At 68.5% G+C, this 52,539-nt stretch carries 48 protein-coding genes and 1 pseudogene; 24 read left to right on the top strand and 25 right to left on the bottom strand.

The genetic code is table 11. The features are described from left to right. Nucleotides 1–716, top strand: a 716-nt coding sequence (locus tag A5694_RS02245) for an HNH endonuclease signature motif containing protein (protein WP_131809478.1), incomplete at its 5' end; no start/stop codon positions are given. A gap of 6 nt (nt 717–722) precedes the next feature. Here A5694_RS02245 and A5694_RS02240 read toward each other — a convergent pair. Further along, entirely contained in the window at nt 723–1,208 is a 486-nt protein-coding gene (locus tag A5694_RS02240; protein WP_064920228.1) for a flavin reductase family protein, read from the bottom strand. 259 nt (nt 1,209–1,467) lie between these two features. On the opposite strand from A5694_RS02240, the gene A5694_RS02235 reads away from it, so the two are divergent. The 3 genes and pseudogenes from A5694_RS02235 to A5694_RS02225 all read left to right on the top strand — a co-directional run bounded on the left by A5694_RS02235 (nt 1,468) and on the right by A5694_RS02225 (nt 5,142). After that, nucleotides 1,468–3,303 (top strand): acyl-CoA dehydrogenase, encoded by a 1,836-nt coding sequence (locus A5694_RS02235; RefSeq protein WP_064920227.1) that lies wholly within the window; start codon nt 1,468–1,470, stop codon nt 3,301–3,303. 139 nt (nt 3,304–3,442) lie between these two features. Then, complete coding sequence (locus A5694_RS02230) at nt 3,443–4,411, top strand: GlxA family transcriptional regulator (protein ID WP_064920217.1); 969 nt, start codon at nt 3,443–3,445, stop codon at nt 4,409–4,411. A gap of 18 nt (nt 4,412–4,429) precedes the next feature. Further along, a pseudogene (locus A5694_RS02225) lies at nt 4,430–5,142 on the top strand (DJ-1/PfpI family protein). Nucleotides 5,143–5,315: 173 nt separating this feature from the next. Here A5694_RS02225 and A5694_RS02220 read toward each other — a convergent pair. Further along, nucleotides 5,316–6,680, bottom strand: a complete 1,365-nt coding sequence (locus A5694_RS02220; RefSeq protein ID WP_109535567.1) for an acetyl-CoA C-acetyltransferase — start codon at nt 6,678–6,680, stop codon at nt 5,316–5,318. 107 nt (nt 6,681–6,787) lie between these two features. Between A5694_RS02220 and A5694_RS02215 the strand changes: the two genes are divergently transcribed. Together A5694_RS02215 and A5694_RS02210 are read left to right on the top strand one after the other, a co-directional pair. Further along, the gene (locus A5694_RS02215; RefSeq protein WP_064920216.1) at nt 6,788–8,152 is read left to right on the top strand and encodes a 3-oxoacyl-ACP reductase; all 1,365 of its coding nucleotides are present in this window, start codon (nt 6,788–6,790) and stop codon (nt 8,150–8,152) included. A 2-nt stretch (nt 8,153–8,154) separates the two neighbouring features. Then, nucleotides 8,155–8,997, top strand: coding sequence for a MaoC/PaaZ C-terminal domain-containing protein (locus A5694_RS02210; RefSeq protein ID WP_064920225.1), 843 nt, complete (start codon nt 8,155–8,157; stop codon nt 8,995–8,997). A gap of 4 nt (nt 8,998–9,001) precedes the next feature. Here the strand turns inward: A5694_RS02210 and A5694_RS02205 are convergent, their stop codons facing one another. Further along, nucleotides 9,002–9,607 carry a TetR/AcrR family transcriptional regulator gene (locus A5694_RS02205; RefSeq protein ID WP_064920215.1) on the bottom strand — a complete coding sequence of 202 codons (606 nt, stop codon included), beginning with the start codon at nt 9,605–9,607 and terminating at the stop codon, nt 9,002–9,004. A 97-nt stretch (nt 9,608–9,704) separates the two neighbouring features. Here A5694_RS02205 and A5694_RS02200 point away from each other — a divergent pair, with 97 nt between their 5' ends. Continuing rightward, on the top strand, nt 9,705–11,171 hold the full coding sequence (locus A5694_RS02200) for a PE-PPE domain-containing protein (RefSeq protein WP_064920214.1): 1,467 nt from the start codon (nt 9,705–9,707) through the stop codon (nt 11,169–11,171). A 19-nt stretch (nt 11,172–11,190) separates the two neighbouring features. Here A5694_RS02200 and A5694_RS02195 read toward each other — a convergent pair whose 3' ends face one another. Together A5694_RS02195 and A5694_RS02190 are read right to left on the bottom strand one after the other, a co-directional pair. After that, a complete protein-coding gene (locus A5694_RS02195; protein WP_064920213.1) occupies nt 11,191–11,817 on the bottom strand; it encodes a TetR/AcrR family transcriptional regulator in 627 nt (208 codons plus the stop codon). A 76-nt stretch (nt 11,818–11,893) separates the two neighbouring features. After that, a complete protein-coding gene (locus A5694_RS02190; RefSeq protein ID WP_082952468.1) occupies nt 11,894–13,081 on the bottom strand; it encodes a glycoside hydrolase family 3 N-terminal domain-containing protein in 1,188 nt (395 codons plus the stop codon). A 134-nt stretch (nt 13,082–13,215) separates the two neighbouring features. Between A5694_RS02190 and A5694_RS02185 the strand changes: the two genes are divergently transcribed. Continuing rightward, on the top strand, nt 13,216–13,389 hold the full coding sequence (locus A5694_RS02185; protein WP_019738802.1) for a DUF2613 domain-containing protein: 174 nt from the start codon (nt 13,216–13,218) through the stop codon (nt 13,387–13,389). A 58-nt stretch (nt 13,390–13,447) separates the two neighbouring features. Then, nucleotides 13,448–17,695, top strand: a complete 4,248-nt coding sequence (locus tag A5694_RS02180) for an alpha-(1->3)-arabinofuranosyltransferase (protein ID WP_207515897.1) — start codon at nt 13,448–13,450, stop codon at nt 17,693–17,695. A gap of 74 nt (nt 17,696–17,769) precedes the next feature. Here A5694_RS02180 and A5694_RS02175 read toward each other — a convergent pair whose 3' ends face one another. Next, complete coding sequence (locus A5694_RS02175; protein WP_064920212.1) at nt 17,770–18,699, bottom strand: hypothetical protein; 930 nt, start codon at nt 18,697–18,699, stop codon at nt 17,770–17,772. Between the two features lie 110 nt (nt 18,700–18,809). Here A5694_RS02175 and A5694_RS02170 point away from each other — a divergent pair, with 110 nt between their 5' ends. Continuing rightward, complete coding sequence (locus tag A5694_RS02170; RefSeq protein ID WP_064920211.1) at nt 18,810–20,186, top strand: NADP-dependent succinic semialdehyde dehydrogenase; 1,377 nt, start codon at nt 18,810–18,812, stop codon at nt 20,184–20,186. Between the two features lie 7 nt (nt 20,187–20,193). Here the strand turns inward: A5694_RS02170 and A5694_RS02165 are convergent, their stop codons facing one another. The 6 genes from A5694_RS02165 to A5694_RS02140 all read right to left on the bottom strand — a co-directional run bounded on the left by A5694_RS02165 (nt 20,194) and on the right by A5694_RS02140 (nt 24,682). Further along, the gene (locus A5694_RS02165) at nt 20,194–21,138 is read right to left on the bottom strand and encodes a R2-like ligand-binding oxidase (protein WP_064920210.1); all 945 of its coding nucleotides are present in this window, start codon (nt 21,136–21,138) and stop codon (nt 20,194–20,196) included. Then, nucleotides 21,135–21,818 carry a TetR/AcrR family transcriptional regulator gene (locus A5694_RS02160; protein WP_064920209.1) on the bottom strand — a complete coding sequence of 228 codons (684 nt, stop codon included), beginning with the start codon at nt 21,816–21,818 and terminating at the stop codon, nt 21,135–21,137. The genes A5694_RS02165 and A5694_RS02160 overlap by 4 nt, the downstream gene beginning before the upstream one ends. Nucleotides 21,819–21,871: 53 nt before the next feature. Then, a complete protein-coding gene (locus tag A5694_RS02155; RefSeq protein WP_064920208.1) occupies nt 21,872–22,321 on the bottom strand; it encodes a hypothetical protein in 450 nt (149 codons plus the stop codon). Nucleotides 22,322–22,391: 70 nt separating this feature from the next. Then, a complete protein-coding gene (wrbA, locus tag A5694_RS02150) occupies nt 22,392–22,988 on the bottom strand; it encodes an NAD(P)H:quinone oxidoreductase (protein WP_064920222.1) in 597 nt (198 codons plus the stop codon). A gap of 12 nt (nt 22,989–23,000) precedes the next feature. Beyond that, nucleotides 23,001–23,579 carry a CE1759 family FMN reductase gene (locus A5694_RS02145; RefSeq protein ID WP_234786310.1) on the bottom strand — a complete coding sequence of 193 codons (579 nt, stop codon included), beginning with the start codon at nt 23,577–23,579 and terminating at the stop codon, nt 23,001–23,003. Nucleotides 23,580–23,584: 5 nt separating this feature from the next. Further along, the gene (locus tag A5694_RS02140) at nt 23,585–24,682 is read right to left on the bottom strand and encodes an LLM class flavin-dependent oxidoreductase (protein ID WP_064920206.1); all 1,098 of its coding nucleotides are present in this window, start codon (nt 24,680–24,682) and stop codon (nt 23,585–23,587) included. 130 nt (nt 24,683–24,812) lie between these two features. Here A5694_RS02140 and A5694_RS02135 point away from each other — a divergent pair, with 130 nt between their 5' ends. Then, the gene (locus tag A5694_RS02135) at nt 24,813–25,271 is read left to right on the top strand and encodes a MarR family winged helix-turn-helix transcriptional regulator (protein WP_064920205.1); all 459 of its coding nucleotides are present in this window, start codon (nt 24,813–24,815) and stop codon (nt 25,269–25,271) included. A 19-nt stretch (nt 25,272–25,290) separates the two neighbouring features. After that, a complete protein-coding gene (locus tag A5694_RS02130; RefSeq protein ID WP_064920204.1) occupies nt 25,291–26,268 on the top strand; it encodes a phosphotriesterase in 978 nt (325 codons plus the stop codon). Nucleotides 26,269–26,274: 6 nt separating this feature from the next. On the opposite strand, the gene A5694_RS02125 is transcribed toward A5694_RS02130, so the two are convergent. After that, entirely contained in the window at nt 26,275–26,856 is a 582-nt protein-coding gene (locus tag A5694_RS02125; protein ID WP_064920221.1) for a TetR/AcrR family transcriptional regulator, read from the bottom strand. 100 nt (nt 26,857–26,956) lie between these two features. Between A5694_RS02125 and A5694_RS02120 the strand changes: the two genes are divergently transcribed. Further along, on the top strand, nt 26,957–28,294 hold the full coding sequence (locus A5694_RS02120) for an oxygenase MpaB family protein (RefSeq protein ID WP_234786311.1): 1,338 nt from the start codon (nt 26,957–26,959) through the stop codon (nt 28,292–28,294). Here A5694_RS02120 and A5694_RS02115 read toward each other — a convergent pair. Continuing rightward, on the bottom strand, nt 28,231–29,421 hold the full coding sequence (locus A5694_RS02115) for an acyltransferase family protein (protein WP_234786309.1): 1,191 nt from the start codon (nt 29,419–29,421) through the stop codon (nt 28,231–28,233). The two genes, A5694_RS02120 and A5694_RS02115, sit on opposite strands and share 64 nt — an antisense overlap. Nucleotides 29,422–29,526: 105 nt before the next feature. Between A5694_RS02115 and A5694_RS02110 the strand changes: the two genes are divergently transcribed. After that, complete coding sequence (locus A5694_RS02110; RefSeq protein WP_165604270.1) at nt 29,527–30,792, top strand: DUF3068 domain-containing protein; 1,266 nt, start codon at nt 29,527–29,529, stop codon at nt 30,790–30,792. Nucleotides 30,793–30,799: 7 nt separating this feature from the next. After that, nucleotides 30,800–32,497, top strand: coding sequence for a hypothetical protein (locus A5694_RS02105; RefSeq protein ID WP_064920200.1), 1,698 nt, complete (start codon nt 30,800–30,802; stop codon nt 32,495–32,497). Here the strand turns inward: A5694_RS02105 and A5694_RS02100 are convergent. From A5694_RS02100 to A5694_RS02085, 4 genes are read right to left on the bottom strand one after another with little or no spacing between them, the layout of a single operon-like run. Continuing rightward, nucleotides 32,479–32,754, bottom strand: coding sequence for a cytochrome C oxidase subunit IV family protein (locus tag A5694_RS02100; RefSeq protein ID WP_064920220.1), 276 nt, complete (start codon nt 32,752–32,754; stop codon nt 32,479–32,481). The two genes, A5694_RS02105 and A5694_RS02100, sit on opposite strands and share 19 nt — an antisense overlap. A gap of 5 nt (nt 32,755–32,759) precedes the next feature. Continuing rightward, the gene (locus tag A5694_RS02095; protein ID WP_064920199.1) at nt 32,760–33,371 is read right to left on the bottom strand and encodes a cytochrome c oxidase subunit 3; all 612 of its coding nucleotides are present in this window, start codon (nt 33,369–33,371) and stop codon (nt 32,760–32,762) included. Then, nucleotides 33,368–34,102, bottom strand: coding sequence for a hypothetical protein (locus A5694_RS02090; protein ID WP_064920198.1), 735 nt, complete (start codon nt 34,100–34,102; stop codon nt 33,368–33,370). The genes A5694_RS02095 and A5694_RS02090 overlap by 4 nt, the downstream gene beginning before the upstream one ends. After that, the gene (locus tag A5694_RS02085) at nt 34,099–34,821 is read right to left on the bottom strand and encodes a hypothetical protein (RefSeq protein WP_064920219.1); all 723 of its coding nucleotides are present in this window, start codon (nt 34,819–34,821) and stop codon (nt 34,099–34,101) included. The genes A5694_RS02090 and A5694_RS02085 overlap by 4 nt, the downstream gene beginning before the upstream one ends. Nucleotides 34,822–34,979: 158 nt before the next feature. Between A5694_RS02085 and A5694_RS02080 the strand changes: the two genes are divergently transcribed. Together A5694_RS02080 and A5694_RS02075 are read left to right on the top strand one after the other, a co-directional pair. Beyond that, nucleotides 34,980–35,600, top strand: a complete 621-nt coding sequence (locus A5694_RS02080; protein WP_064920197.1) for a TetR/AcrR family transcriptional regulator — start codon at nt 34,980–34,982, stop codon at nt 35,598–35,600. Nucleotides 35,601–35,787: 187 nt separating this feature from the next. After that, nucleotides 35,788–37,299, top strand: coding sequence for an HNH endonuclease signature motif containing protein (locus A5694_RS02075; protein WP_064920196.1), 1,512 nt, complete (start codon nt 35,788–35,790; stop codon nt 37,297–37,299). Nucleotides 37,300–37,303: 4 nt separating this feature from the next. On the opposite strand, the gene A5694_RS02070 is transcribed toward A5694_RS02075, so the two are convergent. Next, on the bottom strand, nt 37,304–37,726 hold the full coding sequence (locus tag A5694_RS02070; protein ID WP_064920195.1) for a thiol-disulfide oxidoreductase DCC family protein: 423 nt from the start codon (nt 37,724–37,726) through the stop codon (nt 37,304–37,306). Between the two features lie 19 nt (nt 37,727–37,745). Continuing rightward, nucleotides 37,746–38,900 (bottom strand): glycosyltransferase family 4 protein, encoded by a 1,155-nt coding sequence (locus tag A5694_RS02065; RefSeq protein WP_064920194.1) that lies wholly within the window; start codon nt 38,898–38,900, stop codon nt 37,746–37,748. A 44-nt stretch (nt 38,901–38,944) separates the two neighbouring features. Here A5694_RS02065 and A5694_RS02060 point away from each other — a divergent pair, with 44 nt between their 5' ends. The 3 genes from A5694_RS02060 to A5694_RS02050 are packed head-to-tail and all read left to right on the top strand — an operon-like array spanning nt 38,945 to nt 42,043. Then, on the top strand, nt 38,945–39,715 hold the full coding sequence (locus A5694_RS02060; protein ID WP_064920193.1) for a class I SAM-dependent methyltransferase: 771 nt from the start codon (nt 38,945–38,947) through the stop codon (nt 39,713–39,715). A 54-nt stretch (nt 39,716–39,769) separates the two neighbouring features. Then, the gene (locus A5694_RS02055; protein WP_064920192.1) at nt 39,770–41,242 is read left to right on the top strand and encodes an aldehyde dehydrogenase; all 1,473 of its coding nucleotides are present in this window, start codon (nt 39,770–39,772) and stop codon (nt 41,240–41,242) included. Between the two features lie 45 nt (nt 41,243–41,287). Continuing rightward, the gene (locus tag A5694_RS02050; RefSeq protein ID WP_064920191.1) at nt 41,288–42,043 is read left to right on the top strand and encodes a hypothetical protein; all 756 of its coding nucleotides are present in this window, start codon (nt 41,288–41,290) and stop codon (nt 42,041–42,043) included. An 81-nt stretch (nt 42,044–42,124) separates the two neighbouring features. Here A5694_RS02050 and A5694_RS02045 read toward each other — a convergent pair whose 3' ends face one another. The 3 genes from A5694_RS02045 to A5694_RS02035 all read right to left on the bottom strand — a co-directional run bounded on the left by A5694_RS02045 (nt 42,125) and on the right by A5694_RS02035 (nt 45,347). After that, nucleotides 42,125–42,613, bottom strand: a complete 489-nt coding sequence (locus A5694_RS02045) for a hypothetical protein (protein ID WP_064920190.1) — start codon at nt 42,611–42,613, stop codon at nt 42,125–42,127. 10 nt (nt 42,614–42,623) lie between these two features. After that, nucleotides 42,624–44,459: an acyl-CoA dehydrogenase gene (locus tag A5694_RS02040; protein ID WP_064920189.1), complete on the bottom strand. Its 1,836-nt coding sequence runs from the start codon at nt 44,457–44,459 to the stop codon at nt 42,624–42,626. A 66-nt stretch (nt 44,460–44,525) separates the two neighbouring features. Continuing rightward, nucleotides 44,526–45,347 carry an arylamine N-acetyltransferase family protein gene (locus A5694_RS02035; protein WP_064920188.1) on the bottom strand — a complete coding sequence of 274 codons (822 nt, stop codon included), beginning with the start codon at nt 45,345–45,347 and terminating at the stop codon, nt 44,526–44,528. Between the two features lie 186 nt (nt 45,348–45,533). Here A5694_RS02035 and A5694_RS02030 point away from each other — a divergent pair, with 186 nt between their 5' ends. After that, nucleotides 45,534–46,274, top strand: a complete 741-nt coding sequence (locus A5694_RS02030; RefSeq protein ID WP_234786312.1) for a 1-acyl-sn-glycerol-3-phosphate acyltransferase — start codon at nt 45,534–45,536, stop codon at nt 46,272–46,274. Nucleotides 46,275–46,279: 5 nt separating this feature from the next. After that, a complete protein-coding gene (gene fadD12, locus A5694_RS02025) occupies nt 46,280–47,911 on the top strand; it encodes an acyl-CoA ligase FadD12 (RefSeq protein WP_064920187.1) in 1,632 nt (543 codons plus the stop codon). Here fadD12 and A5694_RS02020 read toward each other — a convergent pair. Further along, nucleotides 47,908–49,326, bottom strand: coding sequence for a WS/DGAT/MGAT family O-acyltransferase (locus A5694_RS02020; protein WP_064920186.1), 1,419 nt, complete (start codon nt 49,324–49,326; stop codon nt 47,908–47,910). The genes fadD12 and A5694_RS02020 overlap by 4 nt on opposite strands. A 43-nt stretch (nt 49,327–49,369) precedes the next feature. Then, nucleotides 49,370–50,602: an alpha/beta hydrolase gene (locus tag A5694_RS02015; RefSeq protein WP_064920185.1), complete on the bottom strand. Its 1,233-nt coding sequence runs from the start codon at nt 50,600–50,602 to the stop codon at nt 49,370–49,372. Between the two features lie 88 nt (nt 50,603–50,690). Here A5694_RS02015 and A5694_RS02010 point away from each other — a divergent pair, with 88 nt between their 5' ends. Next, nucleotides 50,691–51,587, top strand: a complete 897-nt coding sequence (locus A5694_RS02010) for an alpha/beta hydrolase (RefSeq protein WP_064920184.1) — start codon at nt 50,691–50,693, stop codon at nt 51,585–51,587. Nucleotides 51,588–51,593: 6 nt separating this feature from the next. Then, a partial coding sequence (locus A5694_RS02005; protein WP_109535568.1) for an acyl-CoA dehydrogenase family protein occupies nt 51,594–52,539 on the top strand: 946 nt, incomplete at its 3' end.

The raw sequence follows: 52,539 nt of genomic DNA, 5'->3' as shown, positions 1-52,539 counted from the left end.
CGGGGGCTTCGCCGGCGGTCATTCATGTGATCGCCGAGCAGGCCACGATCGAGGGCACCAGTGGCGAGCCGGGATGGCTGGTGGACGCTGACGGGCTGGTCCCGGCGGAGATGATCGCCGAACTCGCCGCCTCGGCGCGGCTGGTGGCGTTGGTCCATCCCGGTGATGCCCCACCGGAGGCGGGATATGTGCCCTCGGCGGCGTTGGCGGCCTTTGTGCGGTGTCGGGATCTGACCTGTCGCTGGCCCGGCTGTGACCGTCCCGCCCTGGACTGCGACATCGATCACACCATTCCGTATGCCGACGGCGGCCCCACCCATGCCTCGAACCTGAAGTGTTTTTGCCGCACTCATCATCTGGTGAAGACGTTCTGGGGCTGGCGCGATGTCCAGCTGCCCGATGGCACCCTGATCGTGGCTTCACCGGCGGGGCACACCTATGTCACCACCCCGGGCAGCGCCCTGCTGTTTCCCCGCTTGTGTGTGCCCACCGGTGACCTGGCGCCATCGCAGCGGCAACCGGCGGCCGGGTGCGAGCAGCGCACCGCGATGATGCCGCGGCGCCGGCGCACCCGGGCCCAGAACCGCGCCGCACGCATCAACACCGAACGCAATCAGAACCGCAACGCCGGCGAAGCCCGCCGCGCCGCCCGCGCCGCGGCCCTCTGCCCCAAAGCGACACCCGGCACCGCCGACGACGACCCGCCACCCTTCTAAGGGAAGCTAGCCCCCGAGCCGGCGAAAACCGCTGCGGTGAAACACGATCGGCGTGATCTCCGGGTCCACCGTCAACTCGCGGACCCGCAGCACCACGATGGTGTGGTCGCCGGCGGGAACCAGTTGGTCGATCACGCTGCCCAACCACACCCCGGTGCCCTTGATGAACACGGCTCCGTCACTGGTGACCGTCTCCAGTCCGGCGAACCGGTCGCCGGTCTTGGCAGCCAGGGTGCGCGCCGCCACGTCGTGGGCCTCGCCGAGCACGCTGATGCCCAAGCGGGGCGCGTCTTTGAGCTTCGGCCACGTCGTCGAGGTGTTCTGTACGCAGAACGCCACCAAGGGCGGTTCCAGCGAGACCGGCACGAAGGTACTGGCGGCCAGGCCCACCCGGACACCGTCGATTTCGGCGGCGACAGCCACCACCCCGGACGGGAAATGTCCGAAGGCCTCCCGTAGCGCTGACGGGGTCAGATTGCTTGCGGAACTCACGTGCGCATTCACCGGGGACTCGTTCGCCTTGTCGGGTCTGGTCGGTGAAGAACCCTACCCGCCGCGCCCTGGCCTCGGCTGATCGGCCGGATCCCATCGCCGACCTCGGTGAGACCAACTGGTTGGTTAGTTAGCTATGAGGATGTAGCTCACACTGGCTTGCACTGTGGCCGCCAGGGGGTATATTTCAGTGCAGTTACTGGTGGGTAACTTAAGCCTGAGTACCCAACCACAGGTGGCATTCCATGAGGAGGAAGTAGTGAGCCACTACAAGAGCAATGTCCGTGACCAGGTATTCAACCTGTTCGAGGTCTTCGGCCTGGACCAGGTCTTCGGCCAGGGCGAGTACGCCGACCTGGACCTCGACACCGCTACGGAGATGCTCGGCGAGATGGTCCGACTGGCCGAAGGCCCGATTGCTGACTCGTTCGTCGACGGCGACCGCAACCCGCCGGTGTTCGACCCCGCCACGCACACGGTGACCCTGCCGGAGTCCTTCAAGAAGTCGGTGCGCGCCACCCTGGAAGGCGGCTGGGACCGGGTCGGCATCGCCGACGAACTCGGCGGCATGGCCATGCCCAAGGCACTGATGTGGGCGCTGCACGAGCACATCCTGGGCGCCAACCCGGCGGTGTGGATGTACGCCGGCGGGGCCGGGTTCGCCAACATCTTCTACCACGTGGCCACCGAAGAGCAGAAGAAATGGGCCGTGATCGCCGCCGAGCGTGGCTGGGGCTCGACCATGGTGCTCACCGAGCCGGACGCCGGCTCGGACGTGGGCGCCGGGCGCACCAAGGCCGTCCAGCAGCCCGACGGCTCCTGGCACATCGACGGTGTTAAGCGGTTCATCACCTCCGCCGACTCCGACGACCTGTTCGAGAACATCTTCCACCTGGTGCTGGCCCGCCCCGAGGGCGCCAAGCCGGGCACCAAGGGCCTGTCGCTGTTCTTCGTGCCGAAGTTCCTGTTCGACTTCGAAACCGGGGAGCTCGGTGAGCGCAATGGCGTGTTCGTCACCAACGTCGAGCACAAGATGGGCCTGAAGGTCTCGGCCACCTGTGAGCTCACCTTCGGTCAGCACGGGGTGCCGGCCAAGGGCTGGCTGGTCGGCGAGGTGCACAACGGCATCGCCCAGATGTTCGACGTGATCGAGCAGGCCCGGATGATGGTCGGCACCAAGGCCATCGCCACGCTGTCCACCGGCTACCTCAACGCGCTGGAGTACGCCAAGGAGCGGGTGCAGGGCGCCGACCTGACCCAGATGACCGACAAGACCGCGCCGCGGGTGACCATCACTCACCACCCGGACGTCCGCCGGTCGCTGATGACCCAGAAGGCGTACGCCGAGGGGCTGCGCGCGCTGTACATCTACACCGCCACCTACCAAGACGCCGCGGTGGCCGAGGCGCTGCACGGCGTGGACGCCGAGCTCGCGGTCAAGGTCAACGACCTGATGCTGCCGATCGTCAAGGGCGTCGGCTCCGAGCAGGCCTACGCCAAGCTCACCGAGAGCCTGCAGACCCTCGGTGGCTCGGGCTTCCTGCAGGACTACCCGATCGAGCAGTACATCCGCGACGCCAAGATCGACTCGCTCTACGAGGGCACCACGGCGATTCAGGCGCAGGACTTCTTCTTCCGCAAGATCATCCGGGACAAGGGCCAGGCGCTGGCACACGTCGCGGGTCAGATCGAGGCGTTCATCGCCAACGAGTCCGGCAACGGCCGGCTGAAGGCCGAGCGGGAGCTGCTGGCCACCGCGCTGGCCGACGTGCAGGGCATGGCGGCGACCATGACCGGCTACCTGATGGCCGCGCAGGAGGACATCTCCAGCATCTACAAGGTGGGGCTGGGTTCGGTGCGCTTCCTGATGAGCGTCGGCGACCTGATCATCGGTTGGTTGCTGGCCCGCCAGGCCGCGGTGGCGGTGGAGAAGCTCGACGCCGGCGTCGAGGGCGCCGACCGGGCGTTCTACGAGGGCAAGATCGCGGTGGCGTCGTTCTTCACCAAGAACTTCCTGCCGCTGCTGACCAGCACCCGCTCGGTGATCGATGCCATCGACAACGAGATCATGGAGCTCGACGAAGCGGCGTTCTAAGCGCTGCCGACACGGACCGCGCAGGCCTCCGGGGCGATCCCCTGGAGGCCTGTTGCATTATCAAGCCGGATGAGGCGTGTCCTGATTTGTGGGATGTATGGCGTAGACGCCACGGGAGTGGGCGGCCCACACTGATGGCGTGACCCACAAAGTCGTCATACTCGGCTATCCCGGCATCCAGGCGCTGGACGTGTTCGGGCCGTCGGAGGTGTTCGCCACGGCGTCGGGGGCGCTGCTCGGTGCTGGCCGTGGCGACGACGGGTACGACGTCACGGTGGCCAGCGCCGGCGGCGCCGCGATCGCCACCAGCAGTGGGCTGGCGCTCGCCCCCACCCCGCTGCCCGACCCCACCGAGGCCCTCGACACGGTGGTGCTGCCCGGCGGCGTCGGCGTTCACCGGGCCCGGACCGACGCAGGCACCGTGGAGTGGATCCGCACTGCAGCGGCCCATGCCCGGCGGGTGGTCAGCGTGTGCACCGGCGCATTTCTGGCCGCACAAGCCGGGCTGCTCGACGGCTGCCGTGCCACCACCCACTGGGCGTCCGCCGATGCGCTGGCGCGCGAGTTCCCAGCGGTCACCGTCGACCCCGAACCCATCTTCGTGCGCAGTTCGGCGGCGGTGTGGACGGCGGCCGGCGTCACCGCCGGAATCGATCTGACCCTGGCGTTGGTCGAAGAGGATCACGGGACCGAGGTCGCGCAGACGGTAGCTCGCTGGCTGGTGTTGTATCTGCGCCGGCCCGGCGGCCAGTCCCAGTTCGCGGCTCCGGCCTGGCTGCCGAGGGCACGTCGAGCGCCGATCCGCGACGTGCAGGAACTGATCGAGTCCGAACCCGCCGGCGCCCACCGGATTTCCGATCTGGCGGCCCGTGCCGCGATGAGCCCGCGGCACTTCACCCGGGTCTTCACCGACGAGGTCGGGCTCGCGCCCGGCGCCTACGTGGAGCGGGTGCGCACCGAAGCTGCACGCCGACAGCTCGAAGAGACCGACGACACCGTCGTCGCGATCGCCGGCCGCTGCGGCTTCGGCACCGCAGAAACGCTGCGCCGCACCTTCATCCGTCGGCTCGGCATCTCCCCCGACCACTACCGCAAGACGTTCGCCTGACACCGAAGGGACAAATCCATGCAGATCGCGATCGTGCTGTATCCCGGCTTCACCGCCCTGGACTTCATCGGCCCTTATGAGGTGCTGCGCTGGCTGCCGGACACGCAGGTGCGGTTCGTCTGGCACGAGCCGGGGCCGATCACCGCCGATTCCGGTGTACTGATCGTCGGGGCCACCCACTCATTCAACGAAACACCGTCACCCGACGTCATTTTGGTGCCCGGCGGCATGACGACGACCGAGCACGCCCGCGACGAGAAGCTGCTGGACTGGGTGCGGCGCGCCCACGCGACGGCCACCTGGACGGCGTCGGTGTGCTCGGGCTCGATCGTCCTGGCCGCCGCCGGCCTGCTGGCCGGTAAGCGCGCCACCTCGCACTGGATGGCGCTTCCTGCACTCAAGGCGTTCGGGGTCACCCCGGTCAGTGACGAACGCATCGTGCACTGCGGTGACATCGTCACCTGTGCGGGGGTCTCAGCCGGTATCGATCTCGGTTGTGGCTGGCCGGGCGGATCGGCGGCGAGGCCCGCGCGAAGGCGATCCAGCTGTCGATGGAGTACGACCCGCAGCCGCCGTTCGACTCCGGTCACATGTCGAAAGCGTCGGCGAAGACCAAGGCGGCGGCTACCGCGCTGATGGCCCGGGATCTGGCCACGCCGGCGCAGTTGAAGGCCTCCGCAATGCTGCTGTGGGACCGGGCTATCGGCGCGGCCCGGACCCGACGGGGCTAGCCGCGGCTCACCGGGGGCAGAAGTTGGCCGCCGCTGGATCCCCTCAGTCCAGCGGCGGGCCAAGCCCAGGCTGCTCCGCGGTGCCGCCGGGGGCAGACGGCCACACGGAGCGAGCCGTGGGCGTCGACTACCCCGCGGTAACGCGGCACAAACCTGGTCTGCGGCGCAGACCGCTACGCCTCCAGGATGGCGGCCACGCCTTGGCCGCCGGCGGCGCAGATCGAGATCAGCGCACGCACCGGCTTGTTCTTCTTGGCGGCCTTGGCTTCAGCGATCTGCTTGGCCGCCTGGGCTACGATCCGCCCGCCGGTGGCCGCAAAGGGGTGGCCGGCGGCCAGCGACGAGCCGTTGACGTTGAGCTTGGACTTATCGATCGAGCCCAGCGCGGCATCCAGTCCCAGGCGTTCCTTGCAGTAGTCCTCGGATTCCCACGCCGCCAGGTGGCACAGCACCGTCGAGGCGAACGCCTCGTGGATCTCGTAGAAATCGAAGTCCTGCAGGGTCAATCCGTTGCGGGCCAGCAGCCGCGGCACCGCGTAGGTCGGGGCCATCAGCAGCCCGTCGGGCCCGTTGACGTAGTCGACGGCGGCCGTCTCGGAGTCGACGAAGTAGGCCAGCGGGGTCAGCTTGTGCGCGGCCGCCCACTCCTCGCTGGCCAACAGCGCCACCGACGCGCCGTCGGTCAGCGGCGTGGAGTTGCCCGCGGTCATGGTGGCGTCGCCGGCCTTCGCGCCGAACACCGGCTTGAGCGTGGCCAGCTTCTCCGGGCTGGACTCGGGCCGCAGGTTGTTGTCCCGGTAGAGCCCCTGAAACGGTGTGACCAGGTCGTCGAAGAAGCCACGGTCGTAGGCGGCGGCCATGTTGCGGTGGCTCGCGGCGGCCAGCTCGTCCTGGTCGACCCGTTTGATTCCCATCTGCTTGGTGGTGATCGCCTGGTGCTCGCCCATGGAAAGGCCGGTGCGGTTCTCCTTATTGGCCGGGATCTCCACGCCCAGGGCGGCGGGCAGCTTGCCGACCAGCTTGAGGCGCTGCATGTTCGACTTGGACCGGCGCAACGCCAACAGCGTGCGGCGCAGCTCGTTGCCGACCTCCAGGGGCGCGTCGGAGGTGGTGTCCACCCCGCCCGCGGCGGCCACCTCGTAGCGACCGGCGGCGATACCGTCGGCTGCGCAGATCGCCGCCTGCAGGCCGGTGCCGCAGGCCTGCTGCAGATCGAAGGCGGGCGTGTACGGCGACAGCGCCGAGCCGAGCACGCACTCGCGGATCAGGTTGAAGTCACGGCTGTGCTTGAGCACCGCGCCGCCGATCACCGCGTCCAGCTTCTCGCCGGACAGCCCGAACCGGTCGACCAGGCCGCCGAGCGCCGCGGTGAACATGTCCTGGTTGGACGCGCTGGCGTAGGCGCCGTCGGACCGTGCGAACGGAATGCGGTTGCCACCGAGAACGGCGACGCGACGTCGCGCGCCGGTGTCGGCGGGTGTGGACTTAGCAGCAGATCCAGATGCCACGATCTCTCCGTCTACTGGGGCGCCCCGCATTGCCGGGGCGGTTGGACGTGATACTACCCAGTATTCTTACTCTGGAGTAAGTTCGTTGTCGACACCGTCGCCTGCACCAGGCACGTCCCCACACGGAAGGCAGCTACGTGGCTCCCAAGCTTCCCTCGGACTTGTTGTCCCAGATCATGAACTCCGGCCCCGGATCGTTTTTGGCCAAGCAACTCGGCGTTCCGCAGGCCGAGACGCTGCGCCGCTACCGGGTCGGCGAGCCGCCGCTGGCCGGACCGCTGCTGATCGGCGGCGAAGGCCGGGTGGCCGAGCCGCTACGCGCCGCACTCGCCGGCGACTACGAGGTGGTCGGCGACAACCTCGGCGGCCGGTGGGCCGACTCCTTCGGCGGGCTGGTCTTCGACGCCACCGGTATCACCTCGCCGGCCGGGCTGACCGCGCTGCATGAGTTCTTCACGCCGCTGCTGCGCAACGTGGGCCGCTGCGGGCGGCTCGTCGTGGTCGGCACCACCCCGGATGCGACCGGCAGCGTCGACGAACGGATCGCGCAGCGCGCGCTGGAGGGCTTCACCCGCTCGCTGGGCAAGGAGCTGCAGCGCGGCGCCACCGTGCAGCTGGTGTATCTGTCCCCGGACGCCAAGCCCGGCGCCACCGGCCTGGAGTCGACGATGCGGTTCATCTTGTCGGCCCGCTCGGCCTACGTCGACGGGCAGGTGTTCTACGTCGGCGCCGATGACGCCACCGCGCCGGCCGACTGGGACCGCCCGCTGGAGGGCAAGGTGGCGATCATCACCGGCGCCGCGCGCGGCATCGGGGCCACCATCGCCGAGGTGTTCGCCCGCGACGGCGCCAAGGTGGTGGCGATCGATGTGCCGGGTGCCGCCGAGGCGCTGGAGAAGACGGCCGCCCGGGTGGGCGGTACCGCGTTGGCCCTCGACGTCACCGCCGACGACGCAGTCGAGCAGATCACCGCGCACCTCAAGGAACACCATGGCGGTAAGGCCGACGTTTTGGTCAACAACGCCGGGATCACCCGCGACAAGCTGCTGGCCAACATGGACGACGCCCGGTGGAACGCGGTTCTGGCCGTGAACTTGCTTGCACCGCAACGCCTCACCGAGGGTTTGGTGGCCAATGGCAGCATCGGCGAGGGCGGCCGGGTGATCGGTCTGTCGTCGATGGCCGGGATCGCCGGCAACCGTGGCCAGACCAACTATGCGGCCACCAAGGCCGGCATGATCGGGCTGACCGACGCGCTGGCGCCGGTGCTGGCCGCCAAAGGCATCACGATCAACGCCGTCGCCCCCGGGTTCATCGAAACCGACATGACGGCGGCGATCCCGCTGGCCACCCGCGAGGTCGGCCGCCGGCTCAACTCGCTGTTCCAGGGCGGCCAGCCCGTCGACGTCGCCGAGTTGATCGCCTACTTCGCCGGTCCGGCGTCGAACGCGGTTACCGGCAACACGATCCGGGTCTGCGGCCAGGCCATGCTGGGGGCATGACCGTGAACCAACCGAGTGGATGGAAGAACATGTTGCGTGCGGTCGCTGGGGCGCTGCCGTTCGTTCCCCGCGCCGGCACCCTGCCGGACCGCACGCTGCGGGTCGACGAACTGGCCATCGACCCCGGCCATGTCGCCGAGTACGCCGCGGTCACCGGGCTGCGCTACGGCGACCAGGTACCCCTGACCTACCCGTTCGCGTTGACCTTCCCCACGGTGATGGAGTTGGCCACCGGCTTCGATTTCCCCTTCGCCGCAATGGGTTCGGTGCACACCGAGAACCGGATCGTCCAGCACCGGCCGATCGCGGTCACCGACACCGTCGGCGTCAGCGTGCACGCGGAGAACCTGCGCGAGCATCGCAAGGGCCTGCTGGTCGACATCGTCACCGACATCAACGTCGGCAACGATCCGGCCTGGCATCAGGTGACGACGTTTCTGCATCAGCAGCGCACCAGCCTGTCCGACGAACCGAAGCCGCCACCAGCCAAGCAGCCCAAGCTGGGCCCGCCGAACGCGGTACTGCGGGTCACCCCGGGCCAGATCCGCCGCTATGCCTCGGCCGGCGGCGATCACAACCCGATCCACACCAGCGGCCTCGGCGCCAAGCTGTTCGGCTTCCCTACCGCGATCGCTCACGGGATGTTCTCCGCGGCAGCGGTTCTGGGGAACATCGAGGGTACGCTCCCGGACGCGGTGGACTACTCGGTGCGGTTCGGCAAGCCCATGCTGCTGCCGGCCAGCCCGGGTCTCTACGTCGAGCGGGTCGGCGGCGGCTGGGATCTGGCGCTGCGCAACATCGCCAAGGGCTATCCGTATCTGACCGCCATGGTGCGAGCGCTCTAGCCCATCAGTCACCTTCGGCAGGGACGCCGGCCGCCCTGAGCAGGTTGGCCTTGCTGACCTCCCAGTGGGCACTGATGAAATCGAGCCCCCACACCGGGATCGAGATCACCAGTCCGCGGACGACCACCATCACCGTGTCCATGTAGTCGACCGCGGAGAAACCCGGAGCGGGGGCAGGCAGCGCTTCGGCAGAGGCGACGGCCAGGCGAAAGATGTGCTGCTCCAACGACTTCACCGTCTCGGCGACCTGTGGGTCCGTCCAACACGCGGCCCACAGCTGCGCGACGGAAAGTGCCTGCGGCGTAGTGAATTCGCGCCAGATCAGGTCAAGGAAGCCGCTCAGGTCGAGTGCGGCGGTCGCGGCAGTCTCCTCGAAGTGGACGCGGGCTTGATTCGCCAGTTCGACGGCAAGCTGGGCGACCGCCGCTGTCACCAGGTCATCGCGGCTCGGGAAGTGGTACATCACCGTGCTCTGCGAAACGTTCACGGCCCCGGCCACCCGGCGCGTCGTGACCGCCGCAACTCCCTCGTTCCGCAGTTGCTCGACCGCCGCAGCCACCAGTGCTTGACGCGTGGCAGCGCGCTGTTCGGCCCGCGTGGCGTGTTTCATTGGGATTCCCCTATTGCGTCGACATGTGCGTCACAGCTAATCTGACTGATCAGGTGAACAGTCAACCGCGGCTCAAGTCATTGTAAGGACGGGCGCTATGACCGGTCGGATCCTCCGCTCTCTCAACCTCCTGCCGCTGGCGCTCGCCCCCGCCGTCGCACTGAGCGTCGTACCCGGGCTGAACCCGGCCGTGACGAGATCGGTTCTGGCGCAAGCAGAGTTGTTGGACACCGAGTCGTGGATCATGGGCGGCAGCGGCCTGCCGATACCTCCCCAGAGCTACATCGACGCGCTGAGCGCCCGCTACATCAACCCCGCCACCCCGTTCTTCGACGGCCAGCCCCGCTACCCGGTGGACGCGACCAACGGTCTGTTCACGCCGGAAGGCCTGTACCCCAACAGCGGCGTCAAAAGCCTCGAGCTGGATCCGTCGTTGGCCCAGGGCGTCGCCATCCTGCACAACACGATCGACCAACAGATCGCCGAGGGGAACAACCTCGTCGTACTGGGCTACTCGCAAAGCAGCACCATCTCCACCATGGTGATGCGCGATCTGCTGGCGCTGCCCGCCGACCAACGGCCGACCGCCGACCAGTTGGCCTTTGTGCTGCTCGGCGCGCCCAACAATCCCAACGGCGGCTTGTTCGAACGTTTCGACGTGTTGACCGACGGCAGCTACCCGACCATCCCCAGCCTGGGCATCACCTTCAACGGCGCGATCCCGGAAGACACCCCGTGGGACACCACCGTCTACACACTCGAGTACGACGGCTATGCCGACTTCCCGAAGTACCCGATCAACTTCCTGGCCGACCTCAACGCGGTCCTGGGGATCATCTACGAGCACACGATCTATCCGAACCTGACCGACGAGCAGTTGGCGACGGCCATCGAACTGCCGATGAGCGAGGGCTACGACGGCAACACCCACTACTTCATGATTCCCAGCGAGATCCTGCCGCTGTTGATGCCGCTGCAGTCCATCCCGGTCATCGGCCAGCCGCTCTATGACCTGCTGGAACCGAGCATGCGGATCCTGGTGAACCTGGGCTACGGCAGCATCACCGACGGCTGGGCGGCCGGCCCGGCCGATGTGGCCACCCCGTTCGAGTTTCTCCCGACCGACCTCAACTGGGGTGAGGTCCTGACGGCGCTGGGCAACGGCGCGCAGCAGGGCTGGACCAACTTCGTCAACGACCTGTCGAATCTGTCTTTCCCCAGTGCGGCGGATCTTTTCGGTTCATCGGCCGGAGACGTTGCGGCGCTGTCGATGCCCAGCCTCACCGAGATCGTCAACGCGTTCACCAGCGTCACCTCGACGGCGTATGCCGCGCTGCTTCCCACCGCCGACATCTTCACCGCCATGCTCACCACGGCGCCGGCGTATGCCTTCGAGGTGTTCGCCCAGGAACTCGCCCAAGGTGACATCGTCAACGCCATCGGCCTGCCGCTCGCCGGCGTCGTCGGATTAGGCACCCTGGCAGCCGGTTTCGAATTCCTGGCCATCAACGGCGCGATCAGAGACATCACCGCGACCCTCCAGGATCTGTTCCAGGCAGGCTAGGGCGCACGCCTGAACGCCCTTACCCGGCGGCAGCGCTCTCCGCGCCATCACGGCCGCCGGGGGCTTCCTTGAGCCCTCGCCAGAACAGGTCGATCATCAGCTGGCCCGCCTCGTCGACGTCGGTGTCGCCGGTGCTGACCCGGCTGGCGATCGCCTCGCCGGCGCCCACCAGCGCCACCGCCATCAGCTCGAAGTCGACGCCAGGCTCGGGGTTGCGGGTTCCGGCCCGCAACAGCCGGCCGACCAACTCCACGATCCGCTCGCGGCCCTCCCGCACGGTGTGGGCGAACGCCTGTGAGCTGGTGGCCTGCGCATACATCACGATCCATGACGCCCGATTGGCGTCGATGTAGTGCAGGAATGATCGGATCGTGTTGCGCAGCAACTCTTTCGGGGGCTGCTGGAAGTCGATGGCGGTGCGCACCGCCTCGACGAAGCGCTGCAGCTCCCGGTCCAGGCACGCCCCGAACAGCTCCTCCTTGGAGCCGTAGTACAGGTACAGCATCGGCTTGGAGATCTGCGCGGCCGCCGCGATCGAGTCCATCGAGGTTTCGTGGTAACCGTTGATCGAGAACATCTGCACGGCGGCGTCGAGCATCTGCTGTTCCCGCACGGCCCGCGGTAACCGCTTGCTGCCAGCTGCCATCGCTCGGAGTCCTTCCGCGTTCTGCCTGACGGACGATCTTACCGAAGAGTAACTTCTGCGGATGGCGACGCTGGGATCAGCCGTGGCAGTGGGTGCCGGGCTTTTTGGCCGCGGCCACCCGCGCCAGCGAGGCGTCGATGCCCTCCTGCTTCAGTTCGCCGGCGGCGACCGCCTGCTCGAGGCGGTCCAGCACCGCCGGGACCTCGTCGGTGGTCACCCACAGCGCGACGTCGACACCGGCCTGCAGGCTGCGCAATACGGCCTCGGCAACGCCGTAGTGCTCGGTGATGGCGGCCATGGACGACAGGTCGTCACTGAACACCAGCCCGCCGAAGGCCGGGCCGTGATAGTCGGTGCCGGTGCGCAGCAGGCCAACCGCGGCCGGGCTCAGGCTGGCGGGGTCCTCGGTGAGGCCGGGCACCTCGAGGTGGCCCATCATCACTGCCACCGGCCCCTGGGTGACCAAAGTGCGGTACGGCACCAGGTCGTCGTCTTGCAGCTGCGCCAACGGCGGCGTGCTCACCGCCCCGGCGGTGTGCGAGTCACCGGAGCCGTGCCCATGCCCGGGAAAGTGCTTGAGCACCGGCAGCAGCCCGGCATCGCGCAGCCCGTCGGCGTAGGCCCCGGCGTACTCGGTGACCCGGGCCGGATCCGAACCGAACGAACGGTCCCCGATCACGGTGTCGTCGTCGGTACCGGCGTCCACCACGTCGACGACGGGCGCGAAGTCGATGGTGATGCCCAGGTCGGCCATCTTGCGGCCCCGCTCGGCCGCCAGCTCGCGGACCTGCGCGACACTGCGCGTGGCGGCCAGGTCCTTCGCCGACGGCGAGGACCCGATCAGCGACGACAGCCGAGACACCCGGCCGCCCTCCTCGTCGACACTGACCGCCAGCGGCAGCGGGCCGGTAGGGGCTTGGCTTTCGTGGATCTCCTTCAAAGAACCATCGGTCAGCATCGACAGCTCAGTCCAGCTGCCGATGAAGATGCCGCCGACATGGTGGTCGGTCACCACCGCCCGCGCATCGGCCGCATCGCGCACCCCGACCATCACCAGCTGCGCCAACTTGTCCCGGATCGGCAGGGCCGCCAGCTGCTCGCAGAGCTGATCCGCCCCTGCGGCGGCGGCCTTGGTGGACTCCGAGGGCTCCGGAGAGGACACCGCAGGCGTCTCCGAGCGGTGCGAGCAGGCCGCCACCAGCGCCGGCAGCATGACGGCCGCCACTAGCAGACCGGGCAGTTGTCGAGTCAGCGATCCGGGCATCGCACCATGCTGTCACGGCCGGAAAATCCGGGCTGGCAGGGCCCGCATGCTACGTTGACGGGCGGGGGTTCAGCGGGGGCAGCGTTTGGTAGTGCCCCGAGATCACGTCGCGGGACTGCGGAAGGAGCCAGACCATGCCTCGGTTCGTGGTGCCGGCGGCCATCAGCATCGTCGTCGGGGTGTTGCTCGGCGCGGCGGCTGTTTTCGGGGTCACCCTGATGGTCCAACAAGACACCAAGCCGCAGATCGCCGGTGGCGACCCGGCGTCCTCGGTGCTGAACAGGGTGGAATACGGCAACCGCGGCTGACCTGCGTACGCCGCCAGTTTCCGGCCACCCCCAGGCGGAGTCGCAGGATGTAACACCGTTGTCGCGGCGCTGGCTGTGGCTGGTCAGTGCGGTCGCTTTGGCGTGCAGCTTCCTGCAGGCGCCCGGCCGGATCTCCCCCGACACCAAACTCGACCTGACCGCCGATCCGCTGCGGTTCTTGGCCCGCGCGGTCAACCTGTGGAGCAGCGAACTGCCGTTCGGCCAGGTCCAGAACCAGGCCTACGGCTACCTGTTCCCGCACGGCGCCTTCTTCCTGATCGGCGACCTGGCTGGGCTGCCCGGCTGGGTCGTCCAGCGGCTGTGGTGGGCCCTGCTGCTCACGGTCGGATTCTGGGGCCTGCTGCGGGTCGCCGAGACGCTGCGGATCGGGACGCCGACGGCGCGGCTGATCGGCGCCGCGGCCTTCGCCCTATCCCCGCGGGTGTTGACCACCCTGGGCTCGATCTCCTCGGAGACGCTGCCGATGATGCTGGCCCCGTGGGTCCTGCTGCCGGTGATCCGGGCACTGAGCGGTACCGAAACCCCCGGGCGCGGTGTGCGCCTGCTGGCCGGCCAGGCCGGGGTCGCGGTTGCCCTGATGGGCGCCGTCAACGCCGTCGCGACGCTGGCGGGTTGTCTGCCGGCGATCATCTGGTGGCTGTGTCATCGCCCGAACCGGCGCTGGTGGTCGTTCACCTTCTGGTGGCTGGTGGCGTTGGCGCTGGCCGTGACATGGTGGGTAATCGCCCTGGTGTTGCTGGGCCGGGTGAGTCCGCCGTTCCTGGACTTCATCGAATCCGCCGGCGTGACCACCCGCTGGACGTCGCTGACCGAGATGCTGCGCGGCACCCACAGCTGGACACCGTTCGTCGCACCGAACGCCACCGCTGGGGCGCCGCTGGTCACCCGCCCGGTGCTGATCCTGGGCACCTGCCTGGTGGCCGCCGGCGGTCTCGCCGGCCTGACCGGCCTGCTGCGCCGCGGAGTGCCCGGCGCCGGGCGGCTGGTGACCATGCTGCTGATCGGGGTGACCCTGCTGGCGATCGGCTATGCCGGCGGTCTGGGTTCGCCGCTGGCCCACCCGGTGCAGGCGTTCCTCGACGGCGCCGGCGCCCCGCTGCGCAACGTGCACAAGCTCGAGTCGGTGATCCGGATCCCGCTGGTGCTGGGGTTGACCTACCTATTGGGGCGGATCCCGCTGCCGGGCAGCACGCCGGCGCCGGTGTGGCGGCGCGCCTACGCCCACCCCGAGCATCACAAGGCGGCGGCGGTCGGCCTGGTGCTCCTGACGGCGCTGATGGTCAGTACGTCGCTGGCCTGGACCGGCCGACTCACCCCGCCCGGGACGTTTGCCGAACTGCCCCAGTATTGGCGCGATGCCGCGGCCTGGCTCAGCGCACACCGTGACGGCGGACCGACCCCGGGGCGGGTGCTGGTGGCGCCGGGGGCACCGTTCGCCACCCAGACCTGGGGGAACAGTCACGACGAACCCCTTCAGGTGCTCGACGTCGGTCCGTGGGGGGTACGGGACTCGATCCCGCTGACCCCGCCGCAGACCATCCGGGCCCTGGACTCGGTGCAGCGCCTGTTCGCCGCCGGCCGCCCGTCGGCCGGGCTTGCCGATACCCTTGCCCGGCAAGGCATTTCGTATCTGGTGGTGCGTAACGACCTGGATCCCGACACCTCGCGGTCGGCCCGGCCGCTGCTGGTGCACCGCGCCGTCGACGGTTCACCGGGGCTGCACCGGGTGGCGCAGTTCGGCGAGCCGGTGGGCTCGGGCACAGTACCGGGATTCGTCGCCGACAGCGGCCTGCGCCCGGCCTATCCGGCGATCGAGATCTACCGGGTCGACTCGGGGGCCGGCGGGAATCCGGGCGCGCCGTATCTGGCCGAGCTCGACGCGATGCCGCGGGTCGCGGGCGGCCCGGAGGTGCTGCTGCGGCTGGACGAGCACCGCCGGCTGCGCGGCGGGCCGGTGCTCGGCCCGGTGCTGATGACGGCCGACGCGCGGCGCGCCGATCTGGGTGGCCCCCGCCACGGGGTCACCGTCACCGACACCCCCCTGGCCCGCGAGACCGACTACGGCCGGGTCGACGACCATTCCTCGACGATCCGCGCCGCCGGCGACGCCCGCCACACCCACAGCCGGGTGCCGGACTATCCGACGCCCGGTGCCGCCACCGTCTTCGGCGGCTGGATCGGCGGGCGGCTCACCGCGTCGAGTTCCTCCTCGGACGCCACCACACTGCCCGACGTCGCGCCCTCGACATCGCCGGCCGCGGCCATCGACGGCGACCCGGGCACCGCGTGGGTGTCCAACGCACTGCAATCGGCAGTCGGTCAGTGGCTGCAGGTGGATTTCGATCGCCCGTTGACCAACGGCACCATCACCGTGACACCCAGCGCGACGGCCGTCGGCGCGCAGGTACGCCGGATCCAGATCTCCACGGTCAACGGCACCACCACGCTGCGGTTCGACCACGCCGGCGAGCCGCTGACCGCCGCGCTGCCCTACGGTGAGACGCCCTGGGTGCGCATCACGGCGTCGGGCACCGACGACGGATCGCCCGGCGTGCAGTTCGGTATCACCGACCTGTCGGTCACCCAGTACGACGCCTCCGGTTTCGCCCATCCGGTCGACCTGCGCCACACCGCCTTGGTCCCGGCCCCACCGGCCGGTGCGCAGGTGGCGCAGTGGGATCTGGGGGCCGGCTTACCGGGCCGGACCGGGTGTGCGGCGACCTCCGAGACGGTTCGCTGTGCGGCCTCGATGATGCTGGAGCCCGAGGAGCCCGCCACCTTCAGCCGCACCCTGAACGTGCCGCGGCCGATGTCGGTGACCCCGACGGTCTGGGTGCGCCCACGCCAGGGGCCCAACCTGGTCGATCTGGTCGCCGAGCCGGGCACCGTACGAGCTCACGGCGACGCCGATGTGCTCGATGTGCTCGGGTCGGCGTACGCCGCCGCGGACGGCGATCCGCGTACCTCTTGGACAGCGTCGCAGCGGGTGGTCGCCCACCGATCTCCGCCGACGCTGTCCATCAGCTTGCCGCGGCCGGTCGAGGTGACCGGATTGCAGTTCACCGCCAGCAGGTCGCCGCTGCCGGCACGGCCCACGCTGGTGGCCGTCGATCTCGGCTCGGGCCCGCAAGTCAGGCAGCTGGAGGAGTCCAATGATCAGCGGGTGCGCTTGCAGCCGCGGGTCACCGACACCGTCAAGATCAGCCTGTTGGCCTGGGAAGACGTGATAGACCGAACCGCGATCGGCTTCGACCAGCTCAAACCGCCGGGGCTGGCCGAGGTCAGCGTGCTCGGCGCCGACGGCCGTCCGGTCGCCCCGGCCGACGCCGCCCGCAACCGGTCACGGCGAGTCAGCGTCGGCTGCGGGCACGGCCCGATCATCGCGATCGCCGGGCGGTTCGTCCACACCTCGATCACGACCACCGTGGGCGCCCTGCTCGATGACGAGCCGGTGCCGGCGCAGCCCTGCGATTCGCAGCCGATCGCACTGCCGCCCGGCGAACAGGAGTTGCTGATCAGCCCGGGGTCGGCGTTCGTCGTCGACGGTGCGACGCTGTCGTCACCGGCGGCCGCGCGCCAGGTGGCCGGAGCCGCGACGACGCCCGCTGTCATCGGCACCTGGAGTGCGGCTCGCCGGGAGGTGACGGTTTCCGGCGCGGCGACCTCCCGGGTGCTGGTCGTTCCGGAGAGCATCAACAGCGGTTGGGTGGCGCGCACCCCTGATGGCACCCCACTGGTTCCGGTCGCGGTGAACGGCTGGCAGCAGGGCTGGGTGGTGCCGGCGGGCACGGACGGCACGATCACCTGGGAGTTCGGGCCCAACCGGATGTATCGCCTGGGGATGGCCGGTGGGCTGGCCCTTTTGCCGCTGTTGGCGCTGTTGGCCTGGTGGCCGGCGCGGCGCGTCCGCGATCCCGGGCCGCCGGCCCGGCCCTGGCGGCCCAGCCCGCGAATGGCGGTGGTCGGCGCGCTGACGGTCGGCGCGCTGATCGCCGGGACCGCCGGAGCCGCGGTGTTCGGGGCGGTGCTGGTGATGTTGTTCGTGCTGCGGCATCGGCAGCGCGCGTTCGATGCGGCGCGGCTGGGGTTGAGTGCCGGGGGCTTGATCCTGGCGGGAGCGGTGTTGTGCCGCCATCCGTGGCGGTCGGTGGACGGCTATGCCGGCCATTCGGCGGGGGTGCAGTTGGCGGCGCTGGTCTCGGTGGCGGCGCTGGCCGCGACTGCGGCGGTGGTCGCAAGCGCGGCGGAGCCTGCGGAGCCGGGCGCAGCGGGCCACCGCGACTAACCCCGGTGGTCGCAAGCGCGGCGGAGCCTGCGGAGCCGGGCGCAGCGGGCCACTGGGGCCCATGGGAACTGGGATCAGGGTGCGGCTTCGAGCTTCTCGATCTGGGTGTTGAACAGCTTCACCAATGCCTCGGCGTTCGCCGCCTCGTCGGCCTCATCGGTCTCGGTTCGCAGCCCGATGTCGTTGCTGGTGGCGACGACGAGCACGCCACGGTAGTAACCGGAGATCGTCGAAGCGGTGATCGCGATCGGCAGCCGGATGGCGGCCTTGCTGGAACTGGTGATCACCGTCGCGACCGCCCAGGGCGGCACCCCTTCGGCGTCCAGCGGGCTGAGCTGGATATCAGTGGTCACGCTGCGCCCACCGGCCTCGAAGGTCTGCTTGAACGACTGGCACTTGTCCAGGAACGCCTTGAGATTGGGGTGGTCCGGCGTAAGAGCCAGGCGCACCCTCATCGAGTGCAGTCCACCGGGTTGCAGCTTGGCCAACGTGGCCGTCGCCGTCTGGGTGGCCGACTTGGGGCTCGAGTAGAAGTCCGCGCATTCCGGCGGGTCGACGGTCAGATTCGGCATCTCCGAAGGGGTGTCGCCGGCGCTGTTGACCCCGCTGATCCACTTGCCGCCCGTGGAGTCCGGAAAGGACGCCCGGTCGACCAGCATGTCGGAGGTCAACTCGGTGATGTCGGGCTTGCGGGAGGGCTTCTCCTCGGCGGTGAGGCGACCACCGAAGCTCAACACCAGTCCGACGATCACCACGACCGCCACCGCCGCCGCGGCTAGCGAAAGCCACAGCACCTTGCGTGACCTGTGCTCGGGCACCGGCATCGGCCACGGCGCCCCGTAGGGCGGGTAGGGCACCGGAGTTGCCGCGCCCTGACCGAAGTCGTCCACCCACAGCTGCCAACCCGGAGGCGGGGGCGGCCACGACGGATCCGGCGCCCAGTTGGCGTCCGGCGCCCAGCCGGGCGGCGCGGGCGGCCAGTTGGGCGGGGGGTTGAAACGCATCCGTTGACTCCCGTATCGATGTCTGAGGCTGGCTCGTCGCGAGCCTACGCGGTTCGATGGTGGCAGGCTGGACCTGCACACGCCACACCGCAGCGCCCGAAGGAGACCCCGTGCCCGCAATTGCCACCACCAACCCGGCGACCGGGGAGACCGTCAAGACGTTCACCGCAGCCACCGAGGCGCAGATCGACGCCGCGATCGCCCGCGCCGCAGCCCGCTTCACCGACTACCGTCGCACCGATTTCGCCCAGCGCGCCCGGTGGACGCACGCGGCCGCGGACCTGCTGGAGGCCGAAGCCGACGAAGTCGCCGCGATGATGACGCTGGAGATGGGCAAGACCCTGGCCTCGGCCAAGGCCGAAGCGCTCAAGTGCGTCAAGGGCTTCCGGTTCTACGCCGACCACGCCGAAGCGCTGCTGGCCGACGAGCCTGCCGAGGCCTCGACGGTGAACGCGTCGAGGGCGTTCGCGCGTTACCAGCCGCTCGGGGTGGTGCTGGCCGTGATGCCGTGGAACTTCCCGCTCTGGCAAGCGGTCCGGTTTGCTGCGCCGGCCCTGATGGCCGGCAACGTCGGCCTGCTCAAACACGCCTCCAATGTGCCGCAGACCGCGCTGTACCTGGCAGACCTGTTGTCCCGCGCGGGTTTCCCCGACGGCTGCTTTCAGACCCTGCTGATCGGCTCGGGCGCCGTCGAGCGGGTGCTGCGCGACCCGCGGGTGGCGGCGGCCACCCTGACCGGCAGCGAACCGGCCGGGCGGTCGGTCGCGGCGATCGCCGGCGACGAGGTCAAACACACCGTGCTGGAACTCGGCGGCAGCGACCCGTTCATCGTGATGCCCTCCGCCGACCTGGAGGCCGCCGTGGCTACCGCGGTCAAGGCCCGGGTACAGAACAATGGCCAATCATGTATCGCGGCAAAGCGGTTCATCGTCCACGCCGACATCTACGACGATTTCGTGGCCAAGTTCACCGATCAGATGGCGGCGCTGCGGGTCGGCGATCCCACCGACCCGGAGACCGACGTCGGGCCGCTGGCCACCGAGCAGGGCCGCGACGAGGTCGAGCAGCAGGTCGACACCGCAGCGGCGGCCGGCGCGGTGATCCGCTGCGGCGGCAAGCGACTCGACCGCCCGGGCTGGTTCTACCCGCCGACCGTGGTCACCGACATCACCCGTGACATGGCGCTGTTCACCGAGGAGGTGTTCGGCCCGGTGGCGTCGGTCTACCGCGCCGCAGACATCGATGAGGCGATCGAGATCGCCAACGCGACCACGTTCGGCCTGGGATCGAACGCCTGGACCCGCGACGAAGCCGAGATCAGCCGATTCGCCGACGAGATCGAGGCCGGCCAGGTCTTCATCAACGGGATGACGGTGTCCTACCCGGAGTTGCCGTTCGGCGGGATCAAACGGTCGGGCTATGGCCGGGAGCTGTCCGGACACGGCATTCGCGAGTTCTGCAACCTCAAGACGGTGTGGGTGGCCTGAGCTCGGTTCATGCGGAGGCGGCGGCCAGCAGCTTGCTGTCCTCGTCGGCGAACGTGTCTTCCAGTTGCACGGGTGAGTAGTCCAGGTCGATTTCGCCGACAGGGCGGCCGCGGGCGCTGCTGATCGTGCCGAAGCGGCGCATTCCCTTGTCCATGGCGTAGTTGAACACCACGTCGGGCGACAGGCCGAATGGGGTGTCGCCACCGTAGATCGCGTCTCCCTCGGCGGTGTAGCTGCCCAGTAGCGGCATGAGCTCGTTCATGCGGGCTTCGAACACCGTCCAGTTCGCGTCGTCGGCGGCGACGTGGCGCCGGCAGGTGAAGGTGCCCCAAGCCATGTGGCGTCGCTCGTCGTCGGCGATGTGCCCGACCAGCGCCTGCATGCCCGGAAGGATGCCGTGCTGCACGCAGATCTTGTGCCAGGCATAGTAGCCGGTCAGCGCCAGCGTGCCCTCGACGAAGTGGTTGTAGGTCACCGACGCGCGCACCTGCGCCGCCGGTGACGGATCACTCGACAACGCGGCGAGCGATTCCGGCAGCTCTTCGTTGAAGATCCGCCGATAGGTCGGCAGCGGTTCCAGGTAACTGTCGAGCTGCTCGGTGATCCCGACCGCGTCGAGCCACATCCGGAACACCTGGGTGTGCTTGGCCTCCTCGAAGGCGAACTGGGTCAGATACATCTCGTCGCCGAGGCGGCCCTCGGCGCGCATCGCCGCCATGAACGGCTGGATGTCCTGGGTCACCGACTCCTCACCGGCGATGAACTGCGCGCACAGCCGGACGGCGTAATCGCGTTCCCGGTCGGTCAGCGATTCCCAGTCCTGGCGGTCACGGGAGAAGTCGATGTCGGCGGGGTTCCAGAATTTCGCGTTGCCACCGGCAAAGAGCTTGAGCGGCAGACTATCCCAATTCAGTCCGCCCGCAGCCAGGGAGTCGAAATGGGTACGGGTCATGGAACTGCCTCCTCCGATGGGTGCCGAGGGCGAGTTGTCTCGCCGCCGAATGCCGCGGCCAGCACGGCGACCAGCCGGCGTACCGCCAGGGCCGGTTGTTCCGGGGTGGGCTCGTCGAGTCCGAGGATGGGGTCGATTCCCCGCACGTAGGGGGCCAGCGCCAGATGCGGGAAGATCAGCAGCAGCAGCGACAGCAGCGCCTCGGTATCGGCGTCGGCGCGTAGATCGCCGCGGTCGCGTGCCTCACGTACCAGGGGGCGTAGCACCTCCAGGTAGTGCCGGTGCATGACCGTACGCACACTGATCCGGGCGTCGGTGTCGACTTCCAGGCTGGCGGCGGCGTGCAGGGCCCGCTCCCGCGGGTGATCGGCGAAGTAGGCGACCCACACGTCGAGCATGTCGGTGAGGAATTCGAAAAACGGCCTGCTGGAGTCGAGTTCGACGATCTTTCGCTCCATGTGGGAGCGCACCCGTTGACCCGCGGTGTCGGCGACGAACGCGTACAGGTCGGCCTTATCGGCGAAGTACTGGAACAGGCTGCCCTTGGCAACCTTGGCACGCCGGGCGATGACGTTGAGGCTGCCGTGCGAGAAGCCGCGCGAGCTGAACTCCGCTTCGGCGGCCTCCAGCACGGCGGCCCGGCGTACCGGGTCGACCCGTCCCCACGTCACCGTCGGCATCGGACCACCTCACTGGAATGACCACTGGTCATCCTAGTGTGAGGTGCATCACGTCACAAGGGGGCGACGGCGGCCGGTCTGCGTGTGCGTGACAGCAGTTCGTCGAGGATCAGCCCGGCGCCGATGGCCAGCATCCAGGAGTCCTTGGCCAGCGGGATGCCGTCCGGTGTCGGACGCAGGCTCTGCCTGCGCCGCAGCCCCGGGGTCCGCAGGTACATCCCCAGCAGGCCACCGGAGAACCCCACCAAACCTGCCCCGGCAAGCATCGACGGCACCACCGGGATGAGCAGTGCCGCGCCCAACGCCGCCTCCGCGTAGCCGAGCAACCGGGTGAAGGCCATCGGGTCGAACGATGAGAGGAACGGGTAGGTACCGGATGCCATCCCGTGTACCTGTTGGGCCGTCTGTTCGTCGGGTTCGGTGTGGTTGATTCCGGCGTCCAGAATGAACGCCCCGGTGGCCAGCCGCACCGGAAGGTGACGCAGCCGCATCAAGATCTTCATTGGCGAATCTCCATCTCGTAGGTGGCCGTGGTCTACCCGAGGAGGAGTTGGGTCAATCGCGAGCCGCTGGTCAACCCAGCTTGGCGGCGACGCCCACCACCCGGGTGGCCAGGTGATCGAGCGCGGCGAGAGTGGCGTCGTTCAGCTCGTTCTGGTTGTCCGGGCCGGTGACGTGCCCGACCCCGTAGGGGTTGCCGTCGGCGAACTTGACCGGGTCGGTGTAACCCGGCGGCACCAGAATCCCGCCGAAGTGCATCAGGGACACATAGAGATTCAGCAGCGTAGCCTCCTGCCCGCCGTGCTCGGTCTGGCTGGAGGTGAAGCCGGCGTAGACCTTGTCGGCGAGCGCCCCCTGGGCCCACAACCCGCCCAGCGAGTCGAGGAACGTCCGCAATTGGGCTGCCGGAGAACCGAACCGGGTGGGCGAGCCGAAGATGACCGCATCGGCCCAGACGATGTCGTCGCCGGTGGCGGCCGGTTGGTCCTTGGTCGCCTCGTAGTTGGCCGTCCACGCGGGGTTGTGCGCGAAGGTGGCCGGGTCCCGTGTCTCCTCGATGTGCCGCAGCCGCACCTCGGCGCCCGCCGCCTCACCCGCCTTCGCCACCCGCTGCGCCATCGCCGTGCCGTGTCCGGTGGCCGAGTAGTAGATAACCGCCAACTTCGTCATTTTCACTGCTCCTTACTGTTGGGCGCCTGCAAGCAGGCGGTGCATCTCATCGAGTTCGGCGCTGACCGCTTCGCCGCGGCCGGGCGCGCACATTTGTACAATTCGCGCGAAATCGTTGGCCCCCTGGGCGATCCGCTCGTCCAGCCCACGCGCACCAAAGTCCGATGTGGCGGCGTAGACCCCGGTGGGTGACACCAAAGCGTGCAGATAGCTGAACATCGGCCGCAGGGCGTGATCGAGCACCAGGGAGTGCCGCTCGGTTCCGCCGGTCGCTGCGATGAGCACCGGCGTGCCGTTCAGGGTCTGCTCCGGAAGTACGTCGAAGAACGACTTGAACAGTCCGCTGAAGGTCGCGTTGAACGTCGGCGTCACCGCGATCAGCCCGTCGCAGCCGGCGACCGTCTCAAACACCTGCTCCAGTTCCGGCGCGGCGAACCCGGTCAGCATGGCATCGGTGATCGCCCGAGCCAGGTGACGCAGCTCGATGATGTCGATGTCGCCATGGCCGAGCTTGGCGCGCACCGCCTCGCCTAGCCGCTCGGCCAGCAGCCGGGTGGACGACGGCTCACCCAGCCCACCGCTGATCACCACCAGTTTCAAGACGCCTCCCGGATCTCGGGCCGACGCGCGGCCGCAACCAGCGACCGGTGCGTCGGCGCGTCGGGAACGTGCGCCGGCCGGCCGATCGCGAATTCCTTGCGCAACACCGGGATAACGTGCTCACCCAGCAGATCGAGCTGTTCCAGCACCGTCTTCAGCGGCAGGCCCGCATGGTCTATCAAGAACAGTTGGCGCTGGTAGTCACCGACGTAGTCCCGGAAGCCCAGGGTCTTGTCGATCACCTGTTGTGGTGAGCCGACCGTCAGCGGGGTCTGGGCGCTGAACTCCTCCAGGCTCGGGCCGTGCCCATAGACCGGGGCGTTGTCGAAGTGGGGCCGGAACTCGTTCACCGCGTCCTGACTGTTGGCCCGCATGAACACCTGCCCGCCCAGCCCCACGATCGCCTGGTCGGCGCCGCCGTGGCCGTAGTGCTCGAAGCGCTGACGATAGAGCTGCACCATCCGCTTGGTGTGTGACGGCGGCCAGAAGATGTGGTTCGCGAAGAAGCCATCGCCGTAATGCGCGGCCAGTTCGGCGATTTCCGGACTGCGGATGGAACCGTGCCAGACAAACGGGGGAACCCCGTCCAGCGGGCGCGGCGCCAGCGTGAACCCGTGCAACGGAGTTCGGTACTCCCCGTCCCAGTCGACGACGTCCTCGCGCCACAGCCGGCGCAACAGCTGATAGTTCTCCACCGTCAGCGGCAGGGCCGCCCGGATGTCCTTGCCGAACCACGGGTACACCGGGCCGGTGTTGCCGCGCCCCAGCATCAGATCGACCCGGCCGTCGGCGAGGTGTTGCAGCACGCTGTAGTCCTCGGCCAGCTTCACCGGGTCGTTGGTGGTGATCAACGTGGTGGCGGTGGTCAGCTGGATCCGTTCGGTCTGGGCCGCGATGTAACCCAGCAGGGTGGTCGGCGACGAGGGCACGAACGGCGGGTTGTGATGCTCGCCGGTGGCGAAGACGTCCAGGCCCACCTCCTCGGCCTTCTTGGCGATCGCCACGGTCGCTTTGATCCGCTCGGCTTCGGTCGGCTTGCGGCCCGTGGTGGGGTCGGCGGTGACATCGCCGACGGTGAAGATGCCGAACTGCATACCAGTGCTCGACACGCCTGCCCTCCTCATGTTGGCTACTCTAGCTGATAGTTGACAACGAAACTAGTTTCCCATTATTCCGGCCGCTACCGCCGGGACACTCGTTCCAAAATCAACTATTGTGGTGGGCATGGACACGCAGTGGCTCAGCCCGGAGGAACATCGGATGTGGCGCGGGTACCTCGACAGCACCCGACTGCTGCTACGTGCCCTGGACCGGCAACTGGCCACCGACGCGCGGCTCAACCTGCCCGACTTCGAGATCCTGGCACTGTTGTCCGAGGCCCCGCAGCACCGGATGCGGATGAACGAGCTGGCCGACATCACTGTTACGACCCGCAGCGGGGTCACCCGAGCGGTCAAACGGCTGACCGACGCCGGCTGGGTCCACCAGGTCAAATGCGAGGAGGACAAACGCGGGCAGTACGCCGAGCTCACCGAGGCGGGCATGGCGAAGCTGCGCGAGGCGGCGCCCGGGCACGTGAACGCGGTGCGCGCCAACCTCTTCGATCTGCTCAGCCCGCGTGAGGTGGAACTGTTCGCCCACGCCTACGCACAGATCCGCGACAATCTCGTACACGACGGCTAGACGTCCCTACGATCACCCCATGTCGCAATGTCACACCGTTCGCGGACCGATCGACACCGCCGACCTCGGCGTCACCCTGATGCACGAACACGTGTTCATCATGACCACCGAGATCGCGCAGAACTATCCGGACGCCTGGGGCGACGAGGACGCCCGGGTGGCCGACGCGATCGCCCGGCTCAACGAGTTGAAGGCCGCCGGAGTCGACACCATTGTCGACCTGACGGTGATCGGGCTGGGCCGCTACATTCCGCGCATCGCTCGGGTCGCCGCGGGCACCGACCTGAACATCGTGGTGGCCACCGGCGTCTACACCTACAACGACGTGCCGTTCTTCTTCCACTACCGGGGGCCCGGCACCATGCTGGACGGCCCGGAGATCATGGCCGACATGTTCGTCCGCGACATCGAGTCCGGCATCGCCGACACCGGGGTCAAGGCGGCGATCCTCAAGTGCGCCACCGACGAACCCGGCGTCACCCCCGGTGTCGAGCGGGTGCTGCGCGCGGTCGCCCAGGCCCACCGGCGTACCGGCGTACCGATCTCCACCCACACCCACGCCGGGCTGCGGCGCGGCCTGGAACAGCAACGCATCTTCGAAGAAGAGGGCGTCGACCTGTCCCGCGTAGTCATCGGGCACTCCGGGGACAGCACCGACCTGGGCTACCTGGAAGAACTGATCGCGGCCGGCTCGTATCTGGGCATGGACCGATTCGGCATCGACCTAATCCTGCCGTTCGAGGACCGGGTCAACACGGTGGCGCAGCTGTGCGAGCGCGGCCACGCCGACAAGATGGTGCTCTCCCACGACGCCAACTGCTATTTCGACGCGCTGCCCGGTGAACTGAGCTCGGTGGCCGCCCCCAACTGGCATTACCTGCACATCCACAATGACGTGATTCCGGCGCTGCGGCAGCGCGGCGTCACCGACGACCAGCTGCGCACCATGCTGGTGGACAACCCGCGCAAGATCTTCGAGACCTCCGGGGCCTACTGAGCGCGTTCAGGTCTGCGCGGCTCGGCTGGCAGCGGTGAACTGAATCGACCGCAGCAGGGCACGCAGCCGCTCGGGCGTGGCCTCGTCGGGTTCGCTGAGCCGCAGCTGCAGCAGTTCACGACCGACCGCGGCCACGATGCGGGCGGTGTAGTCCGGGTCCGGCAGATCCGGAAGCGTGCGCAGCAGTTCGCGCGTGAGAAACCCCCGGACGGCGGCCTCGGCGCGGGCCAGGCGCTCGTGCAGCTCCGGTGGCGCCCCCTGCGGCGGAAACAGGAACAGCCGCCACGTCGGCGCGTGGCCGTCGGCGGCCCGCAGCACCCCGTCGAACACCCGCGCCAGGAAGCCCTCGGCTTCGGGATTTTCGGTGCCGGTGATCGCATCGGCGAACTGGGCGGCCGCCCGGCCCGCTTCCCGGTCAATAAGCGCGACGAAAAGCCCGGCGGGACTGCCGAATTGCTGATAGATCAGCGAGCGGTTGACGCCGGCCGCCACCGCGACCCGGTTCGGCGTGGCCGCGTGGAACCCCTCGGCGTCGACGATCGCATGGGTGACGTCGAGGATCTGCTCTCGCCGCGCCTCACCTGACATCCGCCGCCGGCCGCTCGGAATCACGCTTGACAGCATAACTAACGGGCTGTTAGCTGTAACTAACGAAATGTTAGTTAATCGGAGGTCTTCTGTGCCCACGCTGCCCACGTCGCCCTTGCACTACCCCGAGCTGCACGAGCGGGTCCGCCGACAGGCCGAGCTGCTGCCGGAGCTCTACGGCGACTTGGACTTCGACACGCAGCCCTACCGCACGACGACCAACCCCGATGACGTCTCGTCACTGCGCGGCCGGCCCTCCACCCGAGCCAAGCTGCTCGCCGACGAAGCCGCGGTCGAGCTGATCTCGACGGCGACCTGGCTGGGCGATGTGGTGTCGGACTCCTATGCCGCGCTGATGGGCCAATACAGCGTCAGCACCCTGATCAGCATGCTCAAGCTGGCCTGCCGCAATGGCATCGACGCGGTGCCCGACGCGCCGCCCGAGCTGGCCGCGTTCATCGCCGACATGGAAGCCACCCCGGACTGGCTGGACATGGACCTGGTGCGCGAGGGTGCCGAGCATTCCCGTATCCCGATGGCGCTGTTGGCGCCGTTCGTCGTCCGCGGGGCGTTCATCGCGACCTTCCTCAACACCTACGCGGCGCTGCCGATGGCCTTGACCGGGGCCCTGTCGGGCAATCGCGCCGCGCGCCGGGTCAATGAGACCACCAGTTTCTTCGCGGTGACCACCCTGCCCGGCGCGCTGGACCGGTACGGGCCGGGCTTCGAGGCGGCGGCCATGGTGCGGCTGATGCACTCGATGGTCCGCTTCAACGCGCTCAAGCGTTCCCCGAAGTGGGACGTCGAGGTCTACGGGCTGCCGATCCCACAGCTCGATCAGATGCCGGCCGGGATGATCAACCTTTACCTGCTCGCGATGGACGCCCGCCGCCAGGGCCGCACGGACTTCACGCCGAGCGAGCGCGCCGTCGTCGAATTCACCCGCTATCGCTGCGTTCTGCTCGGCCTGCCCGAGGAGTTGCTACCGACCACCCCCGGCGAGATCATCCGGGTGCTCAGTGCCCGTTCGGCGATGCTGCGCGACGACTTCGATGACGCCACCTGCGGGGAGTTGGTCCGCTCGACCATGGCCGCTTATCTGCGGCAGGAGGACACGATGCGCGAGCGCATCGCCGATGCAGTCGAGAAGAGCTACAGCAAGTTCTTTTTCGTCCGGATGTTCGCCGGCGGCAAGCGTGCGGTGGCCGCCAAGATGGGTGTCACACTCGGGGCGGGCGACTATCTGCGGATGGCCCTGACGGCCCCGTTCGTGTACGGCCGGGTGTTGGTGGTGCAACGCGCTGTCCACACGCCCGGCTTGCGCCGGATCACCAACGCCTATGTACTCCGGCTGCTCAAGCGGCGGCTGAAGGCCTACGGTACGGCCGAATACACCAGCGATGTCGCCGAGTACACGCCGTCCGGCAGGGCCGCCTGAGGGGCGTCGGTGCGCGCGGCGCGGTGCCGGGTCTCCCAGCCGCGCAGCTTCTCCCGGCAGGGCTGCTCGACCAGGGCGTAGCTGACCGCGGCGATCGCGACAGTGAACACCATGGTCAGCACGAGCACCACGGCCATGTCCCCGGTGAACGCGAAGCGGCCGATCACCGGGAACACCATGTCGAGGGCGGCCAGGTGCCAGATGAAGATGCCGTAGGACCAGCGGCCCAGTGTGACCATCGGCGCGCTGGCCAGAAATCGGTGCGGCGTGTCGGGCCGGTCCAGCACCAACGGCGCCAGCAGCGCCCAGGCCAGCACACCGCCCATGGCGGTGCGCACGATGAACTGGCCGACGGTGGCCGAGGTCAACCCCTCCGGGCCGGCCAGCGGCGAGGCGGCCACCAGAAACGCGGCGAGGGTCAGCACCGCCATCGGCAGGCGCCGGCGGGCCAGCCGGTGCACCCGGCCGACGGGACTGAACGCCCACTCGGCCAGCAGCATGCCCGCCCCGAACCAGCAGCCGTAGGCCGGCGCCCAGTTCAGCGGGTTCACCCCGTAAGGGGTATGGATCGGCAGGTATCCCCAGCCCAAACTGAGCAGCGACACCGCGGCGATCACCGGCACCCGGGCGCGCACCGGCAGGTGCTTGGCCCCCAGCGCCAGCAGCGGCAGGGCGATGTAGAAGCTGACCTCCACCGCCAGGCTCCACATCTGGGTCAGGCCCGGGGTCAAGGTCAGCGGCACATAGATCTGCGTCATCGTCAGGTTGGCCAGCCAGACCGTCAGGCTGGCGCCACCGGCGTCGGGCAGCAGGGCCAGGATCACCACCACCGACACCAGGTAGGCCGGCATGATCCGCACCACCCGAGACCGCAGGTAGTGCCCGGTGCGCGGCGCCGGGCGCAGCCCGCGCGCGGCCGCGGCATGCCCCCGCCACAGCAGGAATCCGCTCAGGGCGAAGAACACCGCCACGGCCATGTCGAAACGCCCCCACAGCCGGCCGGTGATCCCGGTCGAGTGCCCGGTCTGAAAGGCGACGTGCGTGATGACCACACCGATGGCGGCGCAGGCGCGCATCCCCTCGACCGCGGGCAGGAAGCCGCGCACACCCCCAACCTGCTGGTTCATCTGATCACGATCCAAAACATCAATGGACACACAGTAGCTGTTTGAGGTTCTGCTGTTAGGGTCAGACAGATTTAGGTGTGGGTTGGAAAAGGAGGGTACGGCGACGTGAACCGAGCAGTCATGATGCGTATCGCGGCATGCGCAGTCATGGGCCTCGGCGCCGCCTTGCTGATCGCAGCCCTGTTGCTGTCCACCTACACCGCGGGCCGGATCGCCAAGATCCCGCTCGACCTCGAGGTAACGTTGATCAGCAATGGCAGCGGCGCCGCGCTCGACCCGGAGTCGCTCGGGAGTGAACATGCCGTCGTCGATCAAGATGTGCCGCTGGTGGCCCAGCAACAGATCGGGGTCGAGTCGCCCGCCAACGCCGAGGTGGTGACCCTGCAGGCCGGCTCGTCGCTGCGGCGTGCCGACCGGCAGAAGGACACCGGCCTGCTGCTGGCCATCGTCGACACTGTGACGCTGAATCGCACCTCCGCCGAGGCCGTTTCGGACGACACCCACCCGGGCGGCTCGGTGCAGCGGCCCCGCAATTTCGACGACGACAGCCCACCCACCAACATCGCGCTGCCGCACGAGGGGCTGTCCTACCGGTTCCCCTTCGACACCCAGAAGCAGTCCTACCAGTACTTCGATCCGATCGCCCAGAAGGCCTACGAGGCCAACTACGAGGGCGAGGACGATGTCAACGGGCTGACCACCTACCGGTTCGTCCAGAACGTCGGCTACGACCCGGACGGCAGCTTGAGCGAGCCGGTGCGCTATCCGTCGCTGTACGGCCACGATGAGGACGGCGAGATCACCGCTCCGGCCCGGATGTGGAACATCGAGGGCGCCGACCCCGACGAGGACATCACCATGACGCGGTACTACGCCGCGCAGAAGACGATGTGGGTGGATCCGGTCTCGGGCACCATCGTGAAATCGAAGGTGCACGCCAACCACTACTACGCTCGCGACCCGCTGAAGCCGGAGGTGGCGCTGGCCGACTACACGGTCACCAGCTCCGAGGAGACCATCGAGGCACAGGTCGACGCCGCCCGCAACGAGCGCGACCGGGTCGCCCTGTGGTCGCGGGTCCTGCCCATCACGTTCACCGCCGCTGGGCTGATCTGTTTGATCGGCGGTGTTCTGGTCGGCTGGTTCAGCCTGCCGGCCGAGGCCGCCCTGGGCCGGCCGGGCCGCGGTTCCGACGGTGGGTTCTTCGGCGGCTTCGCACCCAAGTCACCGTCGGCCGAGCCCGCTTCGGGCGCCGAGGCCGAGACGGAGAAGCTGCCGACACAGCGTCCGCAGCTGGACCGCCCGGCGACGCCACCAGAGCCCGGCCCACCGGATCGCGGAAACCCCGATCCAGCAACCGATCAGCCCTAACCCCGCGGTGGTGCGGGCCGGGCGCTGGATTGCGCCGTGCTACGCACTGGGGCTGACGCTGCTCGTACTTGCGCCGCTGCTGTGGCCGGGTTATCTCCTGTTGCGCGATGCGGTGTCGACGCCGCGGTCGTATCTGACCTCGACCGCCCTCGGCCTGGGTGAGGCGGCGCCGCGCGCGGTACCGCAGGACTTCGCTGTGGCGCTGGCTTCGCGACTGGCCGACGGCGGCATCGTGGTCAAAGCGCTGCTGCTCGCGGGTTTATGGCTGGCCGGCTGCGGTGCGGCAAGGCTGGTGGCCACGGTGCTGCCGGCCGCGGGGCTGCCCGGCCGGCTGGTGGCGGTCACCGTCGCGATCTGGAATCCCTATGTGGCCGAGCGGTTGTTGCAGGGGCATTGGAGTCTGCTGGTGGGCTACGGATGCCTGCCGTGGGTGGCGGTCGCGATGCTGGAGCTGAGGTCCGGTGGCGGCGGGCTGTTCGGGTTGGTGTTCTTCCTGGCACTGGCCGGATTGACTCCGACCGGGCTGCTGTTGGCCGCGGTGGTGGCGCTGGTGTGCGTCGCGGTGCCGGGTGCGGGGCCGCCGAGGTGGTGGTGTGCCACGAGCGTGGTGGCGATCGCGACTACCGCCGCGCTGCCCTGGCTGATGGCCTTGATGGTGAGCCCGGGATCCGCGCGCGGTGAATCCGCCGGGGTGTCGGCGTTCGCGGCCCGCGCCGAGCCGGGGCTGGGCACCCTGGGCAGCCTCGCCGGGCTCGGCGGGATCTGGAATGCCGACGCGGTACCTGGTTCGCGGGCAACGGTTTTCGCATTGCTGGCGACGGCGGTATTCCTCGGTGTGGTGGCGCTGGGGCTGCCGGCGGTGCGAGACCTGCCCGCCGCGCGGCCCCTGCTGGTGCTGGCGGGCGCGACGGTGCTGGTGTTGGCGATCCTGGCCACCGGCCCGGGCCTGGCGGTGCTGCGCTGGGCGGTCGATGTCGCGCCCGGTGTGGGGATGCTGCGCGACGGCCACAAGTGGGTGGCGCTGGCGATGCCCGGTTACGCGCTGGCCGGCGCGGGCGCGGTAGCGGGTCTGCGAAAGCGGCTGCCACCGGCCCGGGCGGCGCTGGTGTGTTGTGCCGCGCTGATCCTGGTGCTGCCCGACCTGGGCTGGGGCGTGGCTGGGCGGCTCAAACCGGTGCGGTACCCGCCCGGCTGGGCGGCGGTGGCGGCCAAGATCAACGCCGATCCGCGCCCGGTGGCCGTGCTGCCGGCCGACACGATGCGGCACTTCTCCTGGGCCGGTCCGGCGCCGGTGCTCGACCCGCTGGGCCGTTGGGTGCGCGCCGAGGTGCTGGCGACCGGCGATCTGCGTGTCGGGGAGCAGACCGTACCCGGCGAGGGCAGCCACGCCCGCGGGGTACAGCAGGCGCTGCTCTCGGGCGCGGACCCGGCCATGCTCGGCGTCTACGGGGTGGGGTGGGTGGTCACCGAGTCCGGTTCGGACGGCGAGATGGGAGCTGCGCCAAAAACCCTGATGCGGTTGCCGATCGCCTACCGCGACTCCGACTTCACCGTCTACCGGGTCGGCGGCCGTGCACCCGAGGTCTCCGCCGGCCCGCGCCGGGCCGTGCTGGCGGCGCACCTGATATGGCTGGCGATGCTGCTGGTGGGTGCGGGCGGTCTGGCCGCACCGCTGGTTCGCCGAACCTACAGGGCGGCGAAGTAGAAGCCGAACAGCAGCCCGAACAGCGCCAGCAGCCAGCCGTTCGTGGTCACCTTGAGCCAGGTCGGGGCGTGGCGGACCTCCATGAAGTGCCATATCACCAGCTGCGTCTTGAGCGCGGCGATCGACAGCACTACCACGGTGACGGTGGCGTTCAGGTGCGCTTCGCCGCCGTCGCGGGCGGTCTGCCACGACGCGATCGTCACCACCGTAAGCAGCGCCCACACGAAGATCAGCGGGTTGCGGCGGTACGCGGTCACAGCCATCACCTCATCAAGTACAGCAACGCGAACAGGATCAGCCACAAGACATCGACCATGTGCCAGTAGGTTGCGCCGGTCTCCACCAACGAGATTCGTGGTTCGGCTGCCCCGCGTAGCTCGCGGACGACGAAGCACAGAATCACCAGCCCCAGGAACACGTGGCACAGGTGCATTCCCGTCATCACGAAGTAGTACATGAAGAACAGGTTGGTTCCCGGTGTCATCCCGGCGGTGACCTCCGGGATGTATTCGAACATCTTGAAGAGGGGAAACGCCGCACCGCAGGCCAGCGCGACGCAGAACAGCCGGTGGGCTTCCGGGGTCCTTCCGGCTCGGGCGGCAGAGGTGCCGAGTGCGACGAAGAGCGAACTGGTCAGCAGCACGACGGTGTTGACGATCCCGATATTCAGGTTCACCTTCGCCTGGCTGGCCAGGAACATGGCATGGTCTTGGCCGCGGAAGTACGTGTAGGACACGAAGTAGGCGGCAAAGATGAACAGGTCGCCGATGACGAAGAACCACATGCTGGCTTCGCCGGGCAGGTGCCCGCGCGCCTGGGGGTTTGGCGTCATCTCGTCGGCACCGATGCCGAGCCCCGCTTCGACTTCGGTCATGTGCCGGCTCCGGCGGGTTCCAGCGCAACCCAAGCGTTTTCGAGCTCGGCCTCGGGCTGGTTCTTGATCGATCGGTAGATGCACGCGTAGACGATGAACTGCCATGAGACGTAGAGCGTCATGGCGAGCCAGAACGTCATCAGACCGTTCCAGGCGAAGGGCCCTGACTTGGTGATCCACACCGGCGCGGCCATCAACTCGGTCACGTATTGCCAAACGGTGTAGTAGCCCAGCCATTTCGGCAGGATATTGTTCTCGTCGAGAATGATCGCCAGGCCGAAGGCCATCCACATGATGCAGAAGCATCCCAGCGAGCCGATGAACGCCAGGTAGCCGAAGTCGTAGAGCATCGCCAAGATCGCCGGGTCGTAGCCGGGTCGGAATGCGCCGAGCCCGAAGCAGAACATGCCGAACAGCATGCCGACGATGGTGCCGGTCATCGCGCCCATCATGACGGTGTACCGGAACACCGGGCTGACCGACATCCGCTTGATCTGGATGAGGTAGCAGGCATTCGATACGGGCGCTAGGCCGAACGCCAGTGTCAGCACGGTGCAGGCGATCAGCAGGTTGTGCGACTGCATGAAGTCGAGGATCTGGGGCTGCGAGGCGCTCGGTGAGCGGGGCGGCATCATCCAGCTCAAGGGGACGAAGACCAGCCCGAACAGCGCGAAGAAGACCGGGACCGACCAGAAGGCGATCCACTGATCCCGTTTCGCGGCCTTGGTCATGCCAGCGCCTCGCGCTCGTCACCCTGGCGATTCACCACATCGCGCAGAACCGCGAACATGACCACGAGATAGCCGGCGAAAACGCTGAGCCGCAGGGTGAACGAGAGCGAACCGTCCCAGGCCAGCGGCCCGGTTTTGTACAGCAGCGAAAACGCGCTCGGAACCAGCAGTGCGGCCACCGCGATGTTGAAGTGCGCCACCCAGCGCGGGAAGACCGGGGCTGGCCGGGCGTCCAGGTAGATGCTGACGGCCAGGCAGAGATTCTGCACGATGATGGTGCCGACGGGTGCGATGAAGAAGAACCACGCCATGTCGTTGAGCAGGCTGATGAGTTGCGGGTCGCGTTCGGGCCGGAACGCCGCCATCGCCCAGCAGTAGTCGGCGAGGATGAATGCCGTCAGGCCCACTCCGACGCAGAGCAGGTAGGCGTAGGTGAAGACGCTGCTCGACGTCGCGGTCCGGGAGATCTGCACCGCGGTCACCGCGAAGAGCGGAACCAGCGAGCACGCGATGAGATTGCACAGGATCGTGACGCCCAATATGCCGGTGACGTTCTCGGCGAAAAAGGCCGCGACTTGTTCGGGGGTCAGCGTCGGCGACAGCGGCGGCGAGAATACCGGGAACAACAGATAGGCCAACGCGAACAAGGCCGCCGACGGCGGCACCGTCCACAACAGGATGCGTTGCCCCCTGGTGTTCATCCCCGTCGCTGTCGTCATCGCCCACCCTGCCTGGTCTGCCACCACCCGCTCGGTTGCTAGGTCTAACACACTCACTGACAAATGACAACGAAAAATGCCGCCGCTCATCGTTCAGCTACGCGCAAACAGCCAGTCCAGGGGCATCCTCAGGTGACATCCGTCAATGATCGACTGGGGTGCGGCACAATGGGCGCGTGCCCGAGAGTGCGACCCAGCGTGAGACCCAGCGCCGCAGAACACGTGCTCGAGTGCTCGACGCCGCGATCGTGGAGTTTCAGCGGGCCGGCACCAACGCGGCAGACATCAACGCCATCGCCAAGGCGGCCGGGGTGGCACGCAGTACCTTCTACTTCCACTTCCCCACCAAGGAGCACGTGCTGCTCGAGCTGATCCGACGAGACGAGATGCGCCTCGCCGAAGAACTCAGTCGATTCCTCGACATGCGCCGCTCGCTGGCGGCGGTGCTGAAGGTGATCGTGGAGCTGGTTCTGGCCCTCGAAAGCCGCTGGGGTGCAGCGCTGTTCCGCGATGTGCTCAGTCTCTACTTCTCGCCCAGCCGGCCCGAACCGGAGCAGTGGGCCAGCCACCCGACGTTCGTGCTGCTGGCCGCCGAGATCGAGCGTGCCCGCATTCGCGGTGAGCTCTACGACGACGTGGACTCCTACCACAGCGCGGCGTTCTTTCTCCTCGGTGTCTACGCGCTGCTGACCACGGTGGGCGAATCCCAGGCGGAACGCGATGTGGCACTGAAGAAATTCGTGACCAGCACCCTGCGCAGCATGGTTCCGCAGGCCTGATGGCGGCGTCATCCGGAGATTGAAGCCGGTGTCGGTGGCTGTAGGTGTACCGGTGCAGGCCGGGGCCGGATCCGCAGAAGTGACCCGCTCGGATCACGCTATTGGAGAGCAGCGACGCCCGGAAGCCCGCCGCCGCGTCGCATAAGGGCGCGCCCCAGTGTCGCCGATAAGGCGTACAATCGAAAGTATGTTCGAAGCGATCGACTTGCCTGGCCCCGACGCCCTCGCCGAGCTCGACGAGGCCGCGCTGGTGGCAGCGATCGGAGGGTGGGCCCAAGCGGAGGCCGTCGCGGCCTCCCGCCGCCTGGCGGCGATCGCCGAGCTGGTGGGCCGCAAATTGTACGACGACCCAGCGCGTTCGAAATGGGCTTGCGACGGCTGGGACGCGGTGGCCGCCGAAGTCGCTGCTGCCTGCGATATCAGCCACAGCAAGGCATCCGGGCAGATGTACTTGGCTTCGGCGCTGCGCGAACGCCTCCCCAAGGTGGCGGCACTGTTCGCCGCCGGACAGCTCAACGCGGCCCTGGTGTCCACCATCTCCTGGCACACCACCTTGATCCAAGACCCTCGGGCCATTGCCGCGGTCGATACCGCCCTGGCCGCCGACGCCCTGCACTACGGGCCGCAGTCGGCGTTCAAGACCGGGCAGGCCATCGACGCGGTCGTCGAGGCGCACGACCCGCAGGCCCTGCGCCGTAGCCGGCAACATGCCCGCTCCCGCGACCTGGTGGTCGACAAACGCAACACCGACCACGCCACTACCCCGCTGTGGGGCCGCCTGCACGCCCACGACGCCGAAGCCCTCGACCGGCGGCTGATGGTGATGGCGCACAGCGTCTGCGACGACGATCCGCGCACCATCGCCCAACGTCGCGCCGACGCCCTCGGCGCACTGGCCGCCGGCGGGCAGACCCTGGCCTGCGGGTGCGGCAACGAGGACTGCCCTGCCGTCCAGGACCGTCCGGCAAGCTCGGTGCTCATTCACGTGCTGGCCAGCGCCGAAAGCCTGGGCACCGGTGTCGACGCGCACCGCAACGGTGACGACCCGTCGCCGCCGATCGACCGCCGGAACTTGTTCGCGCCAGTGGAGCGCCCCGCCGAGCCCGACCCGCCCCCGAAGGCCCCGCCGGCGCTGCTGCTGGGCGGGCCGCTGATCCCGGCACCGATGCTGGCCGAGCTGATCGCCGCCGGCGCCACCATCAAACCGGTGCGACACCCCGGACCTGATAATGCCCCCGAGCCGAGGTACCGGCCCTCGACCGCATTGGATGAGTTTGTGCGCTGCCGGGACATGACGTGTCGGTGGCCCGGTTGTGACCGGCCGGCGGAATTCTGCGACCTCGACCATGCCATCGCCTATGCGCTCGGCGGGCCGACACATCCGTCGAATCTGCGTTGCCTGTGCCGAAAACACCACTTACTCAAGACGTTTTACGGTTGGCGCGACCGCCAACACGCCGACGGCACCATCGACTGGCTCAGTCCGACCGGCCAGACCTACACCACCCGCCCCGGCAGTCGGCTGTTGTTCCCCGCCCTCTGTGAACCGACAGGCCGGCTACCCGCACCGACTGACCGGCAATCGGATTCGTCCGGCCGAAGCCTGATGATGCCCATCCGACGGCGGACTCGGGCCCAGAACCGAGCCCGGGCGATCGTCGCCGAACGCGCCCTCAACACCAGGCCACCGCCAACCTGAGCCCTCAATCCAGGAACCGGGCGCGCACTTCGGGGGCCGGCAGCGGGCAGGTGTCGTGCTTGCCGCCGATTCGATAGCGGACGGCGGCGAAACGGTCGTAGAGCCGGTCACGGATTGCGGCGGGAATGAGGCGGGCCGCCAGAAGTAGCCGGAACGGCCCGGCCAGATAGCGCACCACCTCCAGGGCCCCCGCTGATCGGACACTGACTCGCTCATCGGGTCGACCTGGGTTTTCGACGAACACCATGGAGTCGATGTCCTGCAGATCCGGATGGCGCTCGATGACCGCGCGCGCGAAGTCGCTGTCCAGGGCGGCGAATCGCAAGGTGCCGTGCCGGTCGTGGCGAAGGATGGTCTGGACCGATCGGTTGCAGACCCCACAGACACCGTCGTAGAGCAGCACGGGAGTCGCGTGATCGTCGGTCATCGGCGCACCTCCGCGTCGCTCAGACCACGCCGCTGACGTACCGACGCTCGCGGACCGCCGACAAGACCTCGCGGAACCCGTCAGCGCTTTGCCGCCAAGAGAATTCGGCGCTGCGATCCTGCGCCTTGCCGCCGAGCTGTTCACGCAGCACCGGGTCGGCCAGCAGGCGGTGCAGCTGCTCGACCAGCTCATCGCGATCATCGACCAGCAGCCCGGTCACGCCGTCGACGATCGAATCGGACAGCCCGCCGGAAGCCCGGTAGCCGATGGTGGGCACTCCGTGCTGGCCGGCTTCGATGACGGCCAGACCCCAGCCCTCTTTGCGCGACGGCAGCACATGCACCCACGCCTGTTGCACCAGATGGTGTTTGGTGTCCTCGTCGACGTGGCCGTGGAAGGTCACCGCATCGGTGATCCCCAGTGCTGCCGCGTGCTGCACCAGTCGGTCGCCCCACCAACCGCCGCCGATGACGTCCAGTCGCAGGCCGGGCACGCGGGGACGCAGCGCGGCGACCGCATCGAGTGCGTCCTCGATCTGCTTGTGCGGCACCAGCCGCGACAGCACCACCACCCGAGGGGTGTCGGCGCGCGGACCCGCCAGCGTCGCCGCCGGCGCCTCGTCGAGGCCGTTGCGCACCACCGCGATGCGTTCGGCGCCTACGCCGAGTTCGATCAGGTCGCGTGCTGAGGGCAGCGACACCGTCAGGTACTGATTGCGGCGGTTCAGCCACGGCGACAATTTCGACTCCACCAGCCAGCCGATCCGGCTCAACACCGGTCCGGCCACCGGCCACTGCTCACGGTGGCAGTGGTGCACCAGCATCGCCACCCGGCGCCCGTAGATCAGCCGCGCCAAAAACGGCAGCCCGTTCTGGGTGTCGATCACCGCGTCCGGCCGCACCTGCCGCAGCGGCCCCAGCCCGAGGCGTGCCGCCGCCATCACCGCCAACGCCCACAGATACACCGTGTAGGGACCGCCGCGGCGACTGATCCGCACCCCGTCGATCACCTCGTGTTTGGGTGCGCCCGGATAGCGGGCGGTGCGCAGCGTGACCGCGACTCCGCCGGCGGCCAGCTCGGCGCCGATGCGCTGCAGATAGGTCTCGCTGCCGCCGCCCTGCGGATGCCCGGTGTCACGCCAGCACAGCAGCAGGACGGAGCGCACAGCAGACACAGCACTACAGGGTAGTCCCGCCGGTGGCGCTTAAGCTGGGGCCGGTGGCCGCCACCGACCTGTTCGCACGACACGCGACGCTGGCCCGCTCGGTGCGCCTGCTGGGCCAGTTCCGTCACGAACAGAGCGACCCGGCCCGCTTCTATGGTGCGTTGGCCCTCGACACCGCCACCCTGGTCACCGAGCTGTGGCGGGGCGTCAACGGGGACGACCCCACCGGCAGAACCGTGCTCGACGTCGGCGGCGGGCCGGGTTACTTCGCCACCGCATTCGCCCAGGCGGGCCTGCGCTACATCGGGGTGGAACCGGACCCCGCGGAAGTGCATGCGATGCACGCGGCCGGGTCCGCGTCGTCCCCGGGCACCTTCGTGCGCGCCTCCGGGACGGCGTTGCCCTTCGCCGATGACAGCGTGCACATCTGCCTGTCTTCCAACGTCGCCGAGCACGTGCCGCGGCCCTGGCTGCTGGGTAACGAGATGCTGCGGGTCACCAGGCCGGGCGGGCTGGTGGTGCTGTCCTACACGGTGTGGCTGGGTCCGTTCGGCGGCCACGAGATGGGTCTGACCCACTATCTGGGTGGGCACAGAGCCGCGGCACGCTACACCCGCAGGCACGGCCATCCGCCCAAAAACAACTACGGTTCGTCGTTGTTCGCGGTCTCGGCGGCCGAGGGCCTGGAGTGGGCCCGTCACACCGGCGCACTGGTCGCGGCTTTTCCCCGTTATCACCCGCGATGGGCATGGTGGATGACCGCCGTCCCGGGCTTGCGCGAGTTCGCCGTGAGCAATCTGGTGCTGGTTCTGCGACCCGACTGACTCCATTGACTGCAACGTGTTCTAATCCGCGCGTCGGCTAGGTAGGGTGACGCCATGACCGACTCCAGCATCACCGAATACGACACCCTCTTCATCGGCGGCAAGTGGACCGCCCCGTCCACTGACCAGGTCATCGAGGTGCGCTGTCCGGCCACCGGCGAATACGTCGGCAAGGTGCCGCTGGCAGCCAAGGCCGATGTGGACGCCGCCGTGGCGGCCGCGCGCGCGGCCTTCGACTCCGGGCCATGGCCATCGACGCCGCCGGCCGAGCGGGCCGCCGTCATCGCCGCGGCGATCAAGCTGATGGAGGAGCGCAAGGAGCAGTTCACCTCGCTGTTGGCCGCCGAGACCGGCCAGCCGGCGATGGGTGTCGAGACCATGCACTGGCTGAGCTCAATCGGGGCACTGAACTTCTTCGCCGGCCCCGCCGTCGACGAGGTCAGTTGGGAAGAGGTCCGCACCGGCGCATACGGCCAGACGATCGTGCGCCGGGAGCCGCTGGGAGTGGTCGGCGCGATCGTGGCCTGGAATGTGCCGCTGTTCCTGGCGGTCAACAAGCTGGGGCCGGCGCTGCTGGCCGGCTGCACGGTGGTGCTCAAGCCGGCCGCCGAGACGCCGTTGAGCGCCAACCTGTTGGCGCAGGCGTTCGCCGATGCGGGCTTGCCGGACGGGGTGCTGTCGGTGGTGCCGGGCGGGGTGGAGACCGGCCAAGCGCTGACCTCCAACGCCGACGTGGACGTCTTCTCCTTCACCGGCAGCTCGGCCGTCGGCAAGGAGATCGGCAAGCGCGCCGCGGAGATGCTCAAGCCGTGCACCCTGGAGCTCGGCGGCAAGTCGGCGGCCATCGTGCTCGAGGATGTCGACCTGGCCTCGGCGGTCCCGATGCTGGTGTTCTCCGGGATCATGAACACCGGCCAGGCCTGCGTGGCCCAGACCCGCATCCTGGCGCCGCGCTCGCGTTACGAGGAGATCGTGGAGGCGGTCAAGAACTTCGTCACCGCCATGCCGGTCGGCGTGCCCAGTGACCCGGCCGCCCAGGTCGGCGCGCTGATCAGCGAGAAGCAGCGCGAGCGGGTCGAGGGCTACATCAAAAAGGGCATCGAGGAGGGCGCCCGGCTGGTGTGCGGCGGCGGGCGTCCCGAGGGTCTGGACGGCGGCTTCTTCGTGCAGCCGACCGTGTTCGCCGACGTGGATAACTCCATGACCATCGCCCAGGAGGAGATCTTCGGGCCGGTGCTGTCGATCATCGCCTACGACACCGAGGACGACGCGGTCAAGATCGCCAACGACTCGGTGTACGGGTTGGCCGGCAGTGTGTGGACCGCCGATGTTCCGCGCGGGATCGAGATCGCCAAGAAGATCCGCACCGGAACCTACGCGATCAACTGGTATGCGTTCGACCCCTGCTGCCCGTTCGGCGGCTACAAGAACTCCGGCATCGGCCGGGAGAACGGCAAAGAGGGCGTCGAGCACTTCACCCAGCAGAAGAGCGTGCTGATGCCGATGGGTTACACACTGGAGAGCTGAGCGCTTTGCCGTTGACGCAACGGTAAGCCCATATACTTCGCGTTCGTGGGCAGACTGCTTTGGTTTGCACCCTGGGCCGTGTACTGGGTGCTGGTGGGAAATACACCGCTGCTGATCGCGGCGGTGGTGGCGCTGGCCCTAGCGGTGGCCGTGGTGGTTATCGGCCGCGAGCCCTCGGCACGGTTCGTGGGGACCGGAGCCATCGCGACGTTCGCGGTGCTGGCAGCGCCACCGCTGGCGTTGGGCTGCGCGCAGCGGTGGGTGCTGCCGCTGAGTTTCGCCGGCCTGCTCGCGACGTTGCTCGCCGGCACGATGCTGGGCAGATGCGTGGTGGCGGCCGTCGCAAAGGTCGATCTGCCCGCGGCGGTGGAGCAAAGCGAACTGTTCGCGCCGGTCGTGAACCGGTTGACCGGGATCTGGCTGGGTGCGCTGGCAGTGATGTCGGTGTCGGCGGTGATCCCGGCGATCCTGCGGACCGACGCCGGTGCGCCGCTGTCCTACCTGTGCTCCTGGGTGGTGCCGTTCGGGATCCTGGCCGCCGCCGCGATCGCCTCCCGTATCCTGGGCGACCGGATGACCGCCGGCTTCGGCGACGCGGTGCGCAAGACCAGCTTCGTCGCGTTCGTCGACATGGAGATCGATCAGCTCTATTACCTGGCCCAAGAACACGCCAACCGGGAAGTCGGCCCAGGCCAGGAGGCCTACAACGTCACCGTCGGCGCGAAGGGAACAGCGTTGGTGGGCGATGACACCCGGGTATCGTGGCCGTCCACCTACAAGGTGCGGCAACGGCGCAGCTGAGCCGCTTCACGGCGCCCCTTCAACGCAGGCGGCTGCCGACGCTGCGAGAGATTCTCCCCAGGTGCGGGGAACAGCCGTAGCTCACCCGTTGAGCTGACGGCGCCGGTACTGGATGCAGCGCCCGACTTCGGCGCGGTAGTGGTCCTCGTCGAACCCACCGGCGGCGTAGAGCCGCGACCCCAGCCGGCCGCGCAGCTCATCAAGGTTCACGTCGGTGGTGGCGTTGGCCAGTACCCAGTCGACGGCGGCTTCGCTGCCCTGGGCTCGGCAGATCCGGTCGGCCTGCCGGCCGGCGGCGCCCTTGTGGAAGCGGGCGAAGCCGGCCTTGCTCCACGACCGGATCTCCCGGGCCTCCAGGTCGAGAAGTTCACGCAGCACCGACGCCGGACCGTCCGCCACGGTCTTGAACGGTGCGGCGTCGGCGAAGGTCAATGCCCCGTCGGGACGCCGGATCCGTTCGATATCCGGTTCCACCATCACCGCGCCGCGGCCCTTGGCCAGCTCGTGGGCCCACCGGACGACCGTGTAGCCGTGGTCGGGCAGTCGGTATTTGCCAGTGTGGGTGTCCACGCTGCGGACTCTAGAACGCCTCCTCGGGCAGATCCATCACCGCCAGGTCGTTGTTTTCGACGATGCGCCGTTCCGCACTGAGTCGGGGCAGCACATTACTGGCGAAAAACCCTGCCGCGGTAACTTTTCCACGGTAGAAGTTCCGGTCACCATCGTCAGGCTCGCCATTCAGCGCACCCAGCGCGATCTCGGCTTGGCGCAGCAGCAGCCAGCCGATCACCAGGTCACCGACGGCCAGCAGGAACCGCACCGACTCCAAACCCACCCGGTAGAGCTCGCGGGAATCCTGCTGCGAACCGAGCAGATAGCCGGTCATGGCGGTGGCCATCGCCCGCACGTCGTCGAGGGCGCCGGCCAGCAGTTTGCGGGAGTCGGCCAACTCGGCGCGGGCATCACCGCTGTCGAGGAACGCATCGATCTGGGCGATCAGGTGCCCCAACGCCACGCCGCGGTCACGGGCAATCTTGCGGAAGAAGAAATCCTGCGCCTGGATGGCGGTGGTGCCCTCGTAGAGGCTGTCGATCTTGGCGTCGCGGATGTACTGCTCGATCGGATAGTCCTGCAGGAAGCCGGATCCGCCGAAGGTCTGCAGCGCATCGGTCAGGTACTGATAGGCCCGTTCCGAACCGACGCCCTTGACGATCGGCAGCAGCAGATCGTTGACCCGCTCGGCCATCTCGGCGTCGGCTCCCGACACCTGCAGGGCAACCTGTGGGTTCTGGTGGGCTGCGGTGTAGAGGTACAGCGCCCGCATCCCTTCGGCGTAGACCTTCTGCATCATCAGGGCACGGCGCACATCCGGGTGGTGGAGGATCGTCACCCGCGGCGCGGTCTTGTCCGTCATCTGGGTCATGTCGGCACCCTGGATGCGGGTCTTAGCGTACTCGAGTGCGTTGAGGTAGCCGGTGGACAGTGTAGCAATGGCCTTGGTGCCCACCATCATTCGCGCGTATTCGATGACATGGAACATCTGCGCGATACCGTTGCGGGCATCACCGACCAGCCAGCCCTTCGCCGGAACGCCGTGCTGGCCGAAGGTCAGTTCGCAGGTCGTCGAAACCTTCAGTCCCATCTTGTGTTCCAGTCCGGTGACGAAGACCCCGTTGCGCTCACCGGGCTCACCGGTCTCGGGGTCCGGCAGGTACTTGGGCACCAGAAACAGGCTGAGCCCCTTGGTTCCCGGCCCGGCGCCCTCGGGGCGGGCCAGCGTCATGTGCATGATGTTCTCGAACAGGTCGTCACTGTCGCCGTTGGTGATGAACCGCTTGACGCCGTCGATGTGCCAGCTGCCGTCGGGCTGCTCGATCGCCTTGGTACGACCCGCCCCCACATCAGAGCCAGCATCCGGCTCGGTTAACACCATGGTGGCGCCCCAGTTCCGCTCGATCGCCATGGCTGCCCAGTGCCGCTGCTGTTCGTTGCCCAGGTCGTAGAGGATGTTGGCGAAGACGGGGCCGGCCATGAACATGAACACGGCGGGATTTGCGCCGAGCACCAATTCGTTGATGGCCCACGACACCATCGCCGGCGCCGGCACACCGCCGACCTCCTCGGTCAGGCCGATGCGGAACCACTCGCCTTCCTGCCAGGCCCGCAGTGACGCCTTGAACGGCTCGGGCAGCGTCACGGTGTGGTTGGCCGGGTCGAACACCGGTGGGTGGCGGTCACTGTCGGCGAACGATTCGGCCACCGGCCCTTCGGCGAGCCGGGCGGCCTCGGCCAGCATCTGGCGCACGGTGTCGCCGTCGAGGTCGCCGAAGGCGCCCCCAGCCAGGCACTGCTCTAACCCCAGCAGCTCGAACAGATTGAATTCCAGGTCGCGGACATTGCTCTTGTAATGACCCATGGATCCAGCATGCGCCACAACCCGCGGCGACTTCCGGAGTTTGCGCATCCCGGCCGGTGGCCGGTCTCAGCTGTCGAGAACCTGCGCCACCCGATCCTCGACATCACCAAGACCACTCAGATCGATGCCGAATCGCTCGGTCAGTGCCGCACAGACCTGCGCGGCGTCATCGAAGCGCACCCGTTCGGTGCCGCCACGAGCATGGACGGCCAGGTTGCGCCCGCGCAGGTTGCATCGGGCGTCATCGGTCACCACCGCCGCAGTGAGCCCGACGACGAAGTTCGACTCCGGATAGGTCGACACATACCAACTGCCCACCTGCATGTCGATCAGTGGTCGCGGCTGCAGGCCGAAGGTGTACAGCGGGCGCCAGGCCTCGCCGATCAGCGACTCCAACACATATCCAGCGCGGTACCGCCGCAGCCGGAACGGCTCATGCGGCGTGGGCTGCACCGCGTCGGCGACCAGCCGGATCGGTGCGGTCAGGGTCTGTCCGCCGAAGCCGACGTCAACCAGGTACGGCTCGTCGCTGCCCGGGATGCGCACCGCCAGCGCCTGATGGGTCTGCGGGTGCGGCGGACCATCCAATCCGTCCGGGCTCATCCACACCACCCGCGCGGCCAGCCGGTCGACGGCGAACCCGAGTTCGCGCAGCACAGCGTGCATCAGGTTGTTGTGCTCGTAGCAGTAGCCGCCGCGGCGCCGCGCCACCAGCTTGGCAGTCAGCGCCGGCACGCTCAGATCGATCACCGGCACACCGGTGAGTGGGTCGAGATTCTCGAACGGGATGTGGCGGACATGCGCGGCCACCAGGGCGGCCAACGTCTCATAGGTGGGTTCGGTACCGCCGCGGTAGTGCACACGGTCGAAGTACGCCGTCAGGTCGATGCCCGAACCCCCTCAGCTGCCGGTGGAGTCGTCGCCGATGCTATCGACCACCGGCGTCGGGGCGGTAGCATGAGCAAAACTAGAACACGTTTCAAAGGGGCCGTGGTGGACACACCGGACAACGACTGGTCGGAGGACGTGCCCAGGCCCATCACCAAGTGGGACCCGGGCCTGACCGAACGGGTGATGGGTTTGCTGCGTCCGCTGATCAAGGGCTACCACCGGGCCGAGGTGCGCGGCCTGGATTCCTTCCCCAACGGCGGCGCCCTGGTGGTGTCGAACCATTCCGGCGGCCTGTTCGCGATGGACGTCCCGGTCTTCGCCACCGGCTTCTACGACAAGTTCGGCTACGAACGCCCGGTCTACACGTTGAGCCACGACCTGATCTTCACCGGCTTCACCGCCGACTTCTTCCGCAAGACCGGGTTCATCCCGGCCAACCACGACAACGCCGACGAGGCACTGCGCTCCGGTGGCGTGGTGGTGGTCTTCCCGGGCGGTGACTACGACGTCTACCGGCCGACGTTAGAAGAGAACAAGATCGACTTCGGCGGCCGCAAAGGCTACATCCGTGCCGCACTCAACGCCGGCGTGCCGATCGTGCCGACCGTGGGAATCGGCGGCCAGGAAAGCCAGTTCTACCTGTCGCGCGGCACCGGGCTGGCCAAGGCCCTGCGGTTGGACAAACTGATGCGCGTCAAGATTCTGCCGATCTCGTTCGGCTTCCCGTTCGGCCTGTCGGCGGTGTTGCCGGTCAATCTGCCGCTGCCCACCAAGATCGTCATGCAGGTGTGCGAGCCGATCGACGTCGTCGCCGAATTCGGCGAGGACCCCGATATCGACGTCGTCGACGCGCATGTGCGCGCCGTCATGCAAGACGCCCTGGACAAGCTGGCGCGCGAGCGGCGCCTGCCGATCCTGGGCTGAGCGCGATGACGCTGTTCGACTCGCTCAATCGGGCCGGCTCGATGCTGGCGACGTTCACCCGGGCCGGTCTGCTGACGCCGCTGCGACCCGACAAATACCTGCGGATCGCCGCCGCCGCGGCCCGCGAGGGCGGCACCACCACCACCGGGATCGCCATGGCGGCGCAACGGTGCGGGGAACGCACCGCGATCATCGACGAACGCGGCACCTGTACCTATACCCAGCTCGACCGCCGCTGCGACGCGCTGGCCGCTGCCCTGCAGCACCTGCCCGGCCGGACGCCGCGGGCAATCGCCCTGATGTGCCGCAACCACCGCGGCTTCATCGAGGCGCTGGCCGCCGCCAACCGGGTCGGCGCCGACGTCTTGCTGCTCAACACCAGCTTCGCCGGGCCGGCGCTGGCCGAGGTCGTGGCCCGCGAAGACGTCGACCTGATCTTCTACGACGAGGAGTTCACCGCGGCGGTGGATCTGGCCGTGCCGGCCGGTTCCGGGTGCACACGGGTGGTGAGCTGGACCGACGGGGAGAGCGCCGGTCTGACGATGGACGACCTGATCGACGCCAACGCCGGGCGGCGGCCGACGAAACCGACCCGGTCCGGTGCGCTGGTGATGCTCACCTCCGGAACGACCGGCACACCGAAGGGTGCGCGTCGCTCCGGGCGGGGCGGCGGCGGCATCGCTGATCTTGCGGCCATATTCGACCGAATCCCTTGGCACACCGAGGAAACCGTGGTCATCGCCGCACCGATGTTCCACGCCTGGGGGTTCTCCCAGCTGGCGCTGGCGTTGACGATGGCCTGCACCATCGCCACCCGCCGCAAATTCGATCCGGAGGCCACCCTGGCACTCGTGGAGGACAATGATGCGACCGGCTTGTGCGTCGTACCGGTCATGTTCGACCGGATCATGGCGTTGCCCGATGAGGTCCGCGCCGAATACCCTTGCACGTCACTGCGGTTCGCAACCGCGTCCGGGTCCCGGATGCGCCCGGAGGTGGTGACGGCGTTCATGGACGCCTTCGGCGACGTGGTTTACAACAACTACAACGCGACCGAGGCCGGCATGATCGCGCTGGCGACCCCGCAAGACCTGCGCTATGCCCCCGACACCGCCGGCCGTCCGGCGCCGGGCACCGAGGTCCGGATCCTCGACGCCGATTTGGCCGACGTGGCAGCCGGAGTTACCGGGCAGATCTTCGTGCGCAACTCCTCGCAGTTCGACGGCTACACCAGCGGTGACTCCAAACAGTTCCATGACGGTTTCATGGCCTCCGGCGACGTGGGCTATTTTGACGGCACTGGACGGCTTTTCGTGGTCGGCCGTGATGACGAGATGATCGTCTCCGGCGGCGAGAACGTCTACCCGATCGAGACGGAGAAGGCGCTGACCACCCATGCCGCCGTCGCCGAGGCCGCTGTGATCGGTGTCGACGATGCCGACTACGGGCAGCGCCTGGTGGCCTTCGTCGTGTTGGAGCCCGGCGCGGTGGCCACTCCCGACGAGTTGAAGCAGCATGTGCGCGACAACTTGGCCGGCTATAAGGTGCCCCGCGCGATCACAGTCCTGGAAGCGTTGCCGCGCAACAACACCGGCAAGGTGTTGCGCCGCGAGTTGCAGGCGATGGTCGATCTCTAGGCGGGCGCCATCGCGGTCTCGACCGGCGTCAGCGGCTCGGAAATCCCTGCGGCACGGCGAATCGCGATGAACTCCTCGACCATGGCGCTGGTCACCTCGTGCGGATCCTCGACGGTGGCGCCGTCGGTCAGGACCGAGATGTTGAGCTGATCCACATAGCTCCACACGGTGATGTTCAAGCCGCTGCCGGCGGTCAACGGCCCGACCGAGTAGATCTCGGTGACCAGCGCACCACCCACCCGGCCGCGTTCCCGCGGACCCGGGACATTGGAGATGTTGAGGTTGAGCACCTTGTTCTGGCCGTCCTTGCCGGACAGCCACCGGAACAGCGACTCCGCCGGTGCCGGCGGGAGGTACGCCGACCACCGGCTGACCAACTCCGGTCCGACCAGGTGGTGAGCCTCCTTGGCCAGATCGGCTGCCTCCCGGGCTTTTTCCACCCGCACCAGCACGTCCTCGACGTCGACCGGCAACGCCACCAGCACCCCGGAGAAGCGGTTACCGGAGATCCGGTCCGGGGAGAAATCGAAGCTCATCGGCACCGATGCCAGCAGCGGATGGTCCGCCTTGCCGTCGTAGCGCAGCAGCAGCGTCCGTAACGCCCCGGCCGAGATGGCCAGCACCAGGTCGTTGATCGTCGCCCCCAAGTGCTTGCTGGTCGCCTTGATGTCGGCCAGCGCCAGTGTCGCGGTGGCGAACCGGCGTTGCGGGGTGAGCATGTGGTTGATGAAGCTCGGTGGCGGTGTGAACGGCCGGGTCAGTTCCGCGGAGAGTTTTCGGGTACTGCGCCGGACCCGCCCGACGCCGGCAGCGGTGTAACTGATCGTCGCCGGAATCTTGCCCAGCTGCCGCAGGTGGTCGCGGAACGCCGATCGCACCAGTTGGCCCCGGGTAGGGGCCGGATCGGTTTCGTAGGAATCCCGTTCGAACTGCGGACCGGTCAGCAGATCCATGCCGCGGGCCATCAGATTCGCCGAGGCTATCCCGTCGGCCAGGGCGTGGTGGATCTTGCCGACCACCGCAATCCGGTTGTCGGCCAAGCCCTCGATGAAGTACATCTCCCACAGCGGGCGGCTACGGTCCAGGGGCGTACTGGCGATCTGCCCGATGGCCTCGTCGAGTTCGCGGCGACCGCCCGGCGCTGGCAGCGAATACGGCCGGATGTGGTAGGTCAGGTCGACTTCGCAGTTCTCCCGCCACATCGGGTGGTGAAATTTGCCCGGAATGTCCACCAGTTGGTAGCGGAACGGGTCCAGCTTGTAGAGCCGGCCGTGAATCACCCGGCGGAAAGCCTCGACATCGAACCCGCGCCGGTCGGCGTCGAGCTCGATGACCGCCACCTTGAGGGTGTGCATGTGCACGTTCGGTGTCTCGCTGTAGAGCAGCACCGCGTCCCACCCGCTGAGTCGCTTCACCGTCCGACCATCCCCATGCAGGGACCTTACCCCGCCCCGGGGTTCAGATGACCTGTTTGCTGCCGATCGTGGTGCGGTCCCGGTGAATCTGGTTGAGGAATAACCCGATTGCGGTGCTCACCGCACCGGTGCGGGCGCCGTCGGTCATGTCGAAACCGTGCCCTGCGCCGGGTAGCTCGAGGTATCCGACCTTGGAGTGTGACACCGCCCGCAACCGATCGGCGAAGACCCGGGCCTGCGCTACCGGGATCACGGTGTCGGCACTGCCGTGCACCACCAGGAACGGGGGCGCCTCGCGATGCACCCGCGCGATCGGTGAGGCCTTGCGGTAGAGGTCGCGGTGCCGCCGGATCGACTTGCCGACCACCACGCGTTCCAGGAAGTCGACGAACGCCACCCGTTCGGGCGTGGACCGATCCTGCCAGTCGTAGCGGCCGTAGATACCGACCACGGCGTCCACTGAGGTGTCAGCGCCGTCGGGGAGTTGGTCGCCGAACTCCCGATCGCCGACCGCGCTGCCGGTCAGCCCGGCCAGGGCGGCCAGATGCCCGCCTGCCGAGGAGCCCGCCACCGCAATGAAGTTGCGATCCCCGCCGAACTTGTCAACGTTGGCGTGCGCCCAGGCGATCGCGGTCTTGACGTCGATGATGTGGCGCGGCCAGCGGTTGTGCGGTGCGACCCGATAGTCGATGGACAGGCAGACCCAGCCCTGCTCGGCCAGGTGCGACAGCAACGCGTAGCCCTGCAGCATCCGGCTGCCGTGCACCCAGGCGCCGCCGGGCACGTAGATCAGCACCGGAGCGGGGGTCGTCGGCAGCTGCCGGGGCGCCCACACGTCGAGCACCTGGGCCGGGTCACTGCCATACCGCACGCCGGAGCGGTGAATGTGGCGCCGATGCTGCCAGGCCTTCCACACCGGCGGAGCCTGCTCCGGTTGCGGCCATTCGATGTCGAGGTCGGCGCCGGTGACGACGCCGCGCAAGGCGGCTTCGGACACCGCCTGGGTCTGCTCGCGGTCGCGCTTGCGGGCGGTGGCGGCCCCCGGCGTCAGCCACGACTTGGCCGCGCTGGAGAAGAACTCCGGCATGTGGCGGGTGCCCCACACTCCCATCGCGGTCATCCCGCCCAGGGGTTCCAGCCGCTTGCCGACCACCGGCAGGGAAGCTGAAGCGACACTGAATGCCAGCAGGTAGTCCGCGGGGCGGGCGCGCTTCAGCCAGCGCAGGCGGCCGGTCAGGTTCCAGCCGGTCTCCCGGGTCTGCGGTGCTGCAGTCATTGGGGGAGAGTACCGCGCTGACGCGAGAGTAAACGGCAATCGGGTGGGTTGTCGGCCGCAAGCGTCGGCCACCGGCAATACTGAGCCGATGGTAAGCAGTGCGTTCCACCCAGATCTGCGCAGAGCGGCCCGATTCCTCCCGCGTGGCGGAATCGGGCCCCGGACCCTGCCCGTGCTGCGCGCGCTCACCGGCATGCAGGGCCGCCGCACGCCCAGCGGCATCGAGGTGCTGGCCCTGCCGTCGGGCGGCAACGTCCGGATCTTTCGGCCCCGCAGCGGTGCGGCTGAGCCCGCTCCGGCGCTGCTGTGGATTCATGGCGGTGGCTACGTGCTGGGCCAAGCCGCCCAGGATGACCGGCTCTGCCGCCGGTTCAGCGACGAGCTCGGCATCACCGTGGCGTCGGTGGACTACCGGCTGGCACCCCAGCACCCCTACCCCGCCGGATTGGAGGACTGCTGGGCAGGGCTGACCCTGCTGGCCGGGCTGCCCGAGGTCGATCCGGCGCGGGTGGCGATCGGCGGGGCCAGCGCGGGTGGCGGGCTGGCCGCCGCCCTGGCGCAGCTCGCGGTCGACCGCGGCGAGATCCAACCGGTGCTGCAGCTGCTGGTTTACCCGATGCTCGACGATCGCAGCGCTTCGTTGCCGGCCCATCCGGGCTACCGGTTGTGGAGCCCGCGGAGCAACCTGTTCGGCTGGACGTCCTATCTGGGCGGCGCGGACCCGCAGGTCGCGGTGCCGGCTCGGCGGGCCGATCTGAGCGGGCTGGCGCCGGCCTGGATCGGGGTGGGCACCCTGGATCTGTTCCACGACGAGGATCTGGCCTACGCGGACCGGCTTCGGCAGGCGGGTGTGCCGTGCGAGGTCGAAACCATCCCGGGGGCGTTCCATGGTTTCGATCTGCTGCTGACCAAGGCGCCGGTGTCGCGGTCGTTCTTCGCCAGCCAGTGCGCGAGCCTGCGAAACGCCTTCGCCCGGGAAGGCTGATTGGCGGTGCCAGGTCCTGAGGAGCTGCGCGCGCTGCGCGGTGCGGTCGCCGAGTTGATGGCCAAGGCCGACGGCGACTGTTGGGACGACCTGGCCGCGATGGGTCTGCTCGGACTGCTGGTTCCCGAGGAGTACGGCGGCGCCGGAGCCGGACCGGTCGAAGTGGGCGTGGTGGCCGAGGAACTCGGCCGAGTACTGTTCGCCGGACCGTACTTGTCGACGGCCGTGCTCGCGGTGAACCTCCTTGCCGCCCTAGGGGATTCAGCGGAGTGCGACGCGGTGTTGCCAGCGATCGCTGCCGGGACGAAACGGGTTGCGGTCGCGTTCGCCGAGGGTCACTCGACCCGCCCGCCCGCTGAACCGGCGACCTCGGCCCGCGGAGACGGCGCACCCCTGGTGACCGGTGCGAAGCGGTTCGTGCTCGATGCCGACTCCGCCGACCTGCTCTACGTGCTCGCCGCCGCCGACACCGGGCCGGGTGTGTTCGCCGTCGATCCCGCCGGACCGGGCGTCACCGTGGAACCGGTGACGACGGTCGATGCGTCCCGCCGGCTCTGCGCCGTCCGGTTCACCGATGCCCCGGCCACTGCGGTCGGTACGCCGGGCCGCGGCGTCGAGGCCGTGACCGTGGCGCTGGACCGCTCCGCGGTGGCGCTGCTCGGCGAGCAGGCCGGTGCGGCCCGGCGCGCGATGGAGATGGCCCGTGACTACGCCAAGACGCGCTATCAGTTCGGCCGGGCCATCGGCAGCTTCCAGGCCGTCAAGCACATGTGCGCCGACATGCTGTTGGAGGCCGAGTCCACGGTGTCGGCCGCACGTCACGTCGCCGCGGCCGCCGCCGACGGCTCAGTGGGCTGGCTCGCCGACCTCGCGCTGGCGCAGGTACCGGTGGGCGGGGTGTTCCCAGGTGAACCCGATACCGCCGTGCACCTGAATGTTGGTGGCGCCCACG

This window comes from Mycolicibacter sinensis, assembly GCF_001667945.1.
In the GTDB taxonomy this organism is placed as follows: domain Bacteria; phylum Actinomycetota; class Actinomycetes; order Mycobacteriales; family Mycobacteriaceae; genus Mycobacterium; species Mycobacterium sinense_B.
The sequence above is the reverse complement of the archived record's forward strand: the minus strand, read 5'-3'. Positions and strand labels throughout refer to the sequence as shown.

Coding starts and splice junctions, on each gene's coding strand:
- A5694_RS02220 (WP_109535567.1), bottom strand. CDS start 6,680: ATGCGGGGCGCCCCAGTAGACGGAGAGATCGTGGCATCTGGATCTGCT.
- A5694_RS02205 (WP_064920215.1), bottom strand. CDS start 9,607: ATGAAACACGCCACGCGGGCCGAACAGCGCGCTGCCACGCGTCAAGCA.
- A5694_RS02200 (WP_064920214.1), top strand. CDS start 9,705: ATGACCGGTCGGATCCTCCGCTCTCTCAACCTCCTGCCGCTGGCGCTC.
- A5694_RS02195 (WP_064920213.1), bottom strand. CDS start 11,817: ATGGCAGCTGGCAGCAAGCGGTTACCGCGGGCCGTGCGGGAACAGCAG.
- A5694_RS02190 (WP_082952468.1), bottom strand. CDS start 13,081: ATGCCCGGATCGCTGACTCGACAACTGCCCGGTCTGCTAGTGGCGGCC.
- A5694_RS02185 (WP_019738802.1), top strand. CDS start 13,216: ATGCCTCGGTTCGTGGTGCCGGCGGCCATCAGCATCGTCGTCGGGGTG.
- A5694_RS02175 (WP_064920212.1), bottom strand. CDS start 18,699: ATGCGTTTCAACCCCCCGCCCAACTGGCCGCCCGCGCCGCCCGGCTGG.
- A5694_RS02165 (WP_064920210.1), bottom strand. CDS start 21,138: ATGACCCGTACCCATTTCGACTCCCTGGCTGCGGGCGGACTGAATTGG.
- A5694_RS02160 (WP_064920209.1), bottom strand. CDS start 21,818: ATGCCGACGGTGACGTGGGGACGGGTCGACCCGGTACGCCGGGCCGCC.
- A5694_RS02155 (WP_064920208.1), bottom strand. CDS start 22,321: ATGAAGATCTTGATGCGGCTGCGTCACCTTCCGGTGCGGCTGGCCACC.
- wrbA (WP_064920222.1), bottom strand. CDS start 22,988: ATGACGAAGTTGGCGGTTATCTACTACTCGGCCACCGGACACGGCACG.
- A5694_RS02140 (WP_064920206.1), bottom strand. CDS start 24,682: ATGCAGTTCGGCATCTTCACCGTCGGCGATGTCACCGCCGACCCCACC.
- A5694_RS02135 (WP_064920205.1), top strand. CDS start 24,813: ATGGACACGCAGTGGCTCAGCCCGGAGGAACATCGGATGTGGCGCGGG.
- A5694_RS02130 (WP_064920204.1), top strand. CDS start 25,291: ATGTCGCAATGTCACACCGTTCGCGGACCGATCGACACCGCCGACCTC.
- A5694_RS02125 (WP_064920221.1), bottom strand. CDS start 26,856: ATGTCAGGTGAGGCGCGGCGAGAGCAGATCCTCGACGTCACCCATGCG.
- A5694_RS02115 (WP_234786309.1), bottom strand. CDS start 29,421: ATGAACCAGCAGGTTGGGGGTGTGCGCGGCTTCCTGCCCGCGGTCGAG.
- A5694_RS02095 (WP_064920199.1), bottom strand. CDS start 33,371: ATGACCGAAGTCGAAGCGGGGCTCGGCATCGGTGCCGACGAGATGACG.
- A5694_RS02090 (WP_064920198.1), bottom strand. CDS start 34,102: ATGACCAAGGCCGCGAAACGGGATCAGTGGATCGCCTTCTGGTCGGTC.
- A5694_RS02085 (WP_064920219.1), bottom strand. CDS start 34,821: ATGACGACAGCGACGGGGATGAACACCAGGGGGCAACGCATCCTGTTG.
- A5694_RS02075 (WP_064920196.1), top strand. CDS start 35,788: ATGTTCGAAGCGATCGACTTGCCTGGCCCCGACGCCCTCGCCGAGCTC.
- A5694_RS02070 (WP_064920195.1), bottom strand. CDS start 37,726: ATGACCGACGATCACGCGACTCCCGTGCTGCTCTACGACGGTGTCTGT.
- A5694_RS02055 (WP_064920192.1), top strand. CDS start 39,770: ATGACCGACTCCAGCATCACCGAATACGACACCCTCTTCATCGGCGGC.
- A5694_RS02040 (WP_064920189.1), bottom strand. CDS start 44,459: ATGGGTCATTACAAGAGCAATGTCCGCGACCTGGAATTCAATCTGTTC.
- A5694_RS02030 (WP_234786312.1), top strand. CDS start 45,534: ATGGGTTTGCTGCGTCCGCTGATCAAGGGCTACCACCGGGCCGAGGTG.
- fadD12 (WP_064920187.1), top strand. CDS start 46,280: ATGACGCTGTTCGACTCGCTCAATCGGGCCGGCTCGATGCTGGCGACG.
- A5694_RS02015 (WP_064920185.1), bottom strand. CDS start 50,602: ATGACTGCAGCACCGCAGACCCGGGAGACCGGCTGGAACCTGACCGGC.
- A5694_RS02010 (WP_064920184.1), top strand. CDS start 50,691: ATGGTAAGCAGTGCGTTCCACCCAGATCTGCGCAGAGCGGCCCGATTC.